Annotated in this window: 29 protein-coding genes (2 of these 29 cut by a window edge); 18 read left to right on the top strand and 11 right to left on the bottom strand. The window is 63.0% G+C overall.

Going from position 1 to position 57671, the window contains the following annotated elements; genetic code table 11:
• Positions 1-97, bottom strand: partial view of an IS30 family transposase gene (locus CHB97_RS21125; protein WP_160106116.1) — the start only. It extends 710 nt beyond the left edge of the window; the window shows 97 of its 807 coding nt (coding positions 1-97); the start codon lies at positions 95-97; its stop codon lies beyond the left edge, outside the window.
• A gap of 191 nt (positions 98-288) precedes the next feature.
• Positions 289-1584, bottom strand: coding sequence for an ISNCY family transposase (locus tag CHB97_RS21120; protein ID WP_200820054.1), 1296 nt, complete (start codon positions 1582-1584; stop codon positions 289-291).
• A gap of 212 nt (positions 1585-1796) precedes the next feature.
• Between CHB97_RS21120 and CHB97_RS21115 the strand changes: the two genes are divergently transcribed.
• Both CHB97_RS21115 and CHB97_RS21110 read left to right on the top strand, forming a co-directional pair.
• Complete coding sequence (locus tag CHB97_RS21115) at positions 1797-2918, top strand: phosphatidylinositol-specific phospholipase C1-like protein (protein ID WP_089289994.1); 1122 nt, start codon at positions 1797-1799, stop codon at positions 2916-2918.
• 13 nt (positions 2919-2931) lie between these two features.
• The gene (locus CHB97_RS21110) at positions 2932-4719 is read left to right on the top strand and encodes a metallophosphoesterase (RefSeq protein WP_089289993.1); all 1788 of its coding nucleotides are present in this window, start codon (positions 2932-2934) and stop codon (positions 4717-4719) included.
• 86 nt (positions 4720-4805) lie between these two features.
• Here CHB97_RS21110 and CHB97_RS21105 read toward each other — a convergent pair whose 3' ends face one another.
• From CHB97_RS21105 to CHB97_RS21095, 3 genes are all read right to left on the bottom strand, one after another.
• Positions 4806-5528, bottom strand: coding sequence for a hypothetical protein (locus tag CHB97_RS21105; RefSeq protein ID WP_089289992.1), 723 nt, complete (start codon positions 5526-5528; stop codon positions 4806-4808).
• Positions 5529-5559: 31 nt separating this feature from the next.
• Positions 5560-6219 (bottom strand): hypothetical protein, encoded by a 660-nt coding sequence (locus tag CHB97_RS21100; protein ID WP_089289991.1) that lies wholly within the window; start codon positions 6217-6219, stop codon positions 5560-5562.
• 63 nt (positions 6220-6282) lie between these two features.
• Positions 6283-7848 (bottom strand): alpha/beta hydrolase, encoded by a 1566-nt coding sequence (locus tag CHB97_RS21095; RefSeq protein ID WP_160106113.1) that lies wholly within the window; start codon positions 7846-7848, stop codon positions 6283-6285.
• A 176-nt stretch (positions 7849-8024) separates the two neighbouring features.
• Here CHB97_RS21095 and CHB97_RS21090 point away from each other — a divergent pair, with 176 nt between their 5' ends.
• The 11 genes from CHB97_RS21090 (at position 8025) to CHB97_RS21035 (ending at position 27071) form a co-directional block, all read left to right on the top strand.
• Positions 8025-8522: a VOC family protein gene (locus CHB97_RS21090; RefSeq protein ID WP_143271090.1), complete on the top strand. Its 498-nt coding sequence runs from the start codon at positions 8025-8027 to the stop codon at positions 8520-8522.
• A 181-nt stretch (positions 8523-8703) separates the two neighbouring features.
• The gene (locus tag CHB97_RS21085; RefSeq protein ID WP_160106111.1) at positions 8704-10998 is read left to right on the top strand and encodes a TonB-dependent receptor; all 2295 of its coding nucleotides are present in this window, start codon (positions 8704-8706) and stop codon (positions 10996-10998) included.
• Between the two features lie 182 nt (positions 10999-11180).
• Positions 11181-11555: a DUF2946 family protein gene (locus tag CHB97_RS21080; protein WP_160106109.1), complete on the top strand. Its 375-nt coding sequence runs from the start codon at positions 11181-11183 to the stop codon at positions 11553-11555.
• A gap of 140 nt (positions 11556-11695) precedes the next feature.
• Entirely contained in the window at positions 11696-13957 is a 2262-nt protein-coding gene (locus CHB97_RS21075; protein WP_200820053.1) for a TonB-dependent receptor, read from the top strand.
• Between the two features lie 4 nt (positions 13958-13961).
• On the top strand, positions 13962-15335 hold the full coding sequence (locus CHB97_RS21070; protein WP_089289985.1) for a PepSY domain-containing protein: 1374 nt from the start codon (positions 13962-13964) through the stop codon (positions 15333-15335).
• Positions 15336-15682: 347 nt separating this feature from the next.
• Positions 15683-22489: an Ig-like domain-containing protein gene (locus CHB97_RS26995; protein ID WP_160106107.1), complete on the top strand. Its 6807-nt coding sequence runs from the start codon at positions 15683-15685 to the stop codon at positions 22487-22489.
• Positions 22490-22605: 116 nt separating this feature from the next.
• Positions 22606-23319, top strand: coding sequence for a cupin domain-containing protein (locus CHB97_RS21060; RefSeq protein WP_089289983.1), 714 nt, complete (start codon positions 22606-22608; stop codon positions 23317-23319).
• 249 nt (positions 23320-23568) lie between these two features.
• Positions 23569-24261 (top strand): isochorismatase family protein, encoded by a 693-nt coding sequence (locus CHB97_RS21050; protein WP_244559645.1) that lies wholly within the window; start codon positions 23569-23571, stop codon positions 24259-24261.
• 53 nt (positions 24262-24314) lie between these two features.
• A complete protein-coding gene (locus tag CHB97_RS21045; RefSeq protein ID WP_089289981.1) occupies positions 24315-25271 on the top strand; it encodes a polysaccharide deacetylase family protein in 957 nt (318 codons plus the stop codon).
• Positions 25268-26182, top strand: coding sequence for a polysaccharide deacetylase family protein (locus tag CHB97_RS21040; protein ID WP_089289980.1), 915 nt, complete (start codon positions 25268-25270; stop codon positions 26180-26182). Before CHB97_RS21045 ends, CHB97_RS21040 begins: the two co-directional genes overlap by 4 nt.
• A gap of 91 nt (positions 26183-26273) precedes the next feature.
• Entirely contained in the window at positions 26274-27071 is a 798-nt protein-coding gene (locus tag CHB97_RS21035; protein WP_089289979.1) for a GntR family transcriptional regulator, read from the top strand.
• Positions 27072-27107: 36 nt separating this feature from the next.
• Here the strand turns inward: CHB97_RS21035 and CHB97_RS21030 are convergent, their stop codons facing one another.
• Together CHB97_RS21030 and CHB97_RS21025 are read right to left on the bottom strand one after the other, a co-directional pair.
• A complete protein-coding gene (locus CHB97_RS21030; protein WP_089289978.1) occupies positions 27108-27956 on the bottom strand; it encodes an SDR family NAD(P)-dependent oxidoreductase in 849 nt (282 codons plus the stop codon).
• A gap of 176 nt (positions 27957-28132) precedes the next feature.
• Positions 28133-29527, bottom strand: a complete 1395-nt coding sequence (locus CHB97_RS21025) for an FAD-dependent oxidoreductase (protein WP_089289977.1) — start codon at positions 29525-29527, stop codon at positions 28133-28135.
• A gap of 103 nt (positions 29528-29630) precedes the next feature.
• Here CHB97_RS21025 and CHB97_RS21020 point away from each other — a divergent pair, with 103 nt between their 5' ends.
• The gene (locus CHB97_RS21020) at positions 29631-30998 is read left to right on the top strand and encodes an MmgE/PrpD family protein (protein ID WP_200820052.1); all 1368 of its coding nucleotides are present in this window, start codon (positions 29631-29633) and stop codon (positions 30996-30998) included.
• A 62-nt stretch (positions 30999-31060) separates the two neighbouring features.
• Here CHB97_RS21020 and CHB97_RS21015 read toward each other — a convergent pair whose 3' ends face one another.
• From CHB97_RS21015 to CHB97_RS21000, 4 genes are read right to left on the bottom strand one after another with little or no spacing between them, the layout of a single operon-like run.
• Entirely contained in the window at positions 31061-31369 is a 309-nt protein-coding gene (locus tag CHB97_RS21015; RefSeq protein WP_089289975.1) for an REDY-like protein HapK, read from the bottom strand.
• A 19-nt stretch (positions 31370-31388) separates the two neighbouring features.
• Positions 31389-32624 carry an MFS transporter gene (locus tag CHB97_RS21010; protein WP_089289974.1) on the bottom strand — a complete coding sequence of 412 codons (1236 nt, stop codon included), beginning with the start codon at positions 32622-32624 and terminating at the stop codon, positions 31389-31391.
• Positions 32624-33538: a VOC family protein gene (locus tag CHB97_RS21005; RefSeq protein WP_089289973.1), complete on the bottom strand. Its 915-nt coding sequence runs from the start codon at positions 33536-33538 to the stop codon at positions 32624-32626. The genes CHB97_RS21010 and CHB97_RS21005 overlap by 1 nt, the downstream gene beginning before the upstream one ends.
• Positions 33539-33544: 6 nt before the next feature.
• Positions 33545-35227: an alpha/beta hydrolase gene (locus tag CHB97_RS21000; RefSeq protein ID WP_160106105.1), complete on the bottom strand. Its 1683-nt coding sequence runs from the start codon at positions 35225-35227 to the stop codon at positions 33545-33547.
• A 129-nt stretch (positions 35228-35356) separates the two neighbouring features.
• On the opposite strand from CHB97_RS21000, the gene CHB97_RS20995 reads away from it, so the two are divergent.
• The 4 genes from CHB97_RS20995 to CHB97_RS20980 form a co-directional block, all read left to right on the top strand.
• Entirely contained in the window at positions 35357-36964 is a 1608-nt protein-coding gene (locus tag CHB97_RS20995) for an FAD-binding oxidoreductase (RefSeq protein WP_200820051.1), read from the top strand.
• Positions 36965-37125: 161 nt separating this feature from the next.
• A complete protein-coding gene (locus CHB97_RS20990; protein ID WP_089289971.1) occupies positions 37126-38223 on the top strand; it encodes an alpha-hydroxy acid oxidase in 1098 nt (365 codons plus the stop codon).
• A 536-nt stretch (positions 38224-38759) separates the two neighbouring features.
• The gene (locus CHB97_RS20985; RefSeq protein ID WP_089289970.1) at positions 38760-40499 is read left to right on the top strand and encodes a ShlB/FhaC/HecB family hemolysin secretion/activation protein; all 1740 of its coding nucleotides are present in this window, start codon (positions 38760-38762) and stop codon (positions 40497-40499) included.
• Between the two features lie 16 nt (positions 40500-40515).
• Positions 40516-57671 carry the 5' portion of a filamentous hemagglutinin N-terminal domain-containing protein gene (locus tag CHB97_RS20980; protein WP_089289969.1) on the top strand. It continues 6403 nt past the right edge of the window, so the window shows 17156 of its 23559 coding nt (coding positions 1-17156); its start codon is at positions 40516-40518; its stop codon lies off the right edge, out of view.

The raw sequence follows: 57671 nt of genomic DNA, 5'->3' as shown, positions 1-57671 counted from the left end.
GCCGCGCCGCGATCTCCCGAACCGGAATCGACGCCTGGAACATCTCCTCAATCCGGCGCCGTTCCGTCAAACTCAGGTGTGAATAGTGCTCTCCCATGGCAGCCTCCATTGCTAACCATATGACTATAAACGAGAGTCGCACTTCAAAATAGAATCCACCCGCCTACAGCCATGTCAGTGCCAGTTAGAAATGTCATCGGTTTGCGCCGGATAGAAATGTCACCCTTGTGAGCTTGCGGGGGCTGCGCGGAGCCTTCCGCCGCGCGCAGCGCAGCCCCCGCAAGCGGTTCACGTGGTGAAGGGAGCCGGCCCCTGTGCACGACGGGTTGGACTATGTGTGCGGCGCTGACGGGGAGAGGCCTTGGCCTGCTCCTCCTGGGCCCACGCCAGCGCTGCCGACAGCCGCTTGTTATCGACAATCTCGCCCTGGGGCACCCGTTGCAGCTTGTCGAAGGCCCGGAACGGCAAATCAACACCCTTCCAGCGGACCAGCAGGCGCCCGTCGGGATAATCATATACCGTCACCCGCCGGTGCCGGGCCGCCCGCGCCATTCGGCTCGGCTCCAAAAGCAGCATCACCCGGTTGTAGTGCAGGGTCAGATTGTCGGTAACCGTGCGCTCCTCCCGCCAAGCCAGAACCTCGTCCAGATCCTGATAGGGGGCCAGCGGACGGTGCAGGTTCTCCGGCTGATGGGGCGGCTTGGCAAAGCGTTCGTTATAGTCCCGGACAAAATCCGGCAGGAGCCGGTTGGCCGCCTCCATCGTGGAAATCCCAGCCAGACGCAATTCCTTCACCAGCCGATCCTGCAATGTCAGATGCGCCCGCTCGACCCGACCCTTGGCCTGCGGGGAATGCGCGCAGAGGATGGTAATCTCCAGGTCCTGCAAGGCTCGCCCGAACTGGGTCAGACCGTCGCTGCGTTTACTTTCGCCCGGTCGGTTAACCCGGAAAATGCCATGCCGATCGCTGTAAAAGGCCACCGGCCTCCCATAGGCAGCGATGTAATCCCGCGTCGCCTGCATATAGGCCAGCGTGCTCTCCGACGGCACAAATTTCAGATGCATCAGCCGGCTGGTCGCATCATCCACAAACACCAGCAGCGTGCAGGGCGGCCCCCGATCCTCAAACCAACGATGCTCGCTCCCATCAATCTGTACCAACTCACCCAGGCATTGCCGCCGAAGGCGAGGGCGGTGAAATTGACGCCGCTGGGCCTTTGTCCGCCAGAGACCGGCCTCCGCCATCCAGTGCCGCAGCGTCTCCCGCGACACCGTAAGACCATGCCGTTCGGCAAGCTTCTCCGCTGCCAATGTTGGCCCAAAATCATGGTAATGCAGACGAACCAGTTCCAGCGCCAGCGCGCGTAAACCCGCCACCAATCGATGGTTCGACGGTCGGCCCCGGCCTCGATGGACAATCCCACCGCCGCCATCGCATCGATACCGATCCAGAAGACGCCATACCTGACGCTCACTCAAACCCAATATCCCAGAGGCGTCCGAAACCCCAAGCTGACCACTCTCGATTTCTGCCAGTACCTCAACACGCCGGACATCCCGATCGCTCATCATCAGCCAGCCCATGGCAGCCTCCAAAACCGGCCAAAACCGATCCAGAGACTGACATTTCTATCTTGCTCAGGACTGACATTTTAACTTTGCGCCTACATTCAAATTTATCAATAATATTAATTATGGAAAATAAATCATGATAAATTGTCAATCATCACGGAACTGTCATCCAAATATTGTCTTATGCGGACCCTTGGCTTCCTTGGTCTCTGGAGAGACATCCGATGCGCACGATTGTCTGTTCCCTGCTGCTGGCGGGTCTGCTGGCTCCCCCTGTGATGGCGGCGGATGCGCCGGTGGGGCGGGCTTTGCTGGACAATCATCTGCATATGAATGACATCGTCGCCGTCGGTACGCATAACAGCTACAAAAAACCCCTGTCGCCGGCTGAATGGGGGCTGCTGGCCAGCAGGAACCAGAAGGCGGCGGATTCCATCGATTACGGGCATCGCAGCCTGACGGAACAGCTGGATGCCGGTGTCCGCCAGCTGGAGCTGGACGTTTATCACGATCCGGCCGGCGGGCGCTTCACCGACCCCAAGGGACCGGCGCTCGCCGGGCAGAGCCTGCCGGATGGCTTCAAGGAGGCCCGGTCGCAGCCGGGCCTGAAGGTGTTTCATATCCCCGACATTGATCCCTATAGCCAGTGCCAGCCCTTCACCGCCTGTCTGGCGGAAATCCGCCGCTGGTCGGACGCGCATCCGAACCATCTGCCCTTGATGATCATGGTTAACACCAAACAAGATCGCTCCCCCGTGCCGGGCGGTACCGACGCCCTGCCCTTTGACGAAGCGGCCTTCGATAATTTCGACCGGGAGGTGCGCAGCGTGCTGCCGCCGGAAAAGCTGGTCACCCCCGATGTTGTGCAGGGCCGCTATCCCACCCTGCGCGCGGCGGTGCTGGCCGGTAACTGGCCGACGCTGGCACAGGCGCGCGGCAAGATCTGGTTTGCCCTGGATGAAGGGCCGTCTGTGGTGGCCGTCTATCGCGGCAAGCGGCGGTCGCTGGAAGGCCGGGTGATGTTCATCAATACGGATGAGAAATCGCCGGCCGCCGCCTATCTGACCCTGAATGAACCGTTGAAGGATGCCGCCCGCATCCGTGCAGCTGTCAGCGCTGGCTTCATGGTGCGGACACGTGCCGATGCCAATACGGTGGAGGCGCGCCACAATGACACCGCCCCCCGCGACGCGGCTCTCAGCGGGGGTGCCCAATATATTTCCACCGATTATATCTGGCCGGACACCCGCTTCAGCAATTATCAAGTCCAGCTGCCGGGTGGCGCCGTCGCCCTGTGCAACCCCGTCCGTGCGCCCGGTGCCTGCGGCGGCATGGCTGTTGAGTAAAGGTTTCCACGTGATGCGCCCCTCCCTGTTTCTGGCCCCGCTGCTGAGCTTGATCCTGACCCCCGCCGCTGGGGCGACGGATTTCAAGCTGGCCTTCATGCCCGACGTGCATTTCCATGATGTTTACGGGCAGTTCGGGGACAATGCCTTTCCCGGCGTCCCCGATCCAGCCGGCGGCCCGCCGGCCACCATCCGCACCATGGCCGCTCAGCTCACCTCCACCCGGCTATTCAACGAAAATTACTTCGCCTTCCGGGCCGCCCTGGATGATGCCGCGCGGCGCGGGGTGAAGCTGGTGGTGATGAACGGGGACTTCAGTGACGATGGCCAGCCCGTGCATCTGCGCGGGCTGAAGCGCATTCTGGACGAATATGAAACGCGCCACGGGATGCGTTTCTTCCTGACCAATGGCAATCATGATCCGGTGAAACCGGGCGACACCCCCTCCGGCAAGGCCGACTTCCTGGGTCGTGACGGGCGGCCGCAGCCGATTTTCAGCCCCGGCACGGCCGAATGTCCACAGGATGGGGCGCCCAAGCCCGGCACGATCTGCACCCCCGATATCGCCGCCATGGGCTATCAGGGCATCCTGGACCTGTTCGCGCGGGACGGCTTCGCCCCGCGCGCCGATGATCTTTACTGGGAAACCCCCTTCTATCGCCCGCAGGGTGGCTTTGATGCCGCCGCCGCGGCCCCCCATGCGGCCCCGGCCCAGCGGCAATATCAGGTCTGCGCGCAGGAGAAAACCGATTGCCGGCCGGTGATCGACAGCTCGTACTTGGTTGAGCCCGTGGCAGGCCTCTGGCTGCTGGCCATTGATGCCAATGTCTACCGTCCCACCCAGGGGGGCGGTTTCAAAGGCTCCGGCGATGCCGGCTGGAATGAGATCGCCAGCTGGAAGCCGCATCTGCTGGCCTGGGTTGCCGATGTGGCCAAACGGGCGCAGCAGCAGGGCAAGGTGCTGGTGACCTTCAGCCATTATCCGGCAGTGGACACCAATAACGGCACCACGCCGGAAATCGCCGCCCTGTTCGGCGCCAAGAAGCTGGACCTGCACCGGATGCCGACGGCGGACACGTCCCGCCGGCTGGCGGAGGCCGGCATCCGCTTCACCGTGGGCGGTCACCTGCATTTCAACGACACGGCGGAATGGCGCGGGGCCGATGGCCGCTATCTGGTGAATATCCAGCCCCCGCCGCCCGCCGCCTATATCCCTGCTTACAAGCTGATGACGGTGAACGGGGAACGGGTGGAGGTGGAAACACCCCGCCTTGACAAGGTGCCCGATTTCAACCGGCTGTTCGGTTTCTATCGCATGGAATGGCAGCGGTTGAAGGATGATGGTGCGGCGGATATCTGGAACCCCGCCATCCTGGAAAGCCGCGATTATCGCCAGTTCACCGACTGGCATCTGCGGGAACTGGTGCGACTGCGTTTCCTGCCGCGCGATTGGCCGGCCGACCTGCGTGACCTGCTGCTGGCGCAGGATGCCGCGGGGCTGGGCGCGCTGGCCGGGGTGACACTGACCGGCGGCTGGCAGGGGCTGGATCTGGCGGTGGATTTCCACCGCCTGCTGAATGACGGTGATCTGGCCCTGGCCGATATTCCGAAGGCCCGGCGGGCGGATTACCAGAAGCTGCAACAGGCCCTGGCCGCCAGGAAGGCCGGGCCGGAAACCCCGGAAGGGCGGCTGGCCCGGCTGCTGGCGGTGATGCAAAAGCTGGCGGACGGCCCGCCCAGCGACCATTTCCGCTTTGACCTGAAAAGCGGTACCCTGACCAATCTGGCGGGTAAGCCATAGCCAAGCTGCCGGAGGCAGCGCCCGGCACACGCGGGAACGCGAAATCTCCCTTGATCAGTAACGATCAAGGGAGATTGGTATTACGATTACCGTTCCAGGCTGACCAACTCGTACCAAGTCATCATATAGCCGCCGACGCCGCCTTGAACGAACAGGCTGTCTTCATCCTTGGTGACCCAGACATCATAGACCGGGTGGGCGCCATCCTTGGAGACCATGCCGCCATCTTCGTCGGAAAAGCGAAAATGCCGGCAATCGAAGGTGCCGGCGGCCACCGTCACCGTCTCATCCCCAACATATTCCAGGTGAATACGGCTTTCCGCCACCAGCGGCGGGGTGGCGCCGCGATGATCGACCGAGGGCAGGAAGGCGCGCAGTTCCCGCTTGTGCGGCCCGCGCGACAGGTCCATGCAGCGGGTCATATAGGCATCGCCGATGATCGGATGGGTGCCGAAGCCGTCATAATGGCCTTCCACCGGCATCACCTGTGATACGCGGCCGATGGAAGGACCATAGCTTTCGCACTCAACGCTGTTCGGCGTCATGCGAAACCAGCCGGAGCCCATGAACTTGTCGCCCACCGTCAGGCGGACATGGCAATCCATCGGCCGGTCATTCTCATCAAGCGAATAGATCACGTCGCGCAGCACGGTCGGCGACGGCTCTTCAATCTCGCACTGGGCGCGGATGGTCAGCTTGCCATCGCTATGGCGGGTCATGGTGAAGAATTCACGCCCCCGCTCCTGCCCGTAACGTTCCGGCTTGCGGGAGGTGTAGCGGATGGCGCCGCGAATGGTACGGTGTTGCATCGGTCAAGCACTCCTGTTCCAATGATTTTTATCAGGTGGGGGTGGTAAGCCCCAGGAAAGCCGCCCCCAGCAGCAGCAGCCAGAGCAGCATCACCACCGGGCGGGAGCGGGCGAGCACGCCCTTGATGGCGGCATCGGTTTCGGGTGTGGCACCGCTGGCCATCATCTGGGCGAACGGGGCCATCAGCGGGCGCAGCAGCACCCGGATCAGCAGGCCAAGCGAAATGGCGCCGGCCAGGATCAACAGTTTGCCGGCGATGAACAGCGGCAAGGTCAGCAGGCCGGCCAGCCCCGCCAGCCCCATGCCGGCACAGATCAGCAGGGCGGACCAGCGGATCACCATGTCCGCCTGCTTGTAGAGGGCGACCTTGCCATGGGTGGCGTGGACACCCCAGGCCAGCGCCAGCCAGACTAGGCCGATGGCCCAGGTGGCAGCCACCGCCACCCCCGGCATTGCCCCCAGCCAGCCCTTGACGAAGGCCAGGGTCAGGCCGGTGGGCAGGGCCAGGATCAACGCCGTGCGCGGCGCCATGTCCACCGCCATCAGGATGCGCAGCGCCGTGGCGCGCTGTGGCGCGCTGCATTTGCTGTCGGTCAGAATGGTGGAGGAATAAAAGGCCCCCAGATCGCCGCCCAGCCAATAGACGAAGATCAACAGATGCAGCAGGGTGACGAGCGGCTCGATCGGCATCGGGTGTCCCTGATTTGATATAATGATCTACTCATAGAGCATTTAACGGATCAGGGAAACCCTTTACGCGGGGAGTAGATGCGCCCAGTCCGCTGCCGGCCCCTGCCCTTCGGTCAGCACCCGGTGCCGTTCGCCCAGCCCCTTGAAAAGGTTCTCCACCGCCATGGCCGCATGGGCCTGCAGGGCGGCGGGCCAATGGGGGCCGGCGCGCAGCAGGGACAGGGCGCGGGCCTGGATGCCTGCCAGGTCCAGGCTGGGCTGCGGCAGAATCGCCTGTGACCGTCGGCCATCGTACCAGGGGGTGAACAGCCGTTCCCGGCGGGCGATGCGGAAGGCCCGCAGCAGATGCGCCCCATCCCATTCTGGCGCCAGGGAAGGCGCCCCCCGCACCGGGTCCAGGGCCGGGGCCGGCATTCCCAGGGCGATGCTGTCCGCCGCCACGCCGCTGGCGGCCAGTTGTGCGGCCAGCACCGCCCCGAAGCCTTGCCCGGCCACACATGGGCGTTCCAGGCCCAGCCCCTGCAGGGCCGCGGCCAGTTCCGCCGCGATGTCATTCACCGCTGTCAGTGGCTGGGTGCGGCTGGAAAGCCCATGGCCGGGCAGGTCCAGTGCCAGCACCGGCCCGTCGATCAGCCGCAGGGCCGGCCGCATGTCCGGCGCATGGCCGCCGGCATCATGCAGCAGCACCAGCGGACGGCCGGTGCCACCGCGGCGCCCCAGCCAGCCGATGGGGCCGCCCGGCCCCGCCAGCTGTCCGCGCCCGATGCCAAAACTGTCGGAATTTTCCACCGGGGCCGGCGCGATGCTGCCGGGGTGGGCGGCCAGCCAGCCCATGGCGGCCTGTTGCAGCGCCGGGCTGTCGGGCAGAATCTCACTGTTCGCCCCCTGCAGGCCCGACCGGGTCAGATGGGGGCAGAGCGGGTCTTTCGCCGTCACCAGAATCAAATGCTCACAGCGCAGCCGGGGTAGCCAGCGGGCGGGATCAAAGACAAAGGCGGCGCGATAGGGCTTGCGATAGGCATCGCCCGCTTCCAGCATCTCCAGCGCATTTTCATGCAGATGCGGCGGCTGGGGCAGATCATAATCCATGCGGGCCGCTGGGCTGGGCAGGTGCCAGGGGAAGAAGATCAGCTGTTCTTCCATCCGGGCCCAGACCCAGGCCATGTGTGACCCGTCCCAACGCAGCAGCAAGGGCGGCAGGTAATCGGCCAGGTAATGGGCGCGTTCATCGGGGTTCCAACACGGCAGCCCATCGAACAGCACCCCCGTCACCTGTTCCGGATAGAGGGCAGCGAAGGCGCAGGCCGTGGTGGCGCCGGTATGGAAACCGTAAAGCGCGAACCGCTCCAGCCCCAGCGCATCGACAAAGCGTTTCAGGGCCAGCGCATAGGCATCCGTCTCCGGGCAATCATCCGCCAGGGCGGTGGACAGCCCATTGCCCGGCGTATCGGGCGCGATGACGCAGAAACCCCGCGCCGCCATCCCCTCCCCCAGGGCCGCCATGGTGCGGGAGGATTGCGGGGAACCATGCAGCGCCAGCACCACCGGCCCCTGTCCCCAGCGCCGGTAATGCACCGTGCGGCCATCAAGATGAATGAAGTGACGGGTGGCGGGGAGGCTTGGGGTCACGGGCCGGATGCTCCTGCTGGGCATGAAGATCATCAATCACGAGGCATTCCCCTGTAACCAGATACGGCTTGCCAAGGGGGGAAACCCATGAAATGGTATAAACACATATCAATAAGAGTGGAAGCGATTCCGCGACGGTGTCGCCCCCTCGCCGGTTCCGCGAAAGGAACATGATCATGGCTCACGCGATTTCTGCCTTGATCCGCGCCGCTGTCTTCGTGCGCGATCTTGATCGGTCCACCGCCTTTTATCAGGCGCTGGGGTTCGATGGTGTCTATTTTGAGGGCATGTTGGATGGCCCGTCTGCCGCCAGCGTGCTGTTCATACCCGGCAGCAGCAAGGTGCGCTGCCGGATCGTGAAGAAGCAGGGTGGCCCCAATTTCGGCATGGTCGGCCTGTTTGAGGTGACAGACCCCGTGCCCCCCGCCCTGCCCCCCTCCGACGGGCCGCCCCGGATTGGGGAAGTGGCTTTGGTCATCTATGCCAAGCCGGTGGCAGAGGCCATTGCCGCCGCCCGCGCGGCGGGGGCTGTTTGGGCACCCGATGCCATTTCCTTCAACATGCCGCATCGCCAGCAGATGGAAGTCTGTCTGCGCGATCCGGATGGGGTTTTGATCAATCTGGTGGAACGCGACCCCGCCGAACAGCACAACACGGAACCCGTAGTGCTGTGAGCGAAAGCACAGAGCAATAGCTAACCCACTGAAAAATATCGTAGAATACTTGTATCGTCAAAAAACAACAGCGCAGGCGAAAATAAGTCTTTCGCATGGTATAATGTTATATCAATATAACGCAAAACGCGGGGCTGGCATGAACCGGGCCGCATTGAAGGAAAACAGGAGGCTGGAGACCATGAACAATTCACGTCTGAAATACGCCCGTATGCCGTTGACCCTGAAGCTGGGCGCTTCGCTGGCCCTGCTGGCCGCCTCGCTGCCGGCCCTGGCGCAGGATAGCGGCCTGCAGCTTGAAGAAATTGTGGTGACGGCGACCCGCCGCACCGCCAGTCTGCAGGATGTGCCGGTAGCGGTTTCCGCCTTCACGGCGGCCGATCTTGAAAACCGCCAGATCACCTCCACGCTGGATCTGGTGCGTTCGGTGCCGAACCTGTTCGGTTCCAACAATACCGGCGTGCCCAGCGCCAATACCTATTATATCCGCGGCCTCGGCTCGACGGAGCAGATTGCCACCATCGACCCCGCCGTCTCCACCTATGTGGATGATGTGGTGGTGCCGCGTCAGAATGCCAATAATTACGGCTATTTCGATGTGGAACAGATGGAAGTGCTGCGTGGTCCGCAGGGCACGACCTTCGGCCGCAACTCCACCGGTGGCGCCATTTCGGTCAAGCTGAAGAAGCCGAGCGATGAGCTGGGCGGCTTCCTGCAGACCAGCTATGGCAACTATAATCAGGTGGTGGTGCGCGGGGACGTCAATGTCCCGGTCAGCGAAAAGGTACTGACCAAGTTCACCGGCTTCTATGCCGATGACAGTGGCTGGACCCGTAATACTGCCAACGGCGAAAAGCTGAATGACCTGACCAACTGGGGCGGCCGCGGCGCTGTCCGCCTGCTGCCCAATGATGATGTGACCATCGATCTGTCGGTGGAACATATGGATGGTGCCGGCCTGTACCTGCGTACCTTCGCCAATGAAACGGACGAAACGCGTGCGGCAGCGACCAAGCATGGCGGCACCAGCGATCTGGTCGCCGATGCCCTGAATAATCGTGGCCTGCGCACCGAATATAACACCACCGCCGCCACCGCCGATATTGAATGGCGTCTGGATGGCGTGTCGCTGGAAAGCATCACCGGCTATCGCACCATTGATCAGCAGTTCGTCGTCGATTTCTCCAATCCCGCTTCGCGTACCAGCAACCCGGTGCCGTTCTATCTGACGAATGATGGCGGCTATGACATGGTCAGCCAGGAATTCAAGGCGGTCGGCAACCTGTTTGATGACCGGCTGACCTATGTGGCGGGTCTTTATTACTTCTATGAAGATAACAAGACCCTGGCCGGGCAGGTGCTGGGCGGCACCGTTTCCTGCTCCAACGGTCTGTTCGGTGATGGCAACATGAGCTGTAATGGCCGCCCCGGCTATTCCAGCGTGCGTGACATCCGCAACACGACCAGCTCCTACGCTGCCTATGCACAGTTTGACTATAAGCTGACGGATGAGCTGACGGCGGTGGTCGGCGCCCGCTTCACCAACGAGGTGAAGAAACTGGACCTGAAGCCGACCGCCTATGGTGGCATCACCACAAAGGAAATTGTGGCTGCTGGCATTAAGACGCGACTGGAAACCAACAAGGTGACCCCGAAATTCGGTCTGAACTATAAGATCGATCAGGACATCATGCTGTTTGCCAGCGCCACCAACGGCTACAAGTCCGGCGGCTGGAACAGCCGTACGGCCTATCTGCCGCAGAGCTTCCAGGACATGAAGCCGGAAACCGCCTGGTCTTATGAGGCAGGCGTGAAGAGTGATCTGTTCGACCGCCGGGTCCGCTTCAATGTCACCGGTTTTGTTACCAATACCGATAACCTGCAGCTCTCCTACACCACCCCCGGCCCGCTGCCCGGTACCACGCTGTCCACCCAGAACAATGCCGGCGATATCCAGGTGAAGGGTCTGGAGTTCGAATTCACCGTGCGTCCGGCCGCTGGTCTGGATGTCTTCGCCACCCTGGGCCTGCAGGAAGGCAAGTATAAGTCGGTCAACCCGTCGGCCCAGTCCTTCACCAATGCGGCCGGCGTCTTTGTCAACGCCATCGATCCGTCGGACGAGCTGTCTCGCTTCCCCAAGCGGTCTTTGGCCATTGGTGCCACCTATACCGTGCCGGTGGAAACGCTGAACGGCTCCTTCATCTTCACGGGCGAGGCCAATTACACCGGCGGGTTCTGGACCACGGCGTCCAACACCACCCCGTCCAACCCGCGCACGCCGACAGCACTTGAAACCTTCGCCCGCTCCTACACGCTCTATAATGTCGGGGCCAGCTATCTGTCTGATGACGGGGACTGGCGGATGGGTTTTGAGTGCAAGAACTGCTCCAACAAGCTGTATCTAACCTCGGTGTTCAATGGTTATTATTATGGCGAACCGCGCCGTTACCGCGTGTCGCTGACCCGCAAGTTCTGATGCGGCTGCGGGACTGAACCCCCGCTGAAAAAAGCCCGGCCACGCGTTTACCCGCGCGTGGCCGGGCTTTTCCATTTTGATGGTCACCCTTGCCAAAGCGTCGCAATAACATCCCGTTGACCGCGCGCGAGGGAACCGCCAAAAGGGAGGGTATGAACAGGGGTGGATCAGCATTCAGCGGAATGGCGACACGTCGCTTTGCGGCGTGGCTGCTGCTGGCTGCCCTGGTGCTGCGCGGGTTGATCCCGGCCGGCTTCATGCCCAACCTGGAAACCGGTAACGGTCAGGGCTGGTTGGTCATCTGTACCGGTGCCGGGGAGCGCAGCATCAAGCTGGATGATGGCACCGGCGGCCAGCATGGCCCGGTGGACCAGCACCAGCAGGGGCTTTGCCCTTTCGCGGCCTTGGTGGGCTTAACGCCCATCCTGTTCCTGGCGGCCCTGCTGCTGCCTTTGCTGCCATGTCGGCTGATCCGGCCGCTGGCGGTTTACGTCCCCCTCTCCCGTCTTCTGGCCTGCGCCCCACCGGGCGCCAGGGCGCCGCCACTGGCCATCTGATTCCCCGTTTCAGATGTCCCACCGGCCGTTGGTGCCGGTGGCTACGGTTTGCCCTGACATAGAGGCAGCGGGGATGGCCCCGCCTGCCGGAGGACGTGAAATTGTCCCCTCTCTCCCTGCGCGCCCGGAGCCTGGCTTCCGTGGCGTTGTTCGCCCTTGCGCCCCCCGCCCTTGCCGAAACGATGGAGGTGGCGGATGCCACCGGCCAGATGGCGGAAGTGATCGTGGTCGGCCAGCGTGACGCGCCGATCAGCATCGAACCGCGTGGCCTGTCGGTCTCCCTGGGCGAAGAACAGTTTGCCGCCATCAATGCGGTCAATGTCGAAGATCTGATGAAATACGCGCCGAATTTCTTCGTGCGCAAACGCTATATCGGCGATGCCAATGGGGTGCCCGGCTTCCGCGGCACCCATTCCACCCAGTCGGCCCGCACGCTGGTGCTGGTGGATGGGTTTGTCATCTCCAATTTCCTGGGTAACAGCTTCGGTTTCCCGCCGAAATGGGGCGTGGTGGGGCCGGGGGAGGTCAAGCAGTTCGACATTGTCTATGGCCCCTATTCGTCCCGCTATCCCGGCAATTCCATGGGCGGCATCATCTCCATCGCCACTAAGCCGCCAGCCGACGGGGTGGAGAGTTTCGCCACGGCGCAATATTTCGTGCAGCCCTATAAGCAATATGGCACCGACAAGAAATTCCAGGGCTATACCGGGGAGGCCGGTTTCAGCTGGAAGCAGCAGGATGGCCCGTGGAGCGCCCGGCTCTCCTATCGCCGGCTGGAGAATGAGGGCCATCCCCAGCAATTCTATCAGCTGAACACTGTAACCGGCGGGGCCGCCGGAACGCCGGTCACCGGCGCTGTCACCGACCCGGACCTGATCACCAAAACCCCGGTTTCCGGGGCCTATGCCACCGATGATACGGCCCAGGATCAGGTGCGCGCCCGCATCGGCTATGATTTCAGCAATGGCTGGAACGCCACGGCCATGCTGGTGGCCTGGCTGTCGGATGGCGACGGCACCAATCCGCAAACCTATCTGCGCGATGCCAATGGCAACCCCGTCTTCACCACGGCCAATAATCGGGTGCAGGTGGCCGGCAAGACCTACACACTGCCCGCCATGAACCTGTCCTTGTCGGAGAAGCGGGAGTTTCTGGGCGGGCTGCGGCTGGCCGGCCCGCTGGCCGACTGGAACGTGACGCTGAACCTGTCACATTATCTGGTCGACAAGCAGCGCAGCCGCACCTCCACCGGCTATGATAATGGCATCAGGAACGGGGTCGGCACCGATACAAACCAGGGCGATACAGGCTGGTGGACGGGCGATTTGCTGCTGGAACGCCAGTGGGGTCGCCATGATCTGGCGGTCGGCATTAACAGCAACCTCTATTACACCGATCAGACCACCAACAATGTGCTGAACTGGCGCGCGGCCAGCGCGCCCAGCTTCGCCAGCCGCACCCAGGGCAAGACGCGCCAGCTTGGCCTCTTCATCGATGATGAATGGCAGGTGGCCGATGCGGTCTGGCTGACCGGCGGGGCCCGGCTGGACCAGTGGCGTGCCTTTGACGGTTCCATCGGCACACAGAGCAAGACCGGGCCGCGTTTCCAGGATTATGCCAGCCGCCAGAAAACCGCCGTGAACCCCACGCTGGGCATCCGCGCCGAACTGGCGGAAGATTGGATGGCCCAGCTCTCCCTGGCCACCGCCACCCGCTTCCCCACCGTGGGGGAGCTGTTCCAGGGCAAGTTTGACAGCAACAATAATTTCGACTTTGGCAGCTTCGATCCCAACCTGAAGGCAGAGACATCACGCGATGCCAACCTGATGCTGCATCACAAGATGGGGGATGTCCGCCTGACCGGCAGCCTGTTCTATCAGCGGGTGGAAGATGCCATCTTCAGCCAGCAGGGTTTCAACCAGTTCGGCGTCATCACCACCTCCTTCAAGAATATCGATCTGGTGCGCCAGTGGGGGATGGAAGGGATCATCGAGGCGGTGGATGTCGGCCTGGATGGGCTGGACCTGGATTTCAACGCCGCCTGGATCGATGCCCAGACCGTGCGCAACCGCTCCGTTCCCGCCTCCGAAGGGGTGCAGTTCCCGCGCATCCCGAAATGGCGGCTGAACGGCAATCTGCGCTATCGGCTGGCGGAGGATTGGAAAATCTCCACCGGCTGGCGCTATGCCTCGCGCCCCAATACCAATCTGGAAGGCACCCAGCGCGGTGACACCTATGGCTATACGTCGGAACTGATGATTTTCGACGCCAAGCTCTCCTGGCAGGTCACCGATCAGGCAGAGTTCAGCTTTGGCGTCGATAATATCGGCAATGACAAGGCCTGGGTCTTCCATCCCTATCCGCAGCGTACCTTCACCGTCGAACTGAAATGGAAGGGCTGATCCGATGAGCGTGGCGAGCCTGGAAAGGCCGGCCCGGCAGGGCTGGCTGGATTACCGCACCATCTGGCGCTGGCATTTCTATGCCGGGCTGTTTTGTGTGCCCTTCATCATCATCCTGTCGATCACCGGGATGCTCTACCTGTTCAAGCCGCAGGTGGAGGCCTGGATCGATCGGCCCTATGACAGGCTCGCCCTTGCCGGCCCCGCCGCTGATGCCGATGCCCAGGCCGTGGCGGCGGTGGCCGCCGTACCGGGGGGACGCCTGCAAAGCTATATCCTGCCGGAACCGGGCCAGGCGGTGCGGGTGCTGGTGCGGGACAAGGGTGGTGCGCTCTGGCGTGTCTATGTCCACCCGGAAAGCCTGGCCATCCTGCACAAGGTGGCGGAAGAAGACCGGCTGATGCAGCAGATCAAGCGCATCCATGGCGAACTGCTGATGGGGGATCGCGGCTCGCTGCTGGTGGAACTGGCGGCCTGCTGGGGCATCGTTATGCTGGTCAGCGGGCTTTACCTCTGGTGGCCACGCAACGGCCAGGGCTGGGCTGGCACTGCCTATCCGCGCCTGCGGGCCGGCGGGCGGGCCTTCTGGCGGGATATCCATGCCGTGGTCGGCTTCTGGATTTCGCTGCTGGCCCTGTTCCTGCTGCTGACCGGCCTGCCCTGGGCCACTGTCTGGGGGGCGGGGTTCAAGATGGCGCGGGAAGTGACCGGCACCACCGCCGGCCGGCAGGACTGGACCACCAGCCGGGCGGCGGAAAAGGCGGCCGACGCGGCAGAGGACGCTGCCGCCGCGTCGGCCCATGCCCATCACCATGACCCGGCCATGATGCTAGCGGGCGCCGTCGGCCTGACGGAGATCGCGGCCCGGGCGGCCGACCTGCATATTGCCGGCCCGGTGCTGATCAACCCGCCCAAGACCGTCAATGGCCCCTGGGCGGTGCGGGGGATGAGCCAGAACCGGCCGGAACGTGTTTCCGTAGACCTGGATGGCATGACCGGTGCGGTGCTTGAGCGCCAGGATTTTGCCGACCGGCATATCATCGACCGCGTCGTTGGCATCGGGGTGGCCGCCCATGAAGGTCAGTTGTTTGGCGCCTGGAACCAGGCGCTGGGTGTGCTGGCGGCGTTGGGTTTGGTGCTGCTGTCGGTCAGCGGGGCGGTGATGTGGTGGAAGCGCCGGCCCGATGGGGCCCTGGGTGCCCCGCCGGCCCTGCGCTTCCGGGGCAGTGCTGCCCTGATGACGGGCCTGTTGCTGGTCTTCGCCCTGTTGCTGCCGGTGCTGGGGGCATCGCTGATCATCATTGGTCTGTTGGACCTGCTGCTGCTCCGCCGTCTGGCCGGGGCGCGGCGCTGGCTGGGTTTGCGGCCAGTTTCGTAGGTGGATATGGCTGGGGTGTCGGCGACACCCCAGCCTATGGAGATATGCCTTTTGATGATATTTTTCCTTTATTGACGCATGGCGACATAGTTTTTTTGATAAAAATAATAGAATTTTTATCTTTTGAATTTATTTTACCAACATATGATACATACAGTATTCGGTATTTTATTGAAAATTTCGAGTTCTATTGCATTTTTTATTCTTGCGATCCTAGTATATATCGCATGTACAGATTTTTGATTCCCCCATCCGCCTGTATATAGACCCTTATCAGATGAAGATATTTTGCACCACCATATTCCTTTATGGAAAATGGTAGCGCCGCGATCATGGGGATGGGAAGCGTGACAACGACATCGGCCGCCGACGCCAGTGGCATTGCTTATATCGATAACCTGCTCTATGGCCGTAAATGGAACGGTACCAGCCTGAGCATCGCCTTCCCCACAACCGCCGCATCTGTCGGTTACGCGGTGGATGGCAGTTACTTCACCGCCCTCAGCTCGCCGGAACAGACGGCCTTCAAAGCCATCTTGGCCCGCTGGGCGGCTGTTTCCGGCCTTTCCTTTACGGAGGTGGCGGACCCGACCCAGGCCGATATCTCCATCTACTGGTATCGTAGCCCGGATAATGTCACTGCCCGCACGGTGGCATTTCCCGATGGTAGCTTGCAGGCCGGTGACATCCAGCTTGGCAGCGCCATCAATGGCGGCGACCTCAGCACCACAGGCAGCTATTCATTCTTCACCGCCCTGCATGAGGTGGGCCATGCGCTGGGTCTGAAACATCCCAGCGAGACCATCAACGGTTTCCCCGGCAGCACCGATGTTTCCGTCGAAACTTCGGTGATGAGCTATATCAGCTATATGGGCGGGCCGATCAGCGGCGGCTATTCCATCAATAATGGCAGCTATCCCAGCGCCCCGATGCTGGCGGACATCGCCACCATCCAATATCTTTACGGCGTCAATGCCAATGCCCTGACCGCTAATATTGGCGACACCACCTATACATTCGACCCGACGGCCAATGTGATTTTCCAGACCCGCTGGGATGGCGGCGGGTTCGATACGTTCAATTTCAGCAGCTATACGACCAACCTGTCGATTGATCTTCGCCCCGGCCACTGGTCGGATTTAGGCGGGCAATATGCTGTCCTGGATAGCAGCAATATCAATGTGAAGCCGCTGGGCAATATTGCTGTCTCCTATCTTCATGACAACAATAGCGCCTATCTGATTGAAGCCGCCTATGGCGGGTCCGGCAATGATCTGCTGATCGGCAATCAGGCTGATAATCTGCTGCGTGGCGTGGCGGGAAACGACACGCTGAAGGGCATGGGCGGCACCGACACGTTGGCCGGCGGCAGCGGCAATGACACGTTCGATCTGACGGATTCAACGTCCGGCGCGGTGCAGATCAGCGACTTCACCAATGATGACACGATCATCCTGCCGGTTTCCCCCGGCAGCATCAGCCAGGGCGATGGCAGCGCCTTGACGGCGGGCCAGGTGTCGATGGGCTTTACCGGCGTCTATAATGTGCTGTTTGTGGGGCTGGACAGCACCCCGGGCTATGATCTGCGGATCATGCTGGCCAACAGCACCGGCTATGACAATCTCAGCCTGTCCGGCGCTGTGTTCAGCCGGATCAACGATACCAGGGCGCCCGATCTGGTTGCCGTCTCCGCCCCGGCCGACAATGCGACGAAAGTGTCCCTGGCCGCCACCCCAACCCTGACCTTCCATGAACAGGTGCTGCCGGGTACCGGCAATTTCATCATTTATAATGTCACCGACGGCACGATCTTCAAAACCATCGCCGCCAATTCCCTGGATATCAGTGGCTGGAATACCCCCAGCATCCGTATCAACCCCAATTATGGCGGCAACACCCCCCTGCTGGGCGGCAAGGAATATGCCATATTGTGGGACGCGACGGCGGTCAAAGACCTGACGGGCAACAGCGCGCCCGCCAACAGCGATGTCACGCTTTATAATTTCACCAGCAATAGCCGCCCCACCGCCACAGCGCATACCAGCGATATCGGGGCGGCCAATGCTGGTGAAACCAGTTACAGCTTCACCGTCACCTATGCCGACAGCGACGGCAGCATCGATGCCAGCAGCATCGACAGCGGCAATGTCACGGTGACCGCCCCGGATAACAGCAGCCTGACAGTCACCGCTGCCACCTGGGATGCCGCCAGCCGCACCGCCACCTATACGGTGGCCGTTCCCGGCAGTAATGGCTGGAATGCCGCGACCAGCGGCAGTTACAGCATCGCGCTGGTGGCCGGCAGCGTGAAGGATGATACGGGCGACGGCGTGGCCGCGGTCAGCAATCTGGCCGGTTTCAGCGTTGATCTGGTGGCCCCTGCGGCCCCCCATTGGCAGTTGGCCAGCGATACCGGCCGCCTTAACAATGACCAGATTACCAGTAATGGCACGCTGAATGTCACCGGCTTGGAAAGCGGGGCCAGTTGGGCATATAGCGTTGATAATGGTCAGAACTGGCGCAGTGGCAGTGGCAGTAGTTTTACCCTGGATGAAGGCCGCTATGAGTTTGGCCACATCCTGGTGCGCCAGACCGATGCGGCCGGCAATATCAGTGTTCAGGGAACGTCCAGCGGTGCTGTCACGGTGGATATGACCGCCCCCGCGCTGGTCTCCATCCAGCGGGTGACGCCCAGCAGTGACTATACCAATGCCGACAGCCTGACCTTCCGCGTCACCTTCAACGAGGAGGTCTATGGGCTGGCCGGCAATATTGCCATCAATGGCACCAGCGCCACGCTCAGCAGTTCCACCCGCAATGGGCTGAGCTATGATTTCAGCTTCACCGGGGGCGACCTCGCCGCGCTGAATGGTGCCGTCTCGATCAGTTTTGTTGGCAGTGGCTTTGCCGATGCCGCTGGCAATGCGCTGGTGGCCACGCCGACCGGCGCGAATGAAAGCTATATCGTCGATAATACCGCCCCGCTTTTCGTTTCCGGCACGGCGGCGGGCGGGGCGGTGACCCTGACATTCGGGGAAAACGTGCAGCGCGGCAATGCCGGCAGCTTCACCTTCTATAATATGACGGATGGGCAGGTGGTGGAAACCATCGCCTATGATGCCGCGGCCATCACCGGCTGGGGCAGTACCGCATTGGTGCTGACCCCCACCGACGCGCTGCCCGCCGGCAAGCAGATTTCCGTCCGTTGGACGGGGGCGGCGGCGATTGACCGGGCCGGCAATGCGCTGGCCGGCAACAGTGGTGACACGCTTTTCAACTTCAATTCCAACCAACGGCCCACGCTGGGACAGGTGACAGCGGCTGATCTGGGGCAGGCTGCCGCCGGGAATGGCAGCCACAGCTTCGCCGTCCGCTTTACCGACAGCGACGGCAGTATCGATGCCAGCAGCATCGGCACGGGCAATGTGACGGTCACCGGCCCCGGCGGGGTGCTGACGGTGACCGGCGCCATCTGGGATGCCACCACCGGCACCGCCACCTACAGCATCGCCGCCCCCGGCGGCATCTGGGATGATGCGGATAATGGCAGCTACAGCATCGCGTTGCTGGCGGGCCAGGTGAAGGATAATCAGGGGGCCGCCGTGGCGGCCAACAGTCATGTCGGCAGCTTCAGCGTGGCGATGGATACCACGCCCCCCCTCGCCCCTACGCTGACGCTGAGCAGTGACAGCGGCCAGAGCAACAGTGACGGCATCAGCAACCTGGGCGGGGTGACGGTTGCCGGCTTGGAAAATGGCGCCACCTGGGAATATAGCCTTAACGGCGGCACCGACTGGGCCACCGGCAGCGGCACCAGCTTCACCCTGGGCGCGGGCAGCTACAGCGCCGGCATGGTGCAGGTACGCCAGATCGATTTGGTAGGGTTGACCGGCCCCGCCGCCGCCCTGGCGGCCGTCACCATTGACCAGCAGGCCCCCACCCTGTCCAGCGGGGCCCCCGGTAACGGGACCACCGGTGTCGCCCTGAACGCCGCGCCCGTTCTGACCTTTGCCGAGCCGGTGTATCAGGGCACTGGCGGCAGTTTCACGCTTTACAATGTCACTGACGGGACAGTGCTGGAAACCCTTGCCGTCACCGATACCGCCATCACCGGCTGGGGCAGCAGCAGCCTGACCTTCCGGCCCGGCGCCGACCTGCCGGTGGGCAAGCAGATTGCCATCCGCTGGCAGGCGGGCACGCTTAACGATCTGGCCGGTAACGCGGTGGCGGCCAATGTGGATAACACCGCCTATCACTTCACCACCATCACCCCGCCCACGACCAATGGGCTTGTCGCCGCCGATCTGGATCAGGTGGCGGCCGGGGCGGGCAGCTACAGTTTCAGCATCCGCTTCAGCGACAGTGACGGCAGCATCAATGCCAGCAGCATCGATATCAACGATGTCACGGTCACTGGTCCCGGCGGCGCCTTGGTGGTGACCGGCGCCCTGTGGGACGCCACCACCGGCACCGCCACCTATACCATTACCGCCCCCGGCGGCACCTGGGATGAAGCGGATAATGGCACCTATACCATCGCCCTGGCGGCGGGACAGGTGACGGATGAAACGGGGCTGGCCGTGGCCGCCAATGCCAGCCTTGGCGGTTTCAGTGTCACCATTGACAGCACCCCGCCGGCGGCCCCCACGCTGACCTTGGCAGCCGATACCGGCATTTCTGCCAGCGACCGCATTACTAGGGACGGCACAATAACGGTGGGCGGGCTGGAAGACGCTGGCGGCTGGGAATATAGCCTGGATGGCGGCAACCAGTGGACCAGCGGCATAGGTACCAGCCTCACGCTGGCGGCCGGCACCTATGCCGATAATCTGGTGCAGGTGCGCCAGAAGGATGCGGCGGGGCTGACCGGTCCTGTGACCGGTCTGGCGGCCATAACCGTGGATGGCACCGCCCCCAGCATCACCGGGATCAGCCGCAGCGGCCCGGCACGGGAAGTGACCAATGCCGATACGCTGATCTTCCGTGTCAGTTTCAGTGAGGCGGTGCAGCATCTCGATGCCAGTGACCTGACGGTGCAGGGCAGTGCGGCCCTTGTTCAGTCGATTGACTATACCGGCGTCGGCAACAGCTATGACGTGACGGTCAGCGGGGGCGATCTGGCGGGGCTGAACGGGATTGTCAGGCTGGCCTTGGCCAATGGTCACGACGTGACGGACAGTGCCGGCAACCGGCTGACGGACAACCCGACCGGTACTGTTGAAACCTATCGGCTGGACAATCAGGCCCCCAGCCTGTCCACCGCGATGGTGAATGGAAACAGCCTGTCGCTGCTTTTCAGTGAGCCGATCGTGAACCCGTCTGCTGCCGGCTTCAGGCTTACCGTCAATGGCATCAACCGCGCCATCACCGCCAGCAGCGGAGAGGGCGACCGGCTGGTGCTGACCCTGGCCCTGCCTGTCTTCAACGGGGATGTGGTCAGCCTTTCCTATGATGGGGCGGCCGGGCAATTGGCCGATGCGGTGGGCAATGCCGCCACCGCAACAACGCTGAGTGTCAGCAACCAGACGGCCCTGCCGCCCGTGCGGGAACAGGATGGCGTTTCCATCATCGTCACCCCCGGCCTGGATGGCGAAGGGCGGCTGACGGAGAGCCTGCGGATTGATCCCATCGCCCCCCGGCCGGATGGATCGCCCTTTGCCACCCTGTCGCTGGCGGGCGGGGCGGGCAATGTGCCGTTGACGGCCGCCGTGCCGGTGGGCGTCGGGCTGACCGTCAGCGGCACGGTCGATCCGTTGGCCCCCGATGCCACTGGCCGTTCCATCACCGGTCAACTGGATGGCCTGAACAGTGACGCCAATATCGGTGGCATGTTCAGCCAGGCCGCTGCAGGTGCCCCCATCACGTTGCGCAGCATCACCCTGTCCGGCAGCAGCAGCGGCGGCCAGCCGATCAGCATCACCGGATCGGCCGGCGGCAGCAACGGCCAGTCTGCCGTGCTGCTGGATACGCGCACCCTGCCGGGGGCCATGCTGATGCTGGATAATCTGCATTATGTCGTGCTGGTGGGTGATGCCACGGTGGGCGGCGGGGCGGGTGCCACCTTCGCCGTTGGTGATGCGGGCCGCCAGTCCATGATACTGGGCGCTGATAATGACACGCTGCGCGGCGGCGGCGGGGATGACACGATCGGCAGTGCCGGAGGTGACGATCTGCTTTATGGCGATGCCGGCAATGACAGTGTCTTTGGCGGCATCGGCAATGACAGCCTGTCCGGCGGTACGGGCCATGATACGCTGGATGGGGGTGAGGGTATCGATGTCGTGCGGGTGGATGCCCGCTTTGCTGAGGTGACCATCACCCGCTTGGCCGATGGCAGCCTGTCCCTTACCCATGCCAGCCAGGGCAGCGATATTATCCGCAATGTGGAGATTCTGCGCTTCGATGACCGGGTGATGCTGGTCAATATGCCGGACCGACCGATGGAAAGCCTGCGCGGCCTTTCCTTCGATACAGATTTTTATCTTTCACATTATCCGGATGTGGACTTCGTCATTGCCAGCGGTGCCGTGGTCAGCGCCGAACAGCATTATGCCCTTTATGGTGCCGCAGAGGGCCGGCGGCCCAACGCCCTGTTCAATGAATTATGGTACCGGGCGCAGAATCCGGATGTCGATGCCGCCATCAAGGCCGGGCTGATCAGCACCAGCTTTGCCCATTACCAGACCTATGGCTGGCAGGAGGGGCGCAACCCGTCCGGTGTGCTGGACATGGCGGCGGTCAATCCCGACCGGCTGGGTTTCGACGCCGCCTTCTATCGGGCGCAGAACCCCGATGTGGCAGCGGCCGTTGATGCCGGCCGGCTGAGCAGCGCGTTGGAACATTATCTACGCTATGGCCAGCAGGAAGGACGTGATCCCAACGCCCTGTTCGATGAAAGCTGGTATCTGTCGACCTATGCCGACGCACGCCAGGCGGTGGCGGATGGCACCTATAAGACCGGCTATCAGCATTATCTGGCAGCGGGCTGGAAACAGGGGCATGACCCGTCGCATTGGCTGGATACCAGCCGCTATCTGGCCGACAATCCCGATGTGGCGGCGGCCGATATCGATCCGCTGTCGCATTATCTGAACTGGGGCCTGCGCGAAGGGCGCAGCATCATGGCCGCCGATGATGGGGTATGGCTGGTTTGATGCCGCAAGGCCACCCGGCGGCGGCAGATGATGCCATGCCCCGGCCTCTGAACGGTGCCGGGGGGTGATGGCTGCCGACTATCCTGGCACCTTGCCATATTGTCAGGGAGACAAAGATGCAGGATAGCCGGGTTCTCAGCTTCATCGATCTGCGCCGTTTCGCCGGGGAGGCGCTGGCCACCCTTGCACCCGGCGGTTATCTGCAAGCCCGTGTGGCGCTGGATCTCGCCCCCGGTCCTGTCTCCGTTGCTGCCCTGTCACTGGCAGCGGGTGCCGGGGTGGTGGCCGCACAGGCGGGGGATGAGTTCATCATCCTGCTGCAGGGCGATCTGACGATCAGCGCCGCAAATGCCAGCATCGTGTTGGCGGCCGATGCCAGCGCCGTCATCCCGCGCGGGCGGGATTTCCACTATTCTTCCACCGCTGGGGCGCAGGCGATCATCATGCGCTGTGCCGAGCCGGGTGGAGCGGGAGCCGACCAGCCCCTGGCCATCGACCATGATGCGGCGCTGGAACCATCCGGCGCGCCGCTGGCTGAACTGTTGATCTCCCCCACCCCATCCTGCCGTAACCATACCAGCTATAAATCCGCCAGCGGCACCTTCATGTGCGGCGTCTGGGACAGCACGCCCTATCACCGCCGGTCGATGTTCTATCGCCATTATGAGTTGATGCACCTGCTGGCCGGCAGCGTTACCTTCGTGGATGGGGCCGGGCGGGAAGGTACTTTTCATCAGGGCGCTGTCTTCCTGGTGGAGCAGGGGGCCGACTGTTCTTGGGAAAGCCGGGAACATGTGGCCAAGGTCTATGCGATCTATCGCCCGGCCTGATCTTTCACCCTGCCCCGACGATACCTGTTGGCGTTCATCGCCAACAGGTACGGCGGCGACTGCCGCCGCGCCGCCCATGCGGCGTAGCCAAGCCCACGGAGGTGGGCGCCGGCGACTGAGGCCCGCTGATCGCCTGCGATCAGCGGGAACAGGCATATAAGGGGTTGAGCGCCCCCGGGTTGATGGATTAGCATGGTATAAAGATATACCATCTATCTGCCCAACAGGGGGCGCTGAAAGGGTCTGGCGATGCGTTTTGAATCGACCATGGTGCGTGAGGAAAAGACGGCCCGCGAAATCTATGAACGGGTCAAGGCAAACCCGACGCGGGCCAAGTTCGGCTTTGGCCAGCGGCTGGCCATTGTGAATGTGGATTTCCAGCAGGCCTATACCAGGCCCGACCTGTTCCCGGTTTCGGCCTATGTCACCGATCCGGACCAGATCGCCCATGTCAACCGCATCAGTGCCGCTGCCCGCGCACTGGGGATGCCGGTGGTCTGGACGCGCGTGTGTTATAAGGCGGATGGTGGCGACGCCGGCATCTGGGGGACGCGCACCAACACGCCCGACAGCCTGCAGAACATCCGCAAGGACAGTGAGCGCCACGCCTTCGATCCACGGGTGGAGATCAATGCGGCGGTGGACCTTGTTTATGACAAGCGGATGCCGTCCGCCTTCCATGAAACGCCGCTGCAATCCTATCTGGTCTGGCACAAGATCGACACGGTGGTGGTGACCGGCGGCAGCACGTCCGGCTGTGTGCGCGCCACGGCGGTGGACAGCCTGTCGCGCGGCTATCGCACCATCGTGCCGGAGGAATGCGTCGCCGATAAGCATGAAAGCTACCATTTCGCCAACCTGACCGACCTGCTGCTGAAATATGCCGATGTGGTGGGCGTGGCGGAGGTAGAAGCGCACCTGGCAGCCCTGGCAGGCAAGTAACCGCCCCGCAGGCATTCCTTATCGATATCGCATCCTTCCGGGAAACCAAGCCCATGCACCGCGATCCCAATCTCTATGATTTCTGGCCCTATCAGGACCGGCCCAAGATTGTCTGGCCGGGGGAAAAGAAGCTGGCCTTCTGGGTCGCCCCCAATATTGAGTTTTACGAGCTGGACCCGCCCATCAACCCGTCGCGCAAGCCCTGGGGCCGGCCGCACCCGGATGTGGTGCCCTATTCCGCGCGCGACTGGGGCAACCGGGTCGGCCATTGGCGGTTGATGGAGGCGATGGACGAATGCGGCGTGCGCGGGTCCATCAGCCTGTCCTGCGCCATGCTGGACCATCACCCGGAAATCATTCAGGCCTGCGTGGACCGGAACTGGGAATTCTTCAGCCACGGCATCTATAACACCCGCTATTCCTATAATATGACCGAGGCGCAGGAACGCGCGGTTATCGAGGACAGCATCAAATCGGTGCTGGATGCCACAGGCCAGCGTATCCGCGGCTATCTGGCCCCGGCGCTGACCCATACCGAACGCACCATGGATCTGCTGGCGGAATATGAATTCTGGTACAGTTGCGACCTGTTCCAGGATGACCAGCCCCAGCCGATGAAGGTGAAGGGCAAGAACCGCCTGATCTCCATGCCCTATAGCCTGGAAGTCAACGACGTCATTACCTACGGCGTCTATCATCAGAGCCCGCGCGCCTATGCCGACGCGCTGATGCGCCATTTCGACCAGTTGCTGGAAGAAGGCGCGGAGACGGGCACGGTGATGTGCATCCCTCTGCACGCCTATCTGGTGGGGCATCCGCACCGGATGGGGCCGTTCCGCGAAGCGCTGCGCTACATCACCAGCCACCGCGATGATATCTGGGTGACGACGGCGAAGGAAATCGCCGAATTCTACCTCGCCAACCATTACGACCAGTCCCTGGCCGATATCCAGGCGCGCGGCTGCGCCCGGCCCGGCACCGGCTTCAATCCCGCAGGAGATGCGGCATGAGCACCCTTCCCGACAGCTATCTGGTTTATCCGCAGCGCAAGGCCGGGCCGGACCATGCCCATTACCCGGCAGCCCCCCTGCCCGACCGCCAGCCCATCGCCCTGCCGGGCGGGTTGAAGCTGGGCCTGTGGGTGGTGGTGCCGCTGGAATTCTTCCCGCTTAACCCGTCCGGCCAGCCCTTCAAGGCACCGGGCGCGATGCAGACACCCTATCCCGACCTGCGCCATTACACGACGCGCGATTATGGCAACCGGGTCGGCGCCTATCGCCTGCTGAAGCTGTTCGCCAAGCTGGGCGTGAAGGCCACCTTCGCCGTGCAGGGGGCGGTGGCCGAGCGTTACCCGCAACTGGTGCGCGACGTGGTGGCGGCGGGGCATGATATCTGCGCCCATGGCTGGGACACCGATGCGCTGCACCATTCCGGCCTGTCGGCGGAGGTGGAAAACCGTTACATCGCCGACACGCTGTCCGCCATTGAAACAGCCAGCGGCCAGCGCCCCACCGGCTGGATCAGCCCGGCCCGTGCGGAGGGTTTCCATACCCCGGCCCGGCTGGCCGCTGCCGGCCTGCGCTGGTTTGCCGATTGGGCGCATGATGATCTGCCCACCCGTTTTGCCACGGAGTCGGGCGATCTGACGGCGCTGCCGCTGTCCAACGAGCTGGATGACTGGCAAATCCTGATCAGCTATTCCCGGCCTGAACATGAATGGGTGGCGCAGGTGGGCGATGCCGCCGACTGGCTGCTGGACGAGGCGGCGCGGATGCAGAGCCCGCGCCTGCTGACGCTGACCATCCGCCCCTATGTCAGCGGTCTGCCCTATCGCATCAAGCCGCTGGGCGACAGTCTGGCCGGCGTGCTTGCCCGGCCCGGTTGCGGCTGTGTGCAGCCGCCCGCATTGACAATCGTCTGATTGTCAATGACCTATCAGGCAGGCTTGCGCGACGGCGCGATCCGATATAGCTGAAATATCAACCCTAAAACAGGCGAGCCGGCGGAGATCGATGGACCAGCCCAATACCCATACAGGACTGAGCCCGGACCAGTTGGATCATTCCGCCCCGACCCCGCTTTACCACCAGATCTTCCTCGTGCTGCGGGAGAAGATCAGGACCGGGGAATTTCCGGCCAATTCGGTCATTCCCGGTGAGCAGGAACTCGCCAAGCTGTTCGATGTCTCCCGCATCACCGTGAAGCGCGCGCTGAATGAACTGGCGGCCCATGATCTGGTCAGCCGGCATCGCGGGCGCGGCACGGTGGTGACGGCATCGGCTGCCCTGCCCCAGGTCCATGGCAGTTTCGACAATTTGATCGAAAGCCTGAAGACCCTGGGCCTGGAAACGGAAGTGGAGATACTGGAGACCAGCGATGGCCCGGCCTCCAGCATCGTCGCCGATCTGCTGGATATTGAGCCGGGCAGCCCGGTGCAGCGCGCGGTGCGCCTGCGCAAATTATCGGGCGAGCCCTTTTCCTATCTGGTGCAGTATATGCCGGCCGATATAGCGGCCCGGATCAGCCGGCAGGATATGGAAACCACCCCCACCCTGGTGCTGCTGGAACGGATCGGCGCCGCCGCACACGAGGCGGAACAATGGATCACCGCTGTGGCGGCCGAGCCGCCGTTGGCCGCCCATCTGGGACTGGACCCCGGCGCGCCGTTGCTGCGCATTGAACGGGTGATGCGGGACAAGTCAGGCCGGGCGGTGCAGTTGCTCTACGCCCATTACCGGCCCGACCGGTTCAAATACCATATGCGCTCCAACCGCAAGGGCGGCAGCAGCGCCTGGAAATCGGAAGGGTAAGCGGGGGTGTTCCCCCCGCTTACTCTTCCAGCCTGATCAGTGCGGTTCCTCACCACCGGAGACATTCATGCTTTCAGCGGTGATATAGACAGCCTCGTCAGAGCAGAGGAAGGCCACCGCATTGGCCGTATCCGCCGGCACACCGGGGCGGCCCATGGGAATGCGGCCCTTCATGGCATCCAGATATTGCTCCATCGTCATGCCAAGCTGCTTGGAGAAATATTCATTCTGCCAGGCGCCCAGCCCGGTGGTGACATGGTTGGGGCAGACATTGTTGACGGTGATCTTGTGGCGCCCCAGCTCAATGGCGGTGGAGCGCACCAGCCCGACCAGACCATGTTTGGAGGAACAATAGCCGGCGGCGAACGGGAAGCCCGACTTGGCGGCCTGGCTGGCGATATTGATGATGCGCCCGCCCTTGGCCGCCGGCACCATGATTTCAGCCGCCGCCTTGATGCCGTTGAAACAGCCGGTCAGGTTCACATCAATGACCGCCTGCCATTCCTCGACCTCCAGGTCCAGCAGCGGCTTCATGATGTAGCCGATGCCGGCATTGTTGATCCAGAAATCCAGCCCGCCCAGCTTCTCTACCGCGAAGGCCGCCATGGCGCGCATAGAGTCGATCTTGCGCACATCGCAGACGAAGGTTTCCACCCGCGATCCGGTGCTGGCGGCAATGTCGGCGGCCAGGGCCTGCATTTCCGACATGCCACCGATCATGCTGTCGGGCGTGGCGGCATCGGCGGAACGACCGATATCGGACAGTACGATGCTGGCCCCGTCAGCTGCCAGCCGGCGGGCAATCGCCTCACCCAACCCGGCCCGGCGACCGGACCCGGTGACCACGGCAACCTTGCCGGCAAAGCGGCCTGTGTTCTGCGACATGATGTGAAGTCTCCCTGTTTTTTGGGGGGATGGATGGTGGTTTTTTAGTCGGGTGGGGGCTAACCCCACCACCGTCATTCCCGCGAAGGCGGGAATCCAAACGACAGAACGGATTATGGATTCCCGCCTTCGCGGGAATGACGGTTCAAAACATGTTTACCGGAGTGTGACTTCCCTCACCCCTTCACCGCCCGCCCCGCCGCCCGCCCGGCCAGCCGGCCCAGCGTTACGGCCATGCACAGCCCTGCCCCCGGCAGATAGCCGGACGGGCCGGGGCCGCTGATGGAGCGGGCGGCACCGCCGCCGGCATAGAGATTGGGCAGCAGGCCGCCATCCGCCCGGCGGACCTGGGCATTCTCATCCACCAGCAACCCGCCCTGGGTGTGGAATAGCGCCCCGGTGACGCGGGCGGCGTAGAAGGGGGAGGCCAGCGCCGGGCCGGGGAAGGCGCGGCCAAAGCCATCCTGCTCCCCGCTGGCGACGAACCCGGCCACCTCCGCCATGGTACGCGCCAGCCCCGCCGGATCGATGCCGGCCTGTGCCGCCAGCCCTTCGATATCGGGGGCAGAGCGGATGCCACCCAGGCCCGATAGCACCTTATATTGCGGCAGTTCCTTGCAGTTCTGGTGGATGCGGTCGTCATAGATCACCCAGGCCACACCACCCGGCTGGGCGATGACGCGGGCACCGGCGCCGGAGACATCCTCCAGCTCATGCCCGAAACGCTCGCCCCGCTGGTTGACCTGGACCCCGCCTTCGATCAGCAGGCGGGGATTGACGTCGATCCCCTGCGGATCGGCCAACAGGCCCAGGCCCTGATAGGCATCCATATCGCCCAGACCGGCCCCCAGCGCCTTGCCCCACAGGATGGCGTCGCCCTGGTTGCCTTCCCAGCCGAAATAGCGGGCATGGGCCATGGAGGGGATGTTTTCTGCCACCATCTGGTGATTGCCGCCAAAGCCGCAGCTGGCCAACACCAGCGCGTCACAGCCGATATCCTCCGTGCTGCCATCGGGGCGCTGCAGGCGCACGCCGGTCACCCGCTCCCCCTCGGCATAAAGCGCGGTGACATGGGCATCGGTCAGGATATCGGCCCCCGCCCGTTCGCACGCGGCCACCAGCCGTTCCATCAGGTCGGCCCCGGTGCGGCCGGGGGTGACATGCATCCGCATCACGCTATGGCCGAAGGCGGGCTTCCAGCCGGTTTCCAGCACCAGTTCCACCCCATGCCGTTCGGCCAGCCAATCCAGCGCCGGGCCGGATTCCGCCCCCACCACACGGGCCAGCAGCGGGTCGGCCGTGCCATGGGTCTTTGCCATGACATCCTGGAAGAAGCGTTCTTCGCCATCCTCCACGCCATGGCGCTTCTGCTCAGCGGAGCCGGAGGCGCAGAGCGCGCCCAGTGACATAGAGGTGCTGCCCTGCGGCAGGGGATCACGTTCCAGCACCACGACCTCGACCCCCTCGTCACGGGCGGCCAGCGCCGCCGTCAGGCCACAGGCACCACCGCCCACGACCAACAGGGGGACGGTCGCCTCAAAAGGCGTGTCACGGGTCAAAATCACCGACATGCTGCTTCCCTATCATTACCCGGATCTGGATTTTGAATGGTATAATGACATACCATTATGTAGGTTTGAACCGGAATTCGCATCCGCTCCAGGAGTTTCCGCCTTGCCCAACGCCGCTGAAATCCTTGTCGATCATGTCCTGTCGCAGCGCTGGGCCGATCTGCCCGCGCAAACCCGCACCATGGCAGCCACCTTCCTGCATGACAGCCTGTGTGTCGGCGTGGCTGGCGCGAAGGCGGCCCATGCTGATGACGTGCTGAAAGCCGCCCGCCTGTGGGGAGAGCCGGGGGCCGATGGCGGCGGGCGGGTGCTGGGCCGGCCGGGCCTGCGCCTGCCGGCCCCCCATGCGGCCTTCATCAATGCTTTTCAAATCCATTCCCAGGAATTTGATTGTGTGCATGAACCGGCGGTGGCCCATCCGTTGGCCACGGTCGCATCCGCCCTGCTGGCCGAAGCCGACCGCAGCGGCCCCTATGATGGGCAACGGTTCCTGACCGCCCTGGTGGCGGGGGTTGATGTCGTGGCCGGGCTGGGCATGGCGGTGACGACACCGCTGAAATTCTTCCGCCCGGCCACGGCCGGCATTTTCGGCTGTGTCGCCGCCATCGCCAATCTGCGCGGCCTGTCGAAAGAGGTGACGCTGAATGCCTTCGGCTATGCGCTCGCCTATGCGTCCGGCACCATGCAGGCGCATGTGGAAGGCAAACCCACCCTGCCCTTGCAGATCGCTGGGGCCGCCCGCTCTGCCCTGCAGGCGGTCGATCTGGCAATGGCCGGGCTTCCGGGGCCACTGGGCTCCATCGATGGGCCGTTTGGCTATCTGGCGCTGTTTGAGACAGGCCATGATATCAACCGGCTGCTGGATGGTTTGAAAGGCCCCCACCGGATTGAGGAGGTGAGCTGGAAGCCCTTCCCCACCGGTCGCGCCGCCCACGGCGCCATCGTCGCCACCCAGATGCTGATGCGCGAACAGGGGGTGACAGCCATCAACCTGAAAAAGCTCACCTATCGTGCCCCACCACTGATCGCCCGGCTGGTCGGCCGACCGCCCAAGGCGGAGATGGCGCCGGCCTATGCACGGCTGTGCTTTGCCTATCTGGGCGGGGTGGTGCTGACGCGGGGCACGGTGGGACTGGCCGATTTCGGGCCGGAACGGCTGAACGATCCCGATATTGCCGATATCGCCCGGCGGATCGTGGTGGAGGATGATGGCAATCCCGATCCCGCCGCCTTTGTGCCGGCCCGCGCCATTGCCACGCTGGTGGATGGGCGCGAAGTGTCGGTGGATGTGACGGCCCAGTTTGGCGCCCCCACCTGGCCGTTGTCCCGCCAGGAACATCTGGAAAAGGCCCGGCGCTGCCTGGAATTTGGCGGTGCCGTCGGTCGGCACGAGAAGGTGGAAGCCCTGTTCGACAGGCTGGCGGAAGAGACGGACGCCGCTGCGGCCATATGGACGGCGCTGGAGGGCTGACATGGAAAAGGGGCGGCGCCCTACGGCACCGCCCCTTTTCACTGAAGGATAATCAGCAAAGATCAGCCCAGCTTGTCCGTGGTCAGGAACACCACGTCGGCCAGGGCCTGGAACTCGGCCGCGATGGCCTGCATCTTCTCTGTGGCGATATCCTGACCGAAACCTTCCATGTCGGCGATATCGATGATTTCCACATATTGATAGGGTGCGGCACCGCCCGTCAGGGAGCCGGTGACGCGAAACACCTCGAAGCTGTCAATGGACTTCAGGCCATTGACCACCGGCAGATCCTTTTCCTTCGCCCAGGCTTCATATTGTTCAACGCTCACACCCGGCTTCAGGTTGAACAGGGCGACGATGCGGCTGGACATGGAATATCCTTTCTTTCTGTCAGGCTGACTTAACGATGGGGAAACTGGTGGGGTAGCGACCCAGCAGCATCAACAGGATCGCACCGACGACAAACATCACCGCCGATGCGATCAGGATCGGCGTGTAATTGCCATGGGTAGCGACCACATAACCATAGAGCGGCGGGGAAATGGCGGACCCACCGGCAAAGGCGGCATAGAGCATTCCATAGATGCGGCCATAGTAGGCCATGCCGAAATAGCGCCCGGCCAGATAGGCGATCAGGTCGGTTTCCGCCCCGGCCGCGAAACCCAGCATGACGGCTGCCAGCACGATCAGCGCCAAAGGCGGCGCATCGGTGATGAAGATGCCGCAGGCCAAAGCCGGCATGGACAAGAGCGGCAGTGCCACCAGCGGGGCCCAGAACCGGTCCACCAGCAGGCCGGTACCAACCCGGCCAACAATGATGGATAGGCCAACGCAGCCAGCGATCAGGGCACCGGTGCCGTCGCTGATCCCCTTCAGGCGGATCATGTTCTGCAGGTTGGTATGGAACCCGCCATAGGCGATGGAGACCAGTATGAAGGAGACGGCCATGATCCAGAAACGCCTGTCACGCAGCGCCGCCGCCAGGGTGAAGCCCGTCTTCGTGCTGGTACCGGCATCGGCGGTCGGCACCTCCCCCGGCTTGGGTTCGCGCATGAAGGCGATGACGATGGGCAGGGCCACCAGCAGCGGCAACAGGGCGATCAAGCCATAGGCCCACCGCCAGCCAGTATGATTAATCAGATAGACGGTCAGGCTGGGCAGGATGAAACCGGCCACACCGGTGCCCAGCAGCATGATGCCCAGAGCCAGCCCCCGGTTCTGCACGAACCAGAGATTGACGGCGCGCGACCAGGTGATCGGCGTGGAACCGATCCCCAGCAGCCCGACCAGCAGATACAGAGCATAAAACATCGGCAGGCTGCTCACCAGCCCGACACTGGCAAAGGCCAGGCCGAAGCCGAGCAGCGACAACATGCCGACACGCCGGGCCCCGTACTTATCCGCCAGCGCCCCGATGACGGGCGCCATGACACAGCCGGACAGGCCATAGCACATGATGCCGATCATGATTTGGCCGGGATTCCAGCCAAATTCCGCCGAAAGCGGCTTCAGAAACGAACCGATCGTGTTGAAGGGAACGGGCGAGGCGCCGCACATGGTGGCCACCAGGGCCGCCAGCAGTACCGTCCAGGCGCGGGAAAATTCCCCTTTACCGGCATCACGCATCACACGCCCTTCCCTGTTTCGATCAGTTCAAAAATCTCGCCATCCGGCCCCAGCACCGTGGCCACCCGGCGACCCGCATAAAGCGGCCCGTCACGCCAGGCCGGTGGCGACAGAAGGGGGGCCGTCACCTTGTCCAGGTCATCGATATTGAAGCTCAGCACCGCATTGCCGGGGGGCAGGCCACCGTCCGGCCGGGGGCGGGTGATGGTGCCGGCGGGGTAAAGGTCGATCTCCGCCACCGGCAGCCGGTCCACCTTGGTCATGGTGATGGTGGTGCGGTTGTCAGCCGGCAGGCCAAAGGCATTGTTGATGACGCTATAGGGGATGTTGTAGGTGCCGCCCTCGGCAAAGCCCAGTTTTTCCACCTGGAAGGCCAGCGATGCCTTGATGTCAGAGGTCGCCAGGATGGCGATGAAGATCGTGTCCACACCGGACCCGGCCATGGGTAGGTCCAGGTCGCTCATCGATTTCAGCACCTGATTGAGATAGACGATCTCCCCGCCCTGGCCGATAGCCTGCATGGGGATGAAATTGCTGAACCCTTCCACCAGCTTGGGCGGGCCGATGATGGTGAAGCCGCTGTCCTTCAGCCGTTCATGCAGGGCGAAGACATCTTCCACGGTGATTTCATAGGCAACCCAACCATAGGAGCGGGCCGGCCGGTAATCCGGCGTCGGGGCAACCTCCACCAGCCGGTAATAACAGCCATTGCCGCTGGTCGGGCGCAGCAGGGCGGTGCGGGCACCGGCCACGGCGGGGGCGCCCCAGCTGGCGGCCAGATCGGCGGAAACCTGTCCCAGTTCCAGCAGTTCCAGCCCCAGCAGGTCGCGGTAATCGGCGAGCGAGGCATCGAAGACCGGCGTGGCAATGGTGCCGCACTTGATCCGTCCGTGACGGTCGAAGGATTCTGTCATCAGGTTTCACCCGGCCAGGAAGGAAAGGAAAAGGGCGGCGCGCGCGGTTATATCCGCCGGACGCGGCTGGATATTGGCCTGGGCCAGCATCCGCGCCGCCGCCGGCACCTGTGCATAAAGCGGGTCGCCCGCCACGTCCGGCAACAGGATGGGCATCGGCACATCCGCCAGACGGACAGCCGCATCATGATCAAAGGCGGCCCGCAGGGCATCGCCCTGGTGCGTGGGCTGCTTCAGCATGTCCAGCAGACGTGAGAACAGTGATTGCCCGTCCAGCGCCAGACTGTCACAGCGCACGGCATGGATGCCGCCGTCCTGCGCCGGGAAGCTGGCCGCTGCATCGCGCAGCGCGTGCCAGCCGCGCAGCACATGCGCCCCCGCCCGATCCAGTGTCAGCGGGGCCGCCAGATAATCCAGCATCCCGGCGCGGGCTTCCGGTTCCAGCAGCGGCATCCCGTCCAGCACAGCGCGGCGGATCGGCAGGCCCCCGCGCAGCAGCGCCAGGGCCAGGGGTACGGAAAGCCCGTTTGCCACCAGATCGAACGGCCCCAGTTCCAGCACCTTTACCGCCTGGTCCAGGGCCGTGGCATAGGCGTCTGCAGTGGCTGCGGGCAGCGGGTCGGATTGGCCGCAGCCCGGCAGGTCGGGGGCATGAACCGGCCGGCCAGCGGCCGCCAGAGCCGTCTGCAGCCCAGTCTCTGCCGCGGCACCGCCGGGCAGATCATGCAGCAGCAGAATCGGCCGGCCGATGCCAGCGATGGAGCGCACCCGCATCTGACCATGGGGGAGGTCGATATACTGGCTGAACGGGCCACCAATGGCCACCACCGGGGCCGGGCCCGCCCGCATGTCGGCGCGACAGCTTTCGAACTGGTCCTTGATATGGGCCATCCATTGCCGGCGGTCGGCAGACAGGCGCGTCACCGACAGGGCAGCCGGGCCAGGGCTGGGCAACAGGTCCAGGCAACCGACCAGCACATCATCCGCACGGGCGAAAATCTGCGTCGGGGCGGTGTTGCGGCGGACATTATCCAGTGGCTGATGTTCCATGGCCGCCCGGTAGGCCCCGGCATAGTTCGGGCCGGCCATCGCATAATCCAGGAAATAATCATGGATTTCCGTCAGCGGCGGCTGGGCAATGGGCATCCGGTTGCCGGGGCGGGTGGCAAACCAGGGAAACCAGCGCCAGGTGTCGCGCACCCGCGTCCATTCCCGTGCCAGGAAAGACCCATCCGCATCCACCGTGAAGGGGCGCATATAGGCATCAATGAAGGCGGGATCGGGCGCGCCGCCGGGGGCGATGGACAGGCCATCCAGCAGGGCCACCGCCACCTTCTCCGGGTGGCGGACGGCGAAATCCAGCAGAATCTTGGAGCTGGTATGGAAACCGTAGAAACCCGCCTTCTCCAGCCCCAAGGCGGCGACGGTGGCCGCCAGCGCATCGGCGAAATCCGCCACCGCCAGCGCCCGCCCCTGGGGGCTGAGCGGGGATGATTCCCCGTAACCCGGCGTATCCAGCGCATAAACCGTAAAGCGGTCCGCCAGATGGCGGATCAGGTCTAGATGCAGCAGGGATGAACGCGGGCTGTCATGCAACAACACCAGCGGCGGGCCGGAACCCGCGCGGCGGTAATGTACCTGCCCGCCGGCAACTGCGACATAGGCTTTACAGATTTGTGGTTCCGCCACACCCTGCACTCCTGTTCCGTCCGATTTTTGCTGCCGTTGTTTTTGCCGCACGGCTTTCTGTTGGAAATATGGTATATAGGTATATAAATAGATCAATACAAAAAGCAGCGAAACAGAAGGTCCGGGTCAATGAACATGGTTTCCCCCCCTATCCCCACCCCGCCGACGGGCAGTGACGCTCTGGCAACGCGGCTGGCCGCCATCGTCGGCGCCGACAATGTGCGCCGGGCCGATCCAGCGCGCGAGCTTTTTTCCCAGGATATCTATAGCCGTGGCAACGAAGCCGCCGCCCTGATCGCCGCACCCGCTGACACGGCCCAGCTGGCCGCCACCATCGTGGCGGCGCGGGAAGCCGGGTTCGATTGCGTGCCGCGCGGCGGCGGGATGAGCTACACCAAGGGCTATTTGCCGCAATCGCCCAACAGCGTCTCGCTCGACCTTTCCCGCATGGACAAGGTGCTGGCCGTGCGGGCCGAGGATATGGTGGTGACGGTGCAGGCCGGCTGCACCTGGAAGACGCTGTATGAAACGCTGGCCCCGCTGGGGCTGCGCACGCCCTTCTGGGGGCCGCTGTCGGGCCTGATCTCCACGATCGGCGGTGGCCTGTCCCAGGGTAATGCCTTCTTTGGCGCCGGGCACCATGGCACGGGCGGGGAAAGCGTGGTGGCCTATACGGCGGTGCTGGCCGATGGGCAGATTCTGCGCACCGGTGCCCGCGGGGCCGATGGGGACAGCCCCTTCTATCGCTTCTATGGCCCGGATATGGCCGGCCTGTTCAATGGCGATTGCGGGGCCTTCGCCATCAAGGCGGAAATCACCCTGCGGCTGATGCCCTTGCCCAAGCATGAGGCCTATGCCTCCTTCTCCTTCAAGACCGATACCGACATGTTCGCGGCCCTGACCGGCATGACCAAGGCCGGTATTGCCAGCGAACTGTGCGGTTTCGATCCGCGGCTGACCCGCATCCGGCTGAAGCGCGCCTCGCTTTCCGCCGATCTGGGGGCGCTGAAGAATGTCGTCGGCAAGCAGGGATCGCTGCTGAAAGGCATGAAGGAGGCAGCGAAGATCGCGCTTGCCGGCCGCAGCTTCATTGATGATGGCGATTTCGCCTTGCATGTGGTGTGCGAAGGCCGCTCGGCCGCCGGGGTGGCCGACGATCTGGCTGAGGCGCGGCGCATTGCCGCCGCCTGCAACGGGGTGGAGGTGGAAAATACCATCCCGAAAGTCATGCGCGCCCAGCCTTTCATGGCGCTGAATTCCATGGTCGGCCCCAATGGCGAACGCTGGGTGCCGATCCATTGTCTGGTGCCGCTGTCCCGCGCCCATGAGATTTTCCAGGCTATTGAGGCGGAATTCGACTCCATGCGCGCGGAGCTGGATGCGCATGGGGTGGAAAATGCCTTCCTGTTCAGTGGCATGTCCACCAATGCCATCTTGATCGAACCCACCTTTTATTGGCCCGATGCCATGCTGCCGGTCCATCATGCCTATGTTGAACAGGGGCATATGGCCAAGCTGCCGGTGAATCCGCCCAATGCGGAAGCCGCCGCTGTGGTGGAGAAGTCCCGCCAGCGCCTGCTGGCCCTGTTCGCCCGCAACGGGTTGGGCCATTTCCAGATCGGCCGTACCTATCCCTATTATGACAGCCGCGATGCCGCCAGCCGCACCCTGCTGGAACAGGTCAAGCGCACGCTGGACCCGGATCGCCGGTTGAACCCCGGCGTGCTGGGCCTGTGACAAGCCGTCTGGCCTGAAAGGAACCACGCCGCATCGACAATGCCGGGGCCAGCCCCTATAGCTGACGGTATTGTCGATCCGGTGGTGGTTCCCGTGCAGAAACGTCCTTCATACCCCGCCCCTCAGCGCCCGGCCGTTCGTATCATCGCGGGGGCCGGACGATGAGCGCGCCACTGCCGCCGCTGGCCAGCATCCCGCCCGATGTGGCCGCCGTCAGCGATTATGAGCCCCTGGCCCAGGCGCGGATGAGTGCCGCCGCCTGGGCCTATTTTGCCGGCGGGGCGGGGGATGAATGGACCCTGCGGGAGAATGTGGCGGCCCTTGCCCGCCATCGCCTCTGCCCCCGTGCGCTGCGCGACCTGCGCGGCGGCAGCACGCGCACCCGCCTGCTGGGGCTGGATCTGGCGGCACCGATCCTGCTGGCCCCCATCGCCTTTCACCGGCTGCTGCATCCGGAGGGGGAACTGGCCACCGTGCTAGCGGCTGGCGCCATGGAAACCGCCATGGTGGTCAGCACCCAGGCCAGCGTGCGGCTGGAAGATATCGCCGCCCGCGCCCAGGCACCGCTTTGGTTCCAGCTTTATATCCAGCCTGACCGGGAATTCACCGCCGATCTGGTGCGCCGGGCGGAACAGGCCGGCTATCGGGCGCTGGTGGTGACGGTGGATGCCCCGGTGAACGGGGTGCGCAACCGGGAACAGCGCGCCGGCTTCGCCCTGCCGCCCGGCATCGGCCCGGTCAACCTGCAGGGGATGCGCCAACCCCCGGCGGGGCCGCCGGGGGCGCTGCTGTTCGGCAACCCACTGTTGGAAATGGCCCCCCGCTGGGAGGATCTGGCCTGGCTGCGCGGGCTGACCCGCCTGCCCATCATCCTGAAGGGCATCACCCACCCGGATGATGCCAGACAGGCGGCATCGGCAGGGATGGATGGGCTGATCGTCTCCAACCATGGCGGGCGGACGCTGGACGGGATGCCGGCCAGCATCGACCTGTTGCCGCCCATCGCGGCGGCGGTGGGCGGACAGCTGCCCATCCTGATGGATGGCGGCATCCGCCGGGGCACCGATGTACTGCGCGCCCTTGCACTGGGCGCGCAGGCGGTGTTGATCGGCCGGCCCTATATCTTCGCCCTGGCGGCGGCCGGGGCGCCGGGCGTGGCCCATGTCATCCGCATCCTGCGGGCGGAACTGGAACTGGCGATGGCGCTGACCGGCTGCCGGGATGTCAACGCCATCGACGGTTCCGTGCTTGTTGCATAAGTAAATCTGAGCTGTTTCCCGCTGCCCGTCTGAAAAATTCTATATCGCCTCACTGGCATCCTCCTGATGCCGGTTCACCAACGGTGGCAGCAAAAATTTAACCATGTAGATGGTGGCTAAAAAAATAAGCAGACGTGGGAGAACCCCAACGTAAATATTGCATTTTTCTGCGATTGCCTCTTGCTCGGCCGGCGTCGATTAATATCAAGACCCCAAAATGGGTGTAGAATATTTCCTTATTTATTTGTTTTTCAATCAGAATAAATCGGAAAAAACTCCTGAAAATTCTTCACCTTCTTGCCATTAATTAGATAAAAATTTGCATACTTACGAATTCGGTTGAAGTTTATATTTTACATTCTCCCATTTCTTCATTGGAAATCGCCGATCTGTGCGAAAGGGTCAACAATACGACCTTCAGCATAGTATCATTTAGTTGCCCTGTTGGCGTCGTGCACGTATGGTGCCTGAAGGGGTTACTACTACTATTAATGTATTAACGTTGATCCGGAAGTGCCGGGCCTGGGTGGGGAAAGATGAAGAAAATTGCTGAACGCACGCTCCTGGGGCGGCGGTATCGTAAAGGAGCGTCCGTCATCGCCCTGGAAACGGCAGCACTTTTCTTGACATTGTCGGCGGCGACCCTGCCGGCGCAGGCCCAGCAGGTTCAGCCGACCCTTCCATCGGGGGCGGAGCCGGGGCGTGGGCTGCCACAGCCAGTCCTGCCCACGCCATCGGCCCCTGGACAGGCCATCGCGGTGCCCCGCGCCTCTGCCGCCGAAGCCCCTGCCGGAGCGGAAAACTTCAAACTGGTCCTGAACAGCGTGCTGGTGGAGGGCAATACGGCCTTCGACACCGAATCACTGCGCCCGCTCTATGCCGCGCTGATCGGCAAGGAAGTGACGGTGCGCGACCTGTTCACCGTCGCCAATGAGATCGAACTTCGCTATCGCAATGCCGGCTATGTGACCAGCCGGGTGATCGTGCCGGAGCAGACGATCGAGGATGGCAGTTTCCGCATCAACGTGGTGGAAGGCTCCATCTCGGATATCGTTTATGCCGATGATATCGGCCCGGCACGGGACACGGTGGAGCGGCTGCTGGAGCCCTTGCGCGGCATCAAGCCCATCAACATCGCCGCCATCGAACGCCGTCTGCTGCTGGCCAACGACCTGCCAGGCATGACGGTTCGCGGCAGTCTGGAACCGTCCCCCACGGTGCTGGGCGGCTCTGTCATTGTGGTGAAGGCGGAACGCAAGCTGATCGATGCGTCGCTGACCTACGATAACCGCAACTCCCCCTATCTTGGCAGTTCGGAGCTGATTGCATCCGTCAGCGCCAATTCCATTGCCAGCCATGCCGACCGGGTGGGGTTGACCGCCAAGATGTCCACCCCGGCTCGCCGGTCCTGGACGGTGGCGGGCAATTATCAGGCTACCCTGGGCAGCAATGGGCTGACGGTTGGCCTTGTCTCCTCCTATGCCAGTTCCTCGCCGGGGCGGGAGTTGAAGCCGCTGGAAATTGACAGCGAAGTGGTGGCCGAGGTGGCCACCATCGCCTATCCGCTGATCCGTTCCCGGTTGGAAAATCTGCGGCTGGTGGGGGAGTTCGAGTATCGCAACGTCAAGACCGACTTGTCTGACAAGGCCTTCAACGAAGACCGGCTGCGCATTCTGCGCGCCGGCCTTTCCTATGACAGGACGGACAGCTGGGATGGCATCACCGCCGCCCGCATCACGCTGCACCAGGGGCTGGATGTGCTGGGGGCGACCGACCATAAGGCGCCGCTGGCCTCACGCGCGGCGGGCCATACCGAATATCTGAAGGTCACGGCCGACCTGACACGCGTGCAGCAATTGCCCAATAATTTCAGCGTTTTGGCAACGCTGACCAGCCAGTTCACCAAGACGCCGCTGCTGGCGTCGGAGGAAATCGCCCTCGGCGGCCCCAATTTTGGTCGCGCCTATAACGAAGGGGAGATTTCCGGCGATAATGGCTGGGCCGGCTCGCTGGAGCTGCGCTACTCCCCTGCCCTGGCGATCCTGCCGCAGGGTGTGCAGTTCTACGCCTTCTATGATGGCGGGCAGGTCTGGAGCCTGTCGAACACCAGGCCGTCCGGCCATGTCACCCTGGCCTCTGCCGGTGGTGGCGTGCGGGCCAATCTGCACGAAAATCTGTTTGCGACGCTGGAAGTCAACAAACCGCTGAACCTGGATGTGGCGACCGAGAAGGGCAAGCCCACCCGCGTCTTTTTCAGCCTGACCGCGCATTATTAAGGGATTGGGAAATATCATGAAGAACCATCGCTTTTCCCGTCCGCTCTCCGCAACCGACCTGCCGGGCTTCCAGCGCCAGCGGCATAATCTGCGCGAAAATCTGCTGGCGTCGGCCGCCTCCCTGCTGGCGGCCGCCCGCAAGGCACCGCGCGGCAACCGGCGCCAGCGCCGTGCCGGTCTGGTGGCGACCATGGGCGGCTTCGCCTATGCGCTGTCTTCCATCTTCGCGCAGGCCGCCTGGGCAAACCCCACCGGCGGCACCGTGGTGGCCGGTCAGGCCAGCATCGTCGCGGCCACACCGCAGACCCTGAACATCATCCAGGGCAGCGACAAGGCCATCATCAATTGGCAGGGTTTCTCCATCGCCGCGGGCGAGACGGTGAATTTCCTGCAGCCCAATGCCCAGTCGGTGACACTGAACCGGGTGGTCGGCTCCGATCCCTCGGCCATTTTCGGTTCCATCACCGCCAATGGCACGGTGATGCTGGTCAACCCCAACGGGGTGTTCTTCGGCAAGGGGTCGCGCGTTGATGTCGGCGGGCTGGTGGCCACCACGGCCAATATCAGCGATGCTGATTTCCTGGCCGGCAAATATGCCTTCAACCAGGCTTCCACCAACCTGAATGCCGGCATCGTCAATGAAGGGCTGATCTCCATCAAGGATAGCGGCCTTGCCGCCCTGGTGGCCCCGTCGGTGCAGAATTCCGGCGTCATCCAGGCCCGGCTGGGCAAGGTGGCCCTGGGGGGCGCACAGCGCTTTACGCTGGATTTCCAGGGTGACGGGCTGTTGAGCTTCAATGCTGGCTCCACCGTCACCGATCTGGCGCCGGGGGCCGATGGGGCCGCCAAGGCGCTGGTGGTCAATTCCGGCCAGATCGCCGCCGAGGGCGGCACCGTGGTGCTGTCGGCCCGGGCGGTGAAGGGCGTTATTGACAATGTCATCAATACCGATGGCGTGATCAGCGCCACCAGCATCAGTGGCAGCAGCGGCAAGATCGTGCTGTCCGGCGGTACCGGCAAGGTGCAGGTCGCCGGCACGGTTGATGCCAGCGGCGCTAAGGCGGGCCAGACCGGTGGCACGGTGATCGTGGATGCCGCCGATATTCAGGTGGCCACCGGTACGCATATTGATGCGTCGGGCGACCAGGGCGGCGGCACCATCGCCATCGGCAGCAATGGCGACCGCAAGGGCGCCTGGGCGGCCGGTCGCGTCGGCATCGCCGAAGGGGCAACCATGGCGGCCGACGCGCTGAACCATGGCAATGGCGGCACGGTCACCATTCTGTCGGAACAGCGCACCGATTTTGCCGGCAGCATCAGCGCCAAGGGCGGTGCCACGGGCGGTAATGGCGGCTTCGCCGAAGTATCCAGCCATGACACCATCACCCTGACCGGCCGTGTCGATCTGTCGGCCCCGCAGGGCGATACAGGCACCTTCCTGCTGGACCCGGCGACCTTGAAGATTGTCTCCAGCGGGTCGGGCACGCTGGATGGCAAGATCAGCAGTGGCACGCTGTCCGGCTCCACCGCCGATAATGGCGCCAACACCGTCAGCGCCAGCACGCTGCAGGCCATCAACGCCACCACCAACATCGTGCTGGAAGCGACCGGCCTGATTACGGTGGATACCAGCCTGAACCTGAAGACGGGCAGCAGCAACAGCTTCACCCTGCGTTCCACCAAGGCTGGCGGCGGCATCACCTTCACCAGTGCGACGCATGAGATTGCCACCGCCGGCGGCGCCATCACCCTCGACGCCTCGCTGACCGGGTCCAGCCTGACCAATATCGGCAAGCTGACCAGCAATGGCGGCAATATCACCCTGCTGTCTGGCAATGGTGTCAGCCTGGCCGGCAATATCAATGCCGGTGCGGGTGCCATCAAAATTGATAGCATTACCGGCAATATCAGCAACGTTTCCGGTGCCACCCCGACATTGAGCGGCGCCAGCATCGCCCTGTCGGCGCTGGGGGGCCAGATCGGCGCCAGCGGTGCAGCCATCGCCACCAGTGTGTCCGGGCTGACCCTGAAGAGCGGCAGCGACATCTTTGTTGCCAATGACAAGGCTTTGAGCAGCCTGTCGCTGACCACCGCCCATGTGTCCGCCACGGCGACCAACAGCTACAGCATCGCTGCCACCGGGCTGACCTTCACGGCGACGGATGGGGCCAGCGACCTGACGCTGACCAATATTTCCTCTACCGGCAATCTGGCGCTGAACATTACTGCTGATCGCGGCCTGGCGGTCGGCATCATCAATGCGGGCACCGGCGATATCAGCCTGACGGCCAATGCCGGCAACATCACCAGCACCGGCACCAGCCCCCGTATCACCGGCAACAGCCTGACCATGGTGGCCAAGGGCAGCACGGGCAGCAACGGCACCATCGGGGCCACCGGTACCGCCCTGCTGACCACGGTCAGCAGCCTGTCGGCAGAGGCCGGCACACTGGTTCTGGTTGATAATACGGGGGCCCTGGCCCTGAACCGCCTGCAGGCCGCCAGCGGCAGCGCCACCATTACCGCCAGCGGTACGCTGACCGTGGGGGATGTGGCTTTTGCCAGCGGCGGCAGCCTGACCCTGACCAGCGCCGGCGGTGCCATTCTGGATGATGGCGTTGCCAGCACCAAAATCCGCGCCAGCACGCTGACCTTGTCGGCGGCCAGCAATATCGGCACGTCCACTGACCCGCTGCTGGCCAGCACAGCCAGCAATGTCACGGCGACCGCATCCAAGGGCGGCGCCTTCATCTCCACGGAAACGTCGACCAGCTTCACCGTTGCGGCGAATGGGGGCGACATCTCCCTGAAGACGACTGGTAGTGCCGCCCTGACCGATGTGGCGATTGCCAGCGGCACCGGGAATATCGACGTCTCCGCCGGCACCGGTATTACTTACACCAAGGTCAATGCTGGTACCGGCAATGTCACCCTGACGACAACGACCGGCACCATTGCCAAGGCAGGCGGCAGCAACCAGCAGATCACTGGCGATAGTGTGACCGCCACGGCCACCGGCTCTGGCGGCACGGTGGAACTGCTGACGACGGCCAACACGATCAGCGCCAGCACCGTCGGCGCCCTGACGGTTACCCAGAACGGTGCTGTCACCCTGAAGGATATGCGCAGCAGCACAGGGTCCATCACCATCAATGTCCAGGGTGGAACCACCACCCTGGACGGGTCGGTTAAAGCTGCCAGCAGCGGTGCTGCAACCCTGGACCTTTCCGGCGCCCTGGTGACCAAGGCGGGCAACCTGCTGTCCGCCGCTGTTATCACGCTGAAGGTTGGCGGCGCCGTTGGTGACAGCACCACGGCACTGAAAACGGCTGGCCAGACGATGAGTGTCACCAATACAGGTGACATCTATATCAACAATACCGGTTCGCTGCTGGCCTCCCTGACCATCAACAACAAGCATAATGGCACCACGCCCAATGCCTTGTCGCTGACCTCCAGCGGTCAGATCTTTACCGTGTCCGATAATGGCACCACGGTGACCATCAGCGAGCTTTCCAGCACCTTCATCACCAGTTTCAGCTTCACCAGCGACAAGAATCTGGTGCTGGGCCGGTTGGATATTGAAAACGCCACCAAAGCCACCATCACCACCACAGCTGGCGCCATTCTGGATGATGGCCGCAGCGCCAGCTTCCTGAATGCCAAATCCATTGCCTTGACCGCGACGGAGGGGGTCGGTGCGGCCGGCCAAGCCCTTGGTATCAAGACAACAGAGCTGGCTGTCGTCACGGCGGGCGATCTGGTCATTGCCAATGAAGCGCACTTCAACAGCCTGACCATTACCAGCACGCATAAGGACAGCAGCGCCAATTACACCTACGCCATAACGGGTCAGCATCTGGATTTCCGGGTGACGGACAGCGCCAGCGGCTATCTGTTTGAGCGCCTGATCGATACCGGCTATGCCAAGGATGTCGGCGGGCTGAACATGTTCGCCTTCACCGGTGACCGCGACATCACCCTGGGCGCCGTCAATACCGGCGCCTTCGACTATAGCTATACGCCTGTCGGCACCCAAATCAGCACCACGACCGGCAATGTCGTGGGCTTCAAGACAACGAATGGCGCTATTCTGGATGATGGCAATGACAGCACCGGCGTGCTGGCAAGCTATGTGCGTCTGGACGCCACGCGCAATGTCGGTGCGGTTACGGCCAATGCGGATATTGATGTCACCGCCAAGGGTCTCTCCGTTCTTGCCGGTACTGCGAGCGATCTGACCGCCGGGACCGGCGGCATCTATGTCACGGTACAACGCCCAATCGGTGTCGATAATGTCGGTCTGTTGAGCATTGGCAATGGCGACCGGATTGGTACTGGTTTCGCCACAGTTTCCGGCGATGTGGTGCTGAAGCTGCTGTCCGGCAATATGCAGGCCTCCAGCAGCACTATCGGTACCCAGGCGGGCGCGGTGACGCTGGAAGCGGTCTCCGGATCAATTCTGGCCACCAACCAGATTGCTGCCACCGGCAAGGTCACCTTGAAGGCCAGTGACAGTATCGGCTCTGTCACGAACACCAGTTTCCTTGCCGTCCGTGCCGGTGAACTGGATGCCATCGCCACCACGGGCGAGGTGGCTGTCCAGTTTGCCGCCAGCAGCGGTAACAGCTCGGTCAAGTTCAACGAGGTGACGGCCGGCGGCGATATCGCGCTGACCACCACCAATTCCAATGCTGTTCTGGGCAAGGTCATCGCCAATGGTGGCAATGGCACTATCAGCATCAGCAATATCTCCAGCGGCAGCGCGATCAATGATGACGGTGATGCGGGTACCGTAATCCGGGGATCAAAGATCACCGTCAGCAGCCTGGGCGCGGTCGGTAATAATAACCAATTGATGCTGGACACCGCCAAGCTGGATGTCACCGTCAGCGGCACGACCAGCATTGCCGGCGCCCAGGCCTTCACCGATCTGACAATCACCCGCCCCAGCAACAACTCGTCGCTCACCATCACCGGCACCGGTCAGACGGTGAAGCTCAGCGACAGTTCCTCCAGCAGCACAATCTCCACCCTGACCAGCGCGACGGACCTGAACTTCACCCTGGTCGCCGGCGGTGACCGCAGTGCGGTGGTGGGGGCGGCGGATGTTGGCAAGGGCACCTTCAGCGTCAAAGCGGATCGCAACGTCACCTATAGCGGCAGCGGCGCCATTACGGCGAGCACGGTCAGCCTGACGGCGGGCACGCTTTATTCCATCGGTACCAGCGCCAACAATATTCAGGTCAATACCAAAAAGATCAATGTGACCGCTGGGCGTAACATTTATGTGAACAGCACAACATCGCTGACGCATGTTGATGTAACCAGTACCAACAGCACGACCGGCGCCGACACCTCCAGCCTTTTCGGCATCACCGGCGCTTCCGGTCCGGCATATAGTTTGACTGACAGTGGTACAACTGTTTCGGTTGACGTTACCGGATCGGCGACCGATTTCAGCTTCACCGGCAAGAAGAACATTTACGTCAGTGAAATCGTTGCAACGGGTGCGGTGACGCTGAAGACGGAAGGCGGTGGCGCCAATTCCAACATGACGATGAGCGCTGGTGGCGCCATCCTTGGCGGTTCCGTGACCCTGTTTGCCACGGGTACCGGCACCGGCAATGGCTCAATCGGGACTGACAGCCAGGCTGTTAAAACCAACACCGCGACGCTGAACATTACCAGCAACGGCAATGTTTACATTAATAACAGCTCCAAGAATCTGACGACGCTGGGTCTGGTGCTGACCCATAAGACACAGGCAACCACCGATAAAAATAGCTATAGTTTCAGCAACCTGGGTACAGGGCGGGCCGTTACCCTCACCGACAATGGATCCTCTGCCAGCATTGCCAAGACCGGTTCCGGCGTGATGGATTTCAGTCTCTTCATGGACCGTGCCCTGGTCACGGGGGGAATTACGGCCGGAACCAACTCTACCGGCAAGATCAACCTGACCTCCACCGGTGGTGCAACTGGCAATACCGGCACCATTATCCAGGGCAGCGGTACCTTGACGGCAGGCGAGATCATTCTGTCGACCAAGGCGAATTCCGGGGCGGCGGTTGGTAACAGCGGAACGGCGATCAGCACCAGCACCAAGAAGCTGACAATCGCTACGGGCGGCGATTTCAATGTCAGCAATGATACCAGCCTGACCGATCTGACGCTGGATCTCACCTTCACGAAAAACATCACCAGCTACACTCACTCGCTGAGTTCCACCGGCCTGACCTTTACGGTTGATGAGGTGATTTCGAATAAGGCTGTCACCGCCCTTGAGTTGAGTAGCATCAGCCAGAGCGGCCTGAACCTGACCGTCAGTTCCACCAAGACCTTGCGGGTGACCAACGTCAATGTCGGCTCCGCGACGGTGAAACTGACAGCCGGCACCACCTCTGGAAGCAATTTCAGCGGGTCGGGTGTTGATGCCACCAAGAGCAGCAGCGTTATCACGGCTGGTCGTTTGGAGATTGCGGGTTCTGGCGTTGGCAATTCGTTGGACGGCCAGGACACATTCTTCGGCACCGTCGGTACGCTGAAAATCGATGCCAGCGGCAATGTCAACTATCAGAATACCGGCAATCTTGCCCTGGACGGTATCAAACTCAGCAACCCCAACTCGTCAAGCAGTGGGACAGGTGTAACGCTGCTGGTCAATAATGGTACTCTCACGCAGGCCAGCGGGTCGATGGCGGCCATCGTTGCCGATACGCTTGTTCTTTCCGTCGCTGGTGGTTCCATCGGTACCAGCAGCGACGCTTTGCAGATTGACAGCAAGACCCTGGATTTGACCAGTGGCGGTAGTGTTTATTTCAACAATGCCGCTGATCTTTCAAAATTCGATTGGGTGCTGAAGCATAGTTCCACCAATAATTATGGCATCACCGGCAAGAACCTGACTGTCGACATGCCGTCCAGTACAGCTGCCGGCAGCACCACCATCACAAAATTCATTGACACCACCGGCCTTGATCTGACGATCAAGACCGATAACAATCTGGTCCTGGGTGATATCAACGTCCAGAAAGCGCGGTTGCTCAGCCTGACCACCACCGGTACCACCAAGAACATCACCACCACCGGCAGCAGCGCCAGGGTGACCGCGGGCCAGATCAGTTTGACGGCCACGGGTGGTATTCTGCAAAATGGCAGCGACAGTCTGCAGACCGATGCCAATGCATTGATCATTGACAGCCGGGACAGCGTCTATATCGACAACCACGCCGACCTGCAGACGCTGTCCATCAAAAACAGCAGAACATCAAGCGATGGCGCGGCCAGCTATAGCCTGACCTCCACAAACGCCACCATCGCCATCACCGGCAGCTCCAGCTATGCCGTTGCACTGACAGATACGACGGGCCTGAACTTCACCTTTGATACCCAGATCAGCCAGGTGCTTGGTATCATTGATGTGACCAAGACGGGCAATTTGACGCTGAAATCCGCCGGTTCCATCTTTGGTGGCGCCAATAGCTCGCTTTCCCATATCAAGGCGGGCGTCCTGTCGATGGACGCCATCAATCTGGGGACAAGCGGAAACCGGTTTTATATCGATACGCCGACGGTGACCCTGAAGACACAGGGTGATGTTTACATCACCTCCAGCACCCATATCGATAGCCTGGCGCTGACCAATGCCAGCGATAAAAACACGGCGAACCGGACCTTTGATATTGTCAGCGCCGCTCTGGATGGCACAGCCAGCGCTGTGCAGATCCAGGCAACGCACACCAACGCTGCCGGCACGCAATTCAGCCAGATCCGTGACCTGTCCGGCATGGATTTCAGCTTCAAAAGTGACCGCGCCATCATCGTGGACGAGGTGGAGATCGGCGGGGCAAGCCAGTTTGCGCTCAACTCGTCCGCCAATATCCAGGAGCTTGACGGCTCATCCTTCATTAAGGCTGGACGCGTCACCCTGACTTCCAGTTCCGGTATGGTTGGCCAGGCCAGCGGCACTGGCGGCGGATTGCTGGACATCACGACGACCCAGCTTAAGGTGGCAGCCAACAATGGCGCCTATGTTGACCTGAAGCAATCGGCCAAGATTTCTGGCTTCGAGGTTGCTGACACCAGTGAAATCAAGTTCAGCAGCGGTGACCTTCAGATCGGTACGGCCACCGATCCTGATGGTGGCTTGAGCCTGAACGGCGCTGCCCTGACAATCAATGTCACCAACGGTTCCATCCTGGGGGGCGGCCAGATCTCCGGCTCTGGCACCCTTAGCCTGACGGCGTCGGGTTCCATTGGCAGTGCCGGCAGTGCACTCTCGACCAGTGCAAACAGCAAGGGCACCACCACCCTGACCGCTGATGCAAAGGGCGGTGGCGTTTACATTCAAGAAACCAGTGGGTTGACTATTTCCAGCCTGAGCGCCAAAGGGGATGTGGTGCTCAGCGGCGGTAGCAGTCAGACGGTAACGGATGTCACGCTGGCCGGCGCACTGACCGCCACCGGCAACAAGGTCACCATCAGCGCCGGCACCGGCTCCATCAAGTCCACCACCGCCAGCATGATTGATGCCGCGGAGGTGGTCTTGTCAGCCACGGCTGGGTCGATTGGTGAAAGCACCAGCAGCAATACGCGGGTGAAGACAAAAGCCACCAAGCTGACCCTGAACACGGCCGGCAATATTTATGTCGGCAGCGATCAAGATCTGACCGACCTGATTATCGACCGCGCCGCCGCCAGTTCGAGCACTGCCTCAAATGGCAGCCTGTCCATCACGGCGACAAACCTGACCTTTACCGCTTCGGATACGTCCGACAGCGTGTTGACCAATGTAACCGACAAGACGGGGCTCAATTTCTCTTATTCCACCTATGGCAACAGCCTGTCGGTGGGGACCATTTCTGTCGGTGACGGGGCCGTGACGCTGGCCGTCAAACCCACGCTTGGCCAGTCCACGTTTGACAGCATCACCATGGCGAAAGTTGGTGATGGCATCACGGCCAAAGACCTGACCTTGACCAACAGCAACAGCAAAACCGGCAGCAGCATTGGCGCCAGTGATGCCGCCCTGCTGACCAATGTTGATACGCTGACGCTGTCCACCACCACCAATGCCTATATCTCCAACAGCAAGGCGCTGACGACCGGCAGCCTGAGCACCGGCAGCGCGCTGTCCGTGGTGACCACCAAGGGCGATCTGACCCTGAATGGGGCTGTCACCTGGGGCAACAACACGCTGACGCTGGAAGCCGCCGGCGCGCTGAACAGCAACCGGATCGCGCTGTCCGCCAGCGGCACCAGCGCCGCTATCAATCTGAAGGCTGGTACGGGGATTGGCAGTGCCAGCAGTCCGCTGAGCATCGCACCAGCGGTCAGCGGTTCCAACGGGTCTACGGTGGCGGCCACCGTAACCGGTGATGGCTCCGCCCATCTTGCCCTCACCAGCGCCCTGGTGGGCGGTTTGACGGTTGGGGTTAAGAATGGCTCCATCAATGTGACCAGCGGTGCGGCGCTGACGCTGACCAATCTGTCGATCACCGATGATACGGCCGGCAATGCTATCAACGTCACAGCCAATGGCAACATCACCATCGGCAGCAGCGGTACGGCCGGCACGGTCAGTGCCGGCATGGCCAATGGCCGGGTGGTGCTGACCAACCGCAGCGGCGCGATCATCCAGGGCAACAGCAATAGCGGCATCAGCGGTGGTACAGTGCTGCTGAATACCAGCAGCAATATCGGCTCCAGCGTTGCCGCCCTCGGCGTAAACAGCCGCGGCCTTCAGGCCAGTTCCACCACCAGCGGTGCTGGCGTCTATCTCAAGACCTCTGGCACGGAACTGGCCATCACCAGCCTGTCCAGTAATAACGGCATCATCAATATTGCCGGCGGGTCCGGCGTTTCCCTTGATCTGGGGCTGGTGACCTCGGGCGGTGGCGCCATCACTGTTTCGTCCAGCGGCACCAGCCTGATCCGTGTGGGGATGGTGGATGCCGGCAGTGGCGACGTCACCCTGAATGCCGGGACTGGCAGCATTGTCGATGACGGGATTGCCACGACCAGTATCACCGGCACCAACCTGTCGCTGACCGCCGGCACCGGGATCGGTACTTCCAGCAGCAGCCTGAATACCAAGGTTGCCACCATCACCGGCGGCACCAGTGGTGCGGGCTCCGTCTATATCACCGACAGCAACAGCAGCGGCATTGCCCTGGGCACCAGCAGCACGGCGCTGACCGCCGCCAATGGCGCGCTCAGCGTTTCGGCCGCCGGTCCTGTAGCGGTGGTGAATGTCACCCAGGGTACCGATGGGCTGGACAAGGATGTCACCATCAGCACCAGCAGCGGTGCTGTCACCGTCACCAAGCTTTATGCCGGCACCACCAGTTCCTCCGGCAGCCCCAGCAACAGCAAGGCCAGCATCACCGCCGCAACCAATATCCTGATCAGCGGCACCGATACGCATATCATTGCCGGCAAGCTGTCGCTGACCGCCACCAATGGCGATATCGGTGCTGTGACCGACCTTGCCACCGGTGCCGGCTCGCCCGTGCTGGTCAAGGTTTCCAGCATTGCCAGCCTGTCGGCTGCCAAGGCGGGTGCTGTCGTCTCCATCTCCAACAGCGGCACCGGCAGTTCCACCCTGTCCAGCGGTGCCCTGACCCTGGGCACCGGCGCATCGGCCTTCATCAAGACGGCGGGCGACCTGTCTATTGACAGCCTGTCGCTTTCCAGTGGCAGCCTGCTGCTGGAAAGCGGCGGGACGCTCACCCTGCCCTCTTCCGGCAATTTCAGCACCACCGGCACCATCACGCTGAAAGGCACCACCGACATTGTTACCGGCGGCGGCGGGCGCGCGCTCTCCATCACCGCGGCGGAACTGGTTCTGGTCAGCGGTTCGGCCGGGGGCAATACCAGCCTGACCACCAGCGCCGGCAAGCTGAATATCAGCCTGACTGGGACTGACAAGAACCTGACCGTCAGCAATACGGGCACCGTCAGTGCCCTGACGCTGGGGGCCAAGGGCGATATCAGCTTCACCAATAATCTGGCCTTCACCGCTGACAGCGTGGTGGCCAGTGGCAAGAACCGCACCATCACCCTGACGGCGACGACCGGTGATCTGACGCTGGATACCATCAATGCCGACAGCACCGGCACGCTGACCCTGAATGCCGCGTCGGGCAAGATCCTGTCGGCCAGCGGTGGCTCCACCCTCACGGGTCTGGCGTTGAACATGACCACGTCCAGCGGCGTCGGTACCGCAGACAAGGCCTTCGCCACCACCTTCACCAAGGTATCGGCGACGGTCACCGGGACCGGCGGCATCTATCTGTCGGGCAGCAAGTTTGAACTGGGCGACCTGAAGACCAAGAATGGTGATATCGAGGTTACCACCACCGGCACGATCACCGATGAAAACATGGTCGATGGCTTTGTCGCCGGTAACAGCGGCAATGTGAAATTGTCGGCCGGCGGCGATGTCACGCTGACCAAGGCCTATACGACCAGCGGCAGCGACACCAGCCGTTCTGGCTTCTCCGTGCAAGGCTCCACCATCACGCTGGGCGGCTCCATCACCACCACCGGGGCACAGAGCTATAAGGGCAATGTCACCACCGATGGCAGCTTCACGGCCAAATCGCTGACCGTCAGCGGCGACCTGGACCTGGGCAATGCCACGGTCCTGGCCCGCAGCATCAATACGACATCCGGCAATGGCGATGTGTCCATCACCGGCAAGCTGGATGCCGGCACCGGGCTGAAGGAGGTGACGATCACCGCCGGCACGGGCGCGGTGGCCCTTGGCGGGGCGGCCAGCGGGCTGGGCAGCCTGTCGGTCACGGCGGCCAGCATCAATCTGGCGGGTGTCGCCACCACGGCGGGCCAATCCTACACCGGCGCGGTCACCACCAGCGGCACCTATTCGGTCGGCACCAACAATAATCTGACGATCACCGGGGCCACCACCCTGGCCGGCGACACCATCTTCTCGCTGGGTACCGGCACCGCCACCCTGTCCGGTACGGTAAATGGTGCCCATGCGCTGACCTTCAACAGCGCGGGTTCTGTCGTGGTCAGCGGTATGGTGGGCGGTACCACCGCTCTGACCAGCCTGACCACTGACAAGGGCGGCACAGCCTCCTTCAAGTCGGTCACCACCACGGGGGCGCAGACCTATGGCGATGCCGTCACTCTGAATGGCAACTATGCCAGCAGCAATGCGGCGATTACCGTAAACGGCGATGCCACGCTGGCCGGGACCACCAGCATCAATGCCGGCAGCGGCAATGTCGGCTTTGGCGGCATGGTGAACGGCGGCTATGCGCTGACCGTCAACAGCAGCGGTGCCACCAGCTTTACCGGTGTGGTGGGCGGCACCACCGCCCTGACCAGCCTGACCACCGATAAGGGCGGCAGCCTGACGCTGGCGGCCGTCACCACCACGGGCGCACAGACCTATGGCGATGCGACCGTCACGCTCAATGGCGACCTGACCAGCAGCACGGGCAACGGGGCCATTGGCTTTAACGGTGACGTGACGCTGGGTAGTGATGTCACCATGGCTGCCGGCAGCGGCGCCATCAGCGTGACCGGCACCATTAATGGCGCCCATGCCCTGGCCCTGAACAGCACGGGTGCCACCACCCTGTCCGGCATTGTCGGCGGCACCACGGCCCTGGCCAGCCTGACCACGGATAAGGGCGGCACCGCCAGCCTGAAGTCGGTCACCACCAGCGGCCTGCAGACCTATGCCGGCAGCAGCGTGACGCTGGATGGCACCTACACTGCCGGGGCTGCCTTCAGCCTGTCGGCCCCGGTGATCCTTGGCGGCGATACGGTGATCGATGCCGGCGCCAATGGCATCAGCATCAGCGGCACGGTCAATGGCGCCCAGGCGCTGACGCTGAACAGCAGCGGCGCCACGGCCATCACCGGTGCCATTGGCGGCACCACCGCCTTGAAGAGCGTGACCACCAACAAGGGCGGCACGCTGACGCTTTCCGCTGACGTAACCACCAGCGGCGCCCAATCCTATGGCGAGGATGTGACGCTGGGTGGTGGCACCCTGACGACCAACGGGGGCAGCTTCAGCATCGCCGGGGCCACCACATTGACCGGCGATACCACCATTGCTGCCGGGGTCGGCGATATCACCCTGTCCGGCACGGTGAACGGGGGGCAGGCGCTGACGCTGAACAGCAGCGGCGCTACAAAGATTGCCGGCACGATCGGCGGCACCACCGCGCTGAAAAGCCTGACCACCGATGCCGGCGGCACCAGCACGCTGGGGACTGTCACCACCAGCGGAGCGCAGACCTATAACGACACGGTCACGCTGAATGGTGCCGCCTACAGCACCGGCAATGGTTCGTTCACCATCGCCGGTGCGGCCACACTGGGGGCGGATACCACCATCAATGCCGGCACCGGGAACATTACCATGTCGGGCACCGTGGACGGGGCCAAGGCGCTGGTGCTGAACAGCAGCGGGGTCACCAAGCTGACTGGTGCCGTCGGCGGCACCACGGCCCTGACCAGCCTGACCACCGATGCCGATGGCAGCAGCATTCTGGCGAATGTCACCACCAGCGGAACCCAGACCTATAATGACACGGTGACCCTGGCCGGTACCTATACGACCACGAACAGCGCGTTCACCACCAAGGGGGCGGTGACGCTGGCCGCCGACACGGTCGTGTCGGTCGGCACCAGCACCATTGATTTCGCCGCGATCGATGGCACCTTTGCCCTGACGGTGAACAGCAGCGGCACCACCCGCTTCAATGGCGTCATCGGCGGTACCAAGGCACTGGCCAGCCTGACCAGCGATTTCGGCGGCAAGACGGAGATCAGCAAGGCTGTCACCACCACCGGCAACCAGACCTATAATGACGATATCACCCTGACCGGCGGCAGCCTGACGGCGGCGGGCGGCAATATCACCATTATCGGGGCGCTGAAACTGCTCACCGACAGCACCATCAGCAGCGGTGCCGGCGATATCACCCTGTCCAGCACCGTCGATGGGGCCCAGGCCCTGGTGCTGAACAGCAGCGGTACCACCAAGGTTGATGGGGTGGTCGGCGGGGTAACGGCCCTGACCAGCTTCACCACCGACGCCAATGGGGCCGTCAACCTGAAATCCGTCACCACCACCGGCGCGCAAAGCATCGGCGGCAGCAGCGGCTCCCTGGTTGGCAGCTACAAGGCGGGCGGTGCCTTCACCCTCTCCGCGCCGGTGACCCTGGCCGGCGCCACCACCGTCGATGCTGCCAGCATTGCCATCAGCGGGACCATCAACGGGGCACAGACCCTGGCCCTGAACAGCAACGGTGCCACAGCGGTGAGCGCCGATCTGGGCGGCACGACGGCGCTGACCAGCCTGGTCACCGATGCCGGCGGCACCAGCAGCTTCCGGTCCGTCAATACCAGCGGCGTGCAGACCTTCAACGATGCTGTCACCCTGAATGGTGCCTACAACACCGGCAGCGGCGATTTCAGCGCTGAAAAGACAGTGACGCTGACCGGCGACACCAGTGTCACGACCGGAACCGGTGCGGCCGACTTCAAGGACACGGTGAATGGGGCCTACAGCCTGACCGTCAACAGCAGCGGGGCCACCCGCTTTGCGGCGGATGTCGGCGGCACAACTGCCCTGAAGGGGCTGACAACCGACGCTGGTGGCACCGTCACCCTGTTCAATGTGACCACCAACGGCACCCAGACCTATAATGATACGGCAACGATCGGCGGCACCTATGCTTCCGGCAATGGTGCGGTGACCTTCAATGGCCCTGTCACGCTGCGGAGCAATACCATTGTCAGCAGCGGCACCGGTGCCATCCGCTTTGCCGGCACCATCAACGGGGCGCAGTCGCTGACCCTGAACAGCAGCGGTGTCACCAGCATTACCGGCATCATCGGCGGCAGCCAGGCCCTGACCAGCCTGACCAGCGATGCCGGTGGCAGCATCAGTGTGCTGTCCGTCACCACCACAGGCAGCCAGACCTATGGCGACGCGGCCACCATCAATGGCACGCTGACCACCAGCAACAGTGCCATCAGCTTTGGCGATGCGGTGATGCTGACGGGCGACAGCACCGCCACCAGCGGCACCGCCGATATCAGCGTTGCCGGCACCATCAACGGGGCCTATGCCCTGGCGCTGAACAGCACCGGGACCACCAAGCTGTCGGGCGATGTCGGCAACAACCAGGCGCTGACCCGCTTCACCACCGATGCCGGTGGCAGCAGCAGCGTCCGCTCGATCAGCACCAAGGGTGATCAGACCTTCAATGACGCCGTGACGCTGAACGGTGTCTACAGCACCGGCAATGGTGCCTTCACCGCAGCGACCACCGCAACATTGGGTGGCAACAGCAGCATCAATGCCGGGACCGGGGCGATCAATTTCCAGGGCAGCGTGAATGGCGGCTTTGCCCTGGTCGCCAACAGCCAGGGTGCCACCAGCTTTGCCACTGCCGTTGGCAGCACGGTGGCGCTGGCCAGCCTGATCACCGATGCCGGCGGCACCAGCACCCTGCGCGATGTCACCACCACCGGCATTATCAATATCCAGGACAATGCCACCATCGGCGGCAATTACATCAGCACCGGCAATGGTGCGGCCAGCTTTGCCGGTGCGGTCACGCTGGTGGCGGATACACTCGTCTCCACCGGGACGGGTGCCATCAGCTTCACCGGGGCGGTGGACGGCGCCAGGGCACTGGTGCTGAACAGCGGCGGTGCGACCAGCCTGTCCGGTCCGGTCGGCAGCAGCAGCGCCCTGACCAGCCTGACCACCGATGCGCCGGGCAGCAGCACGCTGGCCAATGTCACCACCAGCGGCACGCAGACCTATAATGATGCCGTCGCCTTGAACGGCACCTATCGCACCAGCAACGCCGCCTTCAACGCCAATGCCGCGGCCACACTGGCCGGCAATATCCTGGTCAGCACCGGCAGCGGGGCAATCCGCTTTGCCGGTACGGTCGATGGCGCGCAGGATCTGCGGCTGGAAAGCAGCGGGGCGACCAGCCTTGCCGGCATCGTCGGCGGCACCAGCGCGCTGAAGAGCCTGACCACCGATGCCGGTGGCACCACCACGGCCCTGTCTGTCAGCACCAGCGGCAACCAGTCCTATGGTGATGATGCCACCCTGAACGGCACCTACAGCACTGGTGGCGGCGCGTTTACCACCAAGGGCACGCTGACCCTGGCGGGTGATACCAGCGTTACCAGCGGCAACGGGAATATCGGGTTCGAGGCAGCCGTCAACGGTGCGCGGACCCTGGCGCTGAACAGCAGCGGCACCATCACGGCCAAGGCTGCCATCGGTGCTGGCACGGCCCTGACCAGCCTGTCCACCGATGGCGGCGGGAGCATCAATTTCCTGTCCGTCACCACCAGCGGGGCGCAATCCCTGGCCGGCAGCGGTGGCAGCCTGAATGGCAACTACAATGCCAGCATTTTCACCCTGTCCGCCCCGGTCACGTTGGCGGGTGCCACGACCATCAATGCTGGCAGCATCAGCATCAATGCGGCGATCAATGGCGCCCAGGCGCTGGCGTTGAACAGCAGCGGTGCCGTCACGGTCAGCGCTGCCCTGGGTGGCAGCACCGCCCTGGCCAGCCTGACCACCGATGCCGGTGGCAGCAGCAGCTTTGTTGACGTCAGCACCAGCGGGGCGCAGACCTATAACGATGCCACCACCCTGTCGGGCAGCTTCACGGCCGGCGGTGGCTTCACCAGCAATGGGGCCGCGACACTGGCAGCGGCCACCCTTATCAGCAGCAATGGCGGGGCCATCACCTTTAATGGCAGCCTGGATGGTACCCAGGCGCTGACCATCAACGCCGGGGCCGGCAATGTCAGCTTCAACGGTGCCGTGGGTGCCAGCCAGGCCCTTGGCGCGCTGGTGATCAACAGCGGCGGGCTGACCAAGCTTTCCGCCATTGGGGTAAATGCCTTCTCCATCCAGACCGACAGCGCCGGTACGCTGGATCTGGGTGGGCCGACCATGACCACGGTCGGCGCGCAGAATTACGGGGAGGTCCTGGTCCTCAGCGGTGATACCTCTCTCACCGGCAGCACCATCACCTTGGTCCAGGGGGCCCAGGGGGGCCATGCCCTGGCCATCAAGGGCGATCTGGTGATGCAGTCCACCGTCGGCAACAGCTCTGCCCTGGCCAGCCTGACCGTCAG

Source organism: Azospirillum sp. RU38E (genome assembly GCF_900188385.1).
Taxonomy (GTDB): domain Bacteria; phylum Pseudomonadota; class Alphaproteobacteria; order Azospirillales; family Azospirillaceae; genus Niveispirillum.
This window is presented reverse-complemented; position numbering and strand designations above follow the sequence as displayed.

Excerpts from the sequence above, each read along its gene's own strand:
- CHB97_RS21120 (WP_200820054.1), bottom strand. The coding sequence starts at position 1,584 with ATGGGCTGGCTGATGATGAGCGATCGGGATGTCCGGCGTGTTGAGGTA.
- CHB97_RS21115 (WP_089289994.1), top strand. The coding sequence starts at position 1,797 with ATGCGCACGATTGTCTGTTCCCTGCTGCTGGCGGGTCTGCTGGCTCCC.
- CHB97_RS21110 (WP_089289993.1), top strand. The coding sequence starts at position 2,932 with ATGCGCCCCTCCCTGTTTCTGGCCCCGCTGCTGAGCTTGATCCTGACC.
- CHB97_RS21105 (WP_089289992.1), bottom strand. The coding sequence starts at position 5,528 with ATGCAACACCGTACCATTCGCGGCGCCATCCGCTACACCTCCCGCAAG.
- CHB97_RS21100 (WP_089289991.1), bottom strand. The coding sequence starts at position 6,219 with ATGCCGATCGAGCCGCTCGTCACCCTGCTGCATCTGTTGATCTTCGTC.
- CHB97_RS21090 (WP_143271090.1), top strand. The coding sequence starts at position 8,025 with ATGGCTCACGCGATTTCTGCCTTGATCCGCGCCGCTGTCTTCGTGCGC.
- CHB97_RS21085 (WP_160106111.1), top strand. The coding sequence starts at position 8,704 with ATGAACAATTCACGTCTGAAATACGCCCGTATGCCGTTGACCCTGAAG.
- CHB97_RS21080 (WP_160106109.1), top strand. The coding sequence starts at position 11,181 with ATGGCGACACGTCGCTTTGCGGCGTGGCTGCTGCTGGCTGCCCTGGTG.
- CHB97_RS21070 (WP_089289985.1), top strand. The coding sequence starts at position 13,962 with ATGAGCGTGGCGAGCCTGGAAAGGCCGGCCCGGCAGGGCTGGCTGGAT.
- CHB97_RS21060 (WP_089289983.1), top strand. The coding sequence starts at position 22,606 with ATGCAGGATAGCCGGGTTCTCAGCTTCATCGATCTGCGCCGTTTCGCC.
- CHB97_RS21050 (WP_244559645.1), top strand. The coding sequence starts at position 23,569 with ATGCGTTTTGAATCGACCATGGTGCGTGAGGAAAAGACGGCCCGCGAA.
- CHB97_RS21045 (WP_089289981.1), top strand. The coding sequence starts at position 24,315 with ATGCACCGCGATCCCAATCTCTATGATTTCTGGCCCTATCAGGACCGG.
- CHB97_RS21040 (WP_089289980.1), top strand. The coding sequence starts at position 25,268 with ATGAGCACCCTTCCCGACAGCTATCTGGTTTATCCGCAGCGCAAGGCC.
- CHB97_RS21035 (WP_089289979.1), top strand. The coding sequence starts at position 26,274 with ATGGACCAGCCCAATACCCATACAGGACTGAGCCCGGACCAGTTGGAT.
- CHB97_RS21030 (WP_089289978.1), bottom strand. The coding sequence starts at position 27,956 with ATGTCGCAGAACACAGGCCGCTTTGCCGGCAAGGTTGCCGTGGTCACC.
- CHB97_RS21025 (WP_089289977.1), bottom strand. The coding sequence starts at position 29,527 with ATGTCGGTGATTTTGACCCGTGACACGCCTTTTGAGGCGACCGTCCCC.
- CHB97_RS21015 (WP_089289975.1), bottom strand. The coding sequence starts at position 31,369 with ATGTCCAGCCGCATCGTCGCCCTGTTCAACCTGAAGCCGGGTGTGAGC.
- CHB97_RS21010 (WP_089289974.1), bottom strand. The coding sequence starts at position 32,624 with ATGCGTGATGCCGGTAAAGGGGAATTTTCCCGCGCCTGGACGGTACTG.
- CHB97_RS21005 (WP_089289973.1), bottom strand. The coding sequence starts at position 33,538 with ATGACAGAATCCTTCGACCGTCACGGACGGATCAAGTGCGGCACCATT.
- CHB97_RS20995 (WP_200820051.1), top strand. The coding sequence starts at position 35,357 with ATGAACATGGTTTCCCCCCCTATCCCCACCCCGCCGACGGGCAGTGAC.
- CHB97_RS20990 (WP_089289971.1), top strand. The coding sequence starts at position 37,126 with ATGAGCGCGCCACTGCCGCCGCTGGCCAGCATCCCGCCCGATGTGGCC.
- CHB97_RS20985 (WP_089289970.1), top strand. The coding sequence starts at position 38,760 with ATGAAGAAAATTGCTGAACGCACGCTCCTGGGGCGGCGGTATCGTAAA.